52 protein-coding genes, 1 tRNA gene and 1 pseudogene (2 of these 54 only partly in view) are annotated in these 55,619 nt (G+C 62.8%); 25 read left to right on the top strand and 29 right to left on the bottom strand.

Annotated features, from left to right (window positions below; all coding sequences use genetic code 11):
• The 4 genes from ACWPW0_RS01000 to aguA all read left to right on the top strand — a co-directional run.
• Window positions 1–875, top strand: the 3' portion of a protein-coding gene (locus ACWPW0_RS01000; RefSeq protein WP_447588152.1) for an extracellular solute-binding protein. It extends 193 nt beyond the left edge of the window; only the last 875 of its 1,068 coding nucleotides appear in the window; its start codon lies off the left edge, out of view; its stop codon occupies window positions 873–875.
• Between the two features lie 269 nt (window positions 876–1,144).
• Window positions 1,145–1,786 carry a TetR/AcrR family transcriptional regulator gene (locus tag ACWPW0_RS00995; RefSeq protein ID WP_447588151.1) on the top strand — a complete coding sequence of 214 codons (642 nt, stop codon included), beginning with the start codon at window positions 1,145–1,147 and terminating at the stop codon, window positions 1,784–1,786.
• Between the two features lie 215 nt (window positions 1,787–2,001).
• On the top strand, window positions 2,002–2,880 hold the full coding sequence (gene aguB, locus ACWPW0_RS00990) for an N-carbamoylputrescine amidase (RefSeq protein WP_454254152.1): 879 nt from the start codon (window positions 2,002–2,004) through the stop codon (window positions 2,878–2,880).
• Window positions 2,881–2,941: 61 nt separating this feature from the next.
• Window positions 2,942–4,045, top strand: a complete 1,104-nt coding sequence (gene aguA / locus ACWPW0_RS00985) for an agmatine deiminase (RefSeq protein WP_447588147.1) — start codon at window positions 2,942–2,944, stop codon at window positions 4,043–4,045.
• 57 nt (window positions 4,046–4,102) lie between these two features.
• Here aguA and ACWPW0_RS00980 read toward each other — a convergent pair whose 3' ends face one another.
• The 3 genes from ACWPW0_RS00980 to desA all read right to left on the bottom strand — a co-directional run bounded on the left by ACWPW0_RS00980 (window position 4,103) and on the right by desA (window position 7,898).
• A complete protein-coding gene (locus ACWPW0_RS00980) occupies window positions 4,103–5,419 on the bottom strand; it encodes a methyl-accepting chemotaxis protein (protein ID WP_447588146.1) in 1,317 nt (438 codons plus the stop codon).
• Between the two features lie 137 nt (window positions 5,420–5,556).
• Window positions 5,557–6,546 carry a cytochrome-c peroxidase gene (locus tag ACWPW0_RS00975; RefSeq protein WP_454254151.1) on the bottom strand — a complete coding sequence of 330 codons (990 nt, stop codon included), beginning with the start codon at window positions 6,544–6,546 and terminating at the stop codon, window positions 5,557–5,559.
• Between the two features lie 161 nt (window positions 6,547–6,707).
• Window positions 6,708–7,898, bottom strand: coding sequence for a delta-9 fatty acid desaturase DesA (gene desA, locus ACWPW0_RS00970; protein ID WP_454254150.1), 1,191 nt, complete (start codon window positions 7,896–7,898; stop codon window positions 6,708–6,710).
• Window positions 7,899–8,253: 355 nt separating this feature from the next.
• On the opposite strand from desA, the pseudogene dibA reads away from it, so the two are divergent.
• Window positions 8,254–10,357 (top strand): annotated as a pseudogene (gene dibA / locus ACWPW0_RS00965) (phosphodiesterase DibA).
• Window positions 10,358–10,411: 54 nt separating this feature from the next.
• Here the strand turns inward: dibA and ACWPW0_RS00960 are convergent.
• From ACWPW0_RS00960 to ACWPW0_RS00930, 7 genes are all read right to left on the bottom strand, one after another.
• Window positions 10,412–10,627 (bottom strand): TOBE domain-containing protein, encoded by a 216-nt coding sequence (locus tag ACWPW0_RS00960; protein WP_013793202.1) that lies wholly within the window; start codon window positions 10,625–10,627, stop codon window positions 10,412–10,414.
• A 113-nt stretch (window positions 10,628–10,740) separates the two neighbouring features.
• On the bottom strand, window positions 10,741–11,541 hold the full coding sequence (gene ssuB, locus ACWPW0_RS00955; RefSeq protein WP_454254149.1) for an aliphatic sulfonates ABC transporter ATP-binding protein: 801 nt from the start codon (window positions 11,539–11,541) through the stop codon (window positions 10,741–10,743).
• Window positions 11,538–12,332 (bottom strand): aliphatic sulfonate ABC transporter permease SsuC, encoded by a 795-nt coding sequence (gene ssuC / locus ACWPW0_RS00950; RefSeq protein ID WP_447588136.1) that lies wholly within the window; start codon window positions 12,330–12,332, stop codon window positions 11,538–11,540. Before ssuC ends, ssuB begins: the two co-directional genes overlap by 4 nt.
• A 71-nt stretch (window positions 12,333–12,403) precedes the next feature.
• A complete protein-coding gene (ssuD, locus tag ACWPW0_RS00945) occupies window positions 12,404–13,552 on the bottom strand; it encodes an FMNH2-dependent alkanesulfonate monooxygenase (protein ID WP_447588134.1) in 1,149 nt (382 codons plus the stop codon).
• A gap of 120 nt (window positions 13,553–13,672) precedes the next feature.
• Window positions 13,673–14,638: a sulfonate ABC transporter substrate-binding protein gene (locus ACWPW0_RS00940; protein WP_454254148.1), complete on the bottom strand. Its 966-nt coding sequence runs from the start codon at window positions 14,636–14,638 to the stop codon at window positions 13,673–13,675.
• 119 nt (window positions 14,639–14,757) lie between these two features.
• On the bottom strand, window positions 14,758–15,351 hold the full coding sequence (ssuE, locus tag ACWPW0_RS00935; protein ID WP_447588130.1) for an NADPH-dependent FMN reductase: 594 nt from the start codon (window positions 15,349–15,351) through the stop codon (window positions 14,758–14,760).
• Between the two features lie 9 nt (window positions 15,352–15,360).
• On the bottom strand, window positions 15,361–15,999 hold the full coding sequence (locus ACWPW0_RS00930; protein ID WP_447588129.1) for a peroxiredoxin: 639 nt from the start codon (window positions 15,997–15,999) through the stop codon (window positions 15,361–15,363).
• Window positions 16,000–16,253: 254 nt separating this feature from the next.
• Here ACWPW0_RS00930 and ACWPW0_RS00925 point away from each other — a divergent pair, with 254 nt between their 5' ends.
• Together ACWPW0_RS00925 and ACWPW0_RS00920 are read left to right on the top strand one after the other, a co-directional pair.
• Window positions 16,254–17,249 (top strand): sulfate ABC transporter substrate-binding protein, encoded by a 996-nt coding sequence (locus ACWPW0_RS00925; protein WP_447588127.1) that lies wholly within the window; start codon window positions 16,254–16,256, stop codon window positions 17,247–17,249.
• Between the two features lie 227 nt (window positions 17,250–17,476).
• Window positions 17,477–17,827: a hypothetical protein gene (locus ACWPW0_RS00920; protein WP_447588126.1), complete on the top strand. Its 351-nt coding sequence runs from the start codon at window positions 17,477–17,479 to the stop codon at window positions 17,825–17,827.
• A 190-nt stretch (window positions 17,828–18,017) separates the two neighbouring features.
• Here ACWPW0_RS00920 and ACWPW0_RS00915 read toward each other — a convergent pair whose 3' ends face one another.
• On the bottom strand, window positions 18,018–19,355 hold the full coding sequence (locus ACWPW0_RS00915; RefSeq protein WP_454254147.1) for an OprD family porin: 1,338 nt from the start codon (window positions 19,353–19,355) through the stop codon (window positions 18,018–18,020).
• Window positions 19,356–19,723: 368 nt separating this feature from the next.
• Here ACWPW0_RS00915 and ACWPW0_RS00910 point away from each other — a divergent pair, with 368 nt between their 5' ends.
• The 3 genes from ACWPW0_RS00910 (at window position 19,724) to ACWPW0_RS00900 (ending at window position 22,654) form a co-directional block, all read left to right on the top strand.
• Window positions 19,724–20,701: an aliphatic sulfonate ABC transporter substrate-binding protein gene (locus tag ACWPW0_RS00910; RefSeq protein WP_454254146.1), complete on the top strand. Its 978-nt coding sequence runs from the start codon at window positions 19,724–19,726 to the stop codon at window positions 20,699–20,701.
• Window positions 20,691–21,920: an acyl-CoA dehydrogenase family protein gene (locus ACWPW0_RS00905; RefSeq protein WP_454254145.1), complete on the top strand. Its 1,230-nt coding sequence runs from the start codon at window positions 20,691–20,693 to the stop codon at window positions 21,918–21,920. Before ACWPW0_RS00910 ends, ACWPW0_RS00905 begins: the two co-directional genes overlap by 11 nt.
• Window positions 21,921–22,027: 107 nt before the next feature.
• A complete protein-coding gene (locus tag ACWPW0_RS00900; protein WP_447588119.1) occupies window positions 22,028–22,654 on the top strand; it encodes a DUF4166 domain-containing protein in 627 nt (208 codons plus the stop codon).
• A 27-nt stretch (window positions 22,655–22,681) separates the two neighbouring features.
• On the opposite strand, the gene ACWPW0_RS00895 is transcribed toward ACWPW0_RS00900, so the two are convergent.
• From ACWPW0_RS00895 to ACWPW0_RS00885, 3 genes are all read right to left on the bottom strand, one after another.
• Complete coding sequence (locus tag ACWPW0_RS00895) at window positions 22,682–23,599, bottom strand: sigma 54-interacting transcriptional regulator (protein WP_447588117.1); 918 nt, start codon at window positions 23,597–23,599, stop codon at window positions 22,682–22,684.
• A 128-nt stretch (window positions 23,600–23,727) separates the two neighbouring features.
• Window positions 23,728–24,309, bottom strand: a complete 582-nt coding sequence (locus tag ACWPW0_RS00890; protein ID WP_454254144.1) for an RBBP9/YdeN family alpha/beta hydrolase — start codon at window positions 24,307–24,309, stop codon at window positions 23,728–23,730.
• A gap of 131 nt (window positions 24,310–24,440) precedes the next feature.
• Complete coding sequence (locus ACWPW0_RS00885) at window positions 24,441–25,409, bottom strand: GGDEF domain-containing protein (protein WP_447588114.1); 969 nt, start codon at window positions 25,407–25,409, stop codon at window positions 24,441–24,443.
• Between the two features lie 343 nt (window positions 25,410–25,752).
• On the opposite strand from ACWPW0_RS00885, the gene oscA reads away from it, so the two are divergent.
• The 6 genes from oscA to ACWPW0_RS00855 all read left to right on the top strand — a co-directional run bounded on the left by oscA (window position 25,753) and on the right by ACWPW0_RS00855 (window position 30,950).
• A complete protein-coding gene (gene oscA, locus ACWPW0_RS00880; RefSeq protein ID WP_447588113.1) occupies window positions 25,753–25,935 on the top strand; it encodes a sulfur starvation response protein OscA in 183 nt (60 codons plus the stop codon).
• Between the two features lie 147 nt (window positions 25,936–26,082).
• On the top strand, window positions 26,083–27,081 hold the full coding sequence (locus ACWPW0_RS00875) for a sulfate ABC transporter substrate-binding protein (RefSeq protein WP_447588111.1): 999 nt from the start codon (window positions 26,083–26,085) through the stop codon (window positions 27,079–27,081).
• Between the two features lie 197 nt (window positions 27,082–27,278).
• Window positions 27,279–28,097 (top strand): sulfate ABC transporter permease subunit CysT, encoded by an 819-nt coding sequence (gene cysT, locus ACWPW0_RS00870; protein WP_447588109.1) that lies wholly within the window; start codon window positions 27,279–27,281, stop codon window positions 28,095–28,097.
• 10 nt (window positions 28,098–28,107) lie between these two features.
• Complete coding sequence (gene cysW, locus ACWPW0_RS00865; protein WP_447588108.1) at window positions 28,108–28,980, top strand: sulfate ABC transporter permease subunit CysW; 873 nt, start codon at window positions 28,108–28,110, stop codon at window positions 28,978–28,980.
• Complete coding sequence (locus ACWPW0_RS00860; RefSeq protein WP_447588107.1) at window positions 28,981–29,970, top strand: sulfate/molybdate ABC transporter ATP-binding protein; 990 nt, start codon at window positions 28,981–28,983, stop codon at window positions 29,968–29,970.
• A 218-nt stretch (window positions 29,971–30,188) separates the two neighbouring features.
• Entirely contained in the window at window positions 30,189–30,950 is a 762-nt protein-coding gene (locus ACWPW0_RS00855) for a hypothetical protein (protein WP_447588105.1), read from the top strand.
• A 226-nt stretch (window positions 30,951–31,176) separates the two neighbouring features.
• On the opposite strand, the gene ACWPW0_RS00850 is transcribed toward ACWPW0_RS00855, so the two are convergent.
• Window positions 31,177–31,701, bottom strand: coding sequence for an Mpo1 family 2-hydroxy fatty acid dioxygenase (locus ACWPW0_RS00850; RefSeq protein WP_454254143.1), 525 nt, complete (start codon window positions 31,699–31,701; stop codon window positions 31,177–31,179).
• A gap of 97 nt (window positions 31,702–31,798) precedes the next feature.
• Between ACWPW0_RS00850 and ACWPW0_RS00845 the strand changes: the two genes are divergently transcribed.
• Window positions 31,799–32,491 carry a Crp/Fnr family transcriptional regulator gene (locus ACWPW0_RS00845; RefSeq protein ID WP_454254142.1) on the top strand — a complete coding sequence of 231 codons (693 nt, stop codon included), beginning with the start codon at window positions 31,799–31,801 and terminating at the stop codon, window positions 32,489–32,491.
• A gap of 221 nt (window positions 32,492–32,712) precedes the next feature.
• Here ACWPW0_RS00845 and ACWPW0_RS00840 read toward each other — a convergent pair whose 3' ends face one another.
• Together ACWPW0_RS00840 and ACWPW0_RS00835 are read right to left on the bottom strand one after the other, a co-directional pair.
• Window positions 32,713–33,948, bottom strand: coding sequence for an HDOD domain-containing protein (locus tag ACWPW0_RS00840; RefSeq protein ID WP_447588101.1), 1,236 nt, complete (start codon window positions 33,946–33,948; stop codon window positions 32,713–32,715).
• 273 nt (window positions 33,949–34,221) lie between these two features.
• Window positions 34,222–34,776 (bottom strand): TetR/AcrR family transcriptional regulator, encoded by a 555-nt coding sequence (locus ACWPW0_RS00835; RefSeq protein WP_454254141.1) that lies wholly within the window; start codon window positions 34,774–34,776, stop codon window positions 34,222–34,224.
• A 91-nt stretch (window positions 34,777–34,867) separates the two neighbouring features.
• Here ACWPW0_RS00835 and ACWPW0_RS00830 point away from each other — a divergent pair, with 91 nt between their 5' ends.
• Entirely contained in the window at window positions 34,868–35,608 is a 741-nt protein-coding gene (locus ACWPW0_RS00830; protein WP_454254140.1) for an SDR family oxidoreductase, read from the top strand.
• Window positions 35,609–35,708: 100 nt separating this feature from the next.
• Window positions 35,709–36,302 carry a 2-hydroxychromene-2-carboxylate isomerase gene (locus ACWPW0_RS00825; protein ID WP_454254139.1) on the top strand — a complete coding sequence of 198 codons (594 nt, stop codon included), beginning with the start codon at window positions 35,709–35,711 and terminating at the stop codon, window positions 36,300–36,302.
• Window positions 36,303–36,309: 7 nt separating this feature from the next.
• On the opposite strand, the gene ACWPW0_RS00820 is transcribed toward ACWPW0_RS00825, so the two are convergent.
• The 4 genes from ACWPW0_RS00820 to ACWPW0_RS00805 form a co-directional block, all read right to left on the bottom strand.
• A complete protein-coding gene (locus ACWPW0_RS00820) occupies window positions 36,310–37,488 on the bottom strand; it encodes an HDOD domain-containing protein (RefSeq protein WP_454254138.1) in 1,179 nt (392 codons plus the stop codon).
• Between the two features lie 164 nt (window positions 37,489–37,652).
• Entirely contained in the window at window positions 37,653–38,933 is a 1,281-nt protein-coding gene (gene gabT, locus ACWPW0_RS00815) for a 4-aminobutyrate--2-oxoglutarate transaminase (RefSeq protein WP_447588093.1), read from the bottom strand.
• A gap of 511 nt (window positions 38,934–39,444) precedes the next feature.
• On the bottom strand, window positions 39,445–40,893 hold the full coding sequence (gene gabD, locus ACWPW0_RS00810; RefSeq protein ID WP_454254137.1) for an NADP-dependent succinate-semialdehyde dehydrogenase: 1,449 nt from the start codon (window positions 40,891–40,893) through the stop codon (window positions 39,445–39,447).
• Between the two features lie 312 nt (window positions 40,894–41,205).
• Entirely contained in the window at window positions 41,206–42,213 is a 1,008-nt protein-coding gene (locus tag ACWPW0_RS00805) for an AraC family transcriptional regulator (protein ID WP_454254136.1), read from the bottom strand.
• Between the two features lie 155 nt (window positions 42,214–42,368).
• Here ACWPW0_RS00805 and ACWPW0_RS00800 point away from each other — a divergent pair, with 155 nt between their 5' ends.
• The 6 genes from ACWPW0_RS00800 to ACWPW0_RS00775 all read left to right on the top strand — a co-directional run bounded on the left by ACWPW0_RS00800 (window position 42,369) and on the right by ACWPW0_RS00775 (window position 46,174).
• Window positions 42,369–43,436 carry a fatty acid desaturase gene (locus ACWPW0_RS00800; RefSeq protein ID WP_454254135.1) on the top strand — a complete coding sequence of 356 codons (1,068 nt, stop codon included), beginning with the start codon at window positions 42,369–42,371 and terminating at the stop codon, window positions 43,434–43,436.
• Between the two features lie 51 nt (window positions 43,437–43,487).
• Complete coding sequence (locus tag ACWPW0_RS00795; RefSeq protein ID WP_447588086.1) at window positions 43,488–44,210, top strand: NAD(P)H-dependent oxidoreductase; 723 nt, start codon at window positions 43,488–43,490, stop codon at window positions 44,208–44,210.
• Entirely contained in the window at window positions 44,207–44,371 is a 165-nt protein-coding gene (locus ACWPW0_RS00790) for a rubredoxin (RefSeq protein ID WP_454254134.1), read from the top strand. The genes ACWPW0_RS00795 and ACWPW0_RS00790 overlap by 4 nt, the downstream gene beginning before the upstream one ends.
• 73 nt (window positions 44,372–44,444) lie before the next feature.
• Window positions 44,445–44,521: transfer RNA gene (locus ACWPW0_RS00785), tRNA-Arg, on the top strand.
• 334 nt (window positions 44,522–44,855) lie between these two features.
• Entirely contained in the window at window positions 44,856–45,560 is a 705-nt protein-coding gene (locus ACWPW0_RS00780; RefSeq protein WP_447588083.1) for an F-box domain-containing protein, read from the top strand.
• Window positions 45,557–46,174 carry a hypothetical protein gene (locus ACWPW0_RS00775; protein WP_454254133.1) on the top strand — a complete coding sequence of 206 codons (618 nt, stop codon included), beginning with the start codon at window positions 45,557–45,559 and terminating at the stop codon, window positions 46,172–46,174. The genes ACWPW0_RS00780 and ACWPW0_RS00775 overlap by 4 nt, the downstream gene beginning before the upstream one ends.
• Window positions 46,175–46,265: 91 nt before the next feature.
• Here the strand turns inward: ACWPW0_RS00775 and ACWPW0_RS00770 are convergent, their stop codons facing one another.
• The 8 genes from ACWPW0_RS00770 to ACWPW0_RS00735 form a co-directional block, all read right to left on the bottom strand.
• A complete protein-coding gene (locus ACWPW0_RS00770) occupies window positions 46,266–47,180 on the bottom strand; it encodes a LysR family transcriptional regulator (RefSeq protein ID WP_454254132.1) in 915 nt (304 codons plus the stop codon).
• Window positions 47,181–47,241: 61 nt separating this feature from the next.
• The gene (locus tag ACWPW0_RS00765) at window positions 47,242–47,967 is read right to left on the bottom strand and encodes an SDR family NAD(P)-dependent oxidoreductase (RefSeq protein ID WP_454254131.1); all 726 of its coding nucleotides are present in this window, start codon (window positions 47,965–47,967) and stop codon (window positions 47,242–47,244) included.
• Between the two features lie 14 nt (window positions 47,968–47,981).
• Window positions 47,982–48,902 carry an NAD-dependent epimerase/dehydratase family protein gene (locus tag ACWPW0_RS00760; RefSeq protein WP_454254130.1) on the bottom strand — a complete coding sequence of 307 codons (921 nt, stop codon included), beginning with the start codon at window positions 48,900–48,902 and terminating at the stop codon, window positions 47,982–47,984.
• A gap of 26 nt (window positions 48,903–48,928) precedes the next feature.
• Window positions 48,929–49,759, bottom strand: a complete 831-nt coding sequence (locus ACWPW0_RS00755; RefSeq protein WP_454254129.1) for a polysaccharide deacetylase family protein — start codon at window positions 49,757–49,759, stop codon at window positions 48,929–48,931.
• On the bottom strand, window positions 49,756–51,180 hold the full coding sequence (locus ACWPW0_RS00750) for an APC family permease (RefSeq protein ID WP_447588072.1): 1,425 nt from the start codon (window positions 51,178–51,180) through the stop codon (window positions 49,756–49,758). The genes ACWPW0_RS00755 and ACWPW0_RS00750 overlap by 4 nt, the downstream gene beginning before the upstream one ends.
• Window positions 51,181–51,197: 17 nt before the next feature.
• Window positions 51,198–52,154, bottom strand: a complete 957-nt coding sequence (gene speB, locus ACWPW0_RS00745) for an agmatinase (RefSeq protein ID WP_447588070.1) — start codon at window positions 52,152–52,154, stop codon at window positions 51,198–51,200.
• 511 nt (window positions 52,155–52,665) lie between these two features.
• The gene (locus tag ACWPW0_RS00740) at window positions 52,666–54,060 is read right to left on the bottom strand and encodes an efflux transporter outer membrane subunit (RefSeq protein ID WP_454254128.1); all 1,395 of its coding nucleotides are present in this window, start codon (window positions 54,058–54,060) and stop codon (window positions 52,666–52,668) included.
• A 5-nt stretch (window positions 54,061–54,065) separates the two neighbouring features.
• Window positions 54,066–55,619, bottom strand: partial view of a multidrug efflux RND transporter permease subunit gene (locus tag ACWPW0_RS00735; RefSeq protein WP_454254127.1) — the 3' end only. Its footprint extends 1,584 nt past the window's final position; 1,554 of the gene's 3,138 nt are visible here — the last part of the coding sequence; the start codon falls outside the window, past its right edge; the stop codon is at window positions 54,066–54,068.

Below are 55,619 nucleotides of genomic sequence, written 5' to 3'. Positions count from 1 at the left end.
GCGGTGAAAAGATCGATATCGCCGTCCCCTCGCACGACACCCTGCCGCGCCTGATCAAGGACGGCCGCCTGCAACCCCTGGACTTCGCCCGCCTGCCCAATCGCAGTCACCTGGACAAGCAACTGCTGAGCAAGCTCGCCGCAGTCGACCCCAGTAACCGGCATGCCGTGCCTTACCTGTGGGGCGCTGTGGGTCTGGCCATCAACACACCCAAGGCCGAGGCCGCCTACGGTGGGCCGCTACCGGACAGCTGGAGCGTGCTGTTCAATCCCGCACAGAGCGCCAAGCTCGCCAGTTGCGGCATCAGCGTGCTGGATGCGCCGGATGAGGTGCTGTCGACCCTGATGAACTATCAGGGCAACAACTTCGCACGCAGCTCGGCAGGGCGCATGCGCCGCGCCGGTAAGGTGCTCGAGACCCTGCGTCCACACCTCGCCTACGTCGACAGCGAGCGTTACATCGAAGACCTCAACACCGGCAAACTGTGCCTGGCACTGGCCTGGGCCGGTGATGCACTGGCCGCCGCGCAAGCAGGGCAGCCGGTGAAATTCATCGTGCCGCGCGAAGGCTCCGTGCTGTTCATCGACAACCTGGTCATCCCCAGCAGCGCCAGCCGGGCCGACCTGGCGCATACCTTCATCAACTTCATGTTGCAGCCTCAGGTGGCGGCGCTGATCACCAGCGAGACCCTCTACCCCAATGGCAACGCAGACGCCACGCAGTACCTCGACGCAGCCCTGCGTGAAGACAAGGGCCTTTACCCGGACCGCGACACCAAGCGCCGCCTGTTCGCCCTCGACAGCCTGCCGGAACAACTGATTGGCACCCGCAACGCGGTGTGGGAGGCCTTCCGCGACGGCAAGCAGGCCCCATAGGGCAGTAATGCCGTTCGCATCGATCAAGGGGCTGGTTCCAACGCTCCAGCGTGGGAACCTGATCCGGGGACGACGTCTGTAACAGCGTTTCCACGCAGAACACGAGCGGGCCTCGACAGCTGTTGCAACGTGCTCGGCACCGTCCAGAACTTCGCACGCCACAACAGGTGCGCACGGCGCACCTGTTGTGGACCGAGTTGACCCACACACGCCTTGCCTCACCCGCCTGTCTCGCGTCCAATAGCGCCAGCCACGGACAGGAGATCGGCATGACCCGCCCCGCCACACCTCGCAAACCCCGCGCCAGCAGTCAGGCACGCATCGCCCAGATTCTCGATGCCGCCCGCACGCTGTTGCGCGAACAGGGCTTTGCCGGGCTGTCGATCTACAGTGTTGCCGAGCGTGCCGGCATTCCACCGTCCTCGGTGTACCACTTCTTCGCCAGCGTGCCAGCCGTGCTCGAAGCCCTGACCGCCGACATTCACGCGACCTTTCGCGCCTGCCTGCAGGTGCCCGTGGAACACGCCGAGCTGCACGACTGGCGCGACCTCTCACGCCTGGTCGAGCAGCGCATGCTGGCGATCTATGCGCAGGACAGCGCCGCGCGCCAACTGATCCTCGCGCAACACGGCCTGAGCGAAGTGACCCAGGCCGACCGCCAGCATGACCTGGAACTCGGGCGCCTGATGCAGGACCTGTTCGAGCGCCACTTCCCCTTGCCGCAACTGCCCGAGGATGTCGATGTATTCGCCCTGGCCATGGAGCTGGGTGATCGGGTCTATGCACGCTCGGTGCAACTGCACGGCGAAATCACCCCGCGCCTAGCCGCTGAAGGCATGCGTGTCTTCGACGCCTACCTGGGCCTGTACCTGCCCATTGGCCTGCCAAAGCGCGCGCAACCGCTGTCCTGACGGTTCGCCTCCAACCCCCGCTCTCCTCTGGCATCGAATTAATTGGATTTTTATTCGATAAAAATCCAATTAATTCGCTAAGACCACGTTAAACTCGCTTCAAATATCGATTTTTATCGGATATAAATCTTTCCAGCGTCGTGCAGGCCACCCGCCAAGGGGTCATCGGCCTCTGCCACGATCCGATAACGTCACTCCTGCTGCGAGGTGTTCCCGTGTCGCGTTTCGTTACCGTCGCCGCCACCCAGATGGCCTGCTCCTGGGATAGCGCCGCGAATATCGCCAAGGCTGAAAAACTGGTGCGTGAAGCTGCCGCCAAAGGCGCGCAGATCATCCTGATCCAGGAATTGTTCGAAACACCGTACTTCTGCCAGAAACCCAATCCGGACTACCTGCAACTGGCTACGCCGGTCGAGCGCAATCCGGCGATCCGGCACTTCCAGAATGTGGCCAGGGAACTGCAGGTGGTGCTGCCGATCAGCTTCTTCGAGCTGGCCGGGCGGGCGCGTTTCAACAGCATCGCCATCATCGATGCCGACGGCCAGAACCTCGGCATTTATCGGAAAAGTCATATCCCGGATGGCCCCGGCTACCACGAGAAGTACTACTTCAACCCGGGCGATACCGGCTTCAAGGTCTGGAACACCCGCTACGCCAGGATCGGCGTCGGTATCTGCTGGGACCAGTGGTTCCCCGAGTGCGCGCGCAGCATGGCGCTGCTTGGCGCCGAAATTCTGTTCTACCCGACCGCCATCGGCAGCGAACCGCACGACCCGACCATCAGCTCGCGCGAGCACTGGCAGCGGGTGCAGCAGGGGCATGCCGGTGCTAACCTGATGCCGCTGGTCGCCAGCAACCGCATCGGCCGGGAAGAGCAGGACGGTTACACCATCACCTTCTATGGCTCCTCGTTCATCGCCAACCAGTTCGGTGAGAAAGTCGAAGAACTCGACCAGAGCGAAGAAGGCGTGCGGGTGCATCGCTTCGATCTCGACCAGCTCGAACATATCCGCAGCGCCTGGGGCAGCTTCCGCGATCGTCGCCCGAACCTGTACGGGCCGCTCAAGACCCTCGACGGCGCTCTCGAATCCTGACGCCCTTGTAGCAGCCACCGTGCTGACACCTGCGCAAGCAGCACACAGATAGGTAGATCCGATGACCACACTTACCCGTACTCCCCGCGCCGACGGCTTTCACATGCCTGCCGAATGGGCAACTCACCAGCAGACCTGGATGGTGTGGCCCGAACGCCCGGACAACTGGCGCCTCGGTGGCAAACCGGCGCAGGCGGCTTTCAGCGCCGTGGCCACGGCCATCGCCCGCTTCGAGCCGGTGACCGTGTGCGTCTCCGCCAGCCAGTACGAGAACGCCCGCGCGCGCCTCGACCAGGCCAACATCCGCCTGGTGGAAATCAGCACCGACGACGCCTGGGTGCGCGACACCGGCCCGACCTTCGTCACCAACGCCAGCGGCGAGGTGCGTGGGGTGGACTGGGGTTTCAATGCCTGGGGTGGCTTCGATGGCGGCCTGTATGCGCCCTGGAATCGCGATGACCAGGTGGCCAGCAAGATCCTCGAGATCGAGCGCTGCGACCGTTACCGCACCGAAGGTTTCGTGCTCGAAGGCGGCTCGATCCATGTCGATGGCGAAGGCACCCTGATCACCACCGAGGAATGCCTGCTCAACCGCAATCGCAATCCACACCTGACCCGTGAGCAGATCGAAACGGTGCTGCACGACCACCTGGCCGTCGATACCGTGATCTGGCTGCCGGATGGCCTGTTCAACGATGAGACTGACGGCCACGTCGACAACTTCTGCTGCTACGTGCGTCCCGGAGAAGTGCTGCTGGCCTGGACCGACGATGCCAACGACCCCAACTACCCACGCTGCCAGGCAGCCATGCGCGTGCTGGAAAACGCCCGTGACGCCAAGGGTCGCCAATTGATCGTGCACAAGATGCCGATTCCCGGCCCGCTGCATGCCACGGAGGAAGAGTGCGCCGGGGTCGATCTGGTTGCCGGCAGCCAGGAGCGCAGCCCGGCTGTGCGCCTGGCCGGCTCCTACGTCAACTTCCTGATCGTCAACGGCGGGATCATCGCACCGAGCTTCGACGATCCCAAGGACGAAGAAGCCCGGGCCATTCTCGCCCGTGTGTTCCCTGAGCATGAGGTGGTGATGGTGCCAGGCCGTGAAATCCTGCTCGGTGGCGGCAACATCCATTGCATCACCCAGCAGCAACCGGCACCCCAGCGCTGAGGGCTTCGACCGAAAGGTGCGCACGACCTGCGCACCTACGGTCGCGCGCGGCTGAACTCAGTCCTGCATTGCCTCGGTGAACTGGCTGATGGCATCGACCACCCGCTGCGCTTCATCGCGGATATCCAGCATCACCTCACCGGCACGGTTGACCAGTTGCACCCCGTGCTCGGCCTTGATCTTGCTGCCGTCCATGCCACCGACCGCCTGCTGCGCCAGGTCATGGTTCAGCCGTACCACCTCGTTGATCTCTACCGTGGCCTGGCTGGTGCGTGCCGCCAGGTTGCGCACCTCATCCGCCACCACGGCAAACCCACGGCCCTGCTCACCCGCCCGTGCCGCCTCGATGGCCGCGTTGAGCGCCAGCAGGTTGGTCTGTTCGGCAATGCCACGAATGACCTGAACGATGCTGCTGATGCGCTCGGATTGCTCGTTGAGCGCACCAATATTGCCCGCGACCTGCTCCAGCTCGGCGGCGATGCCCCGCACCACCTGCACCGCCTCTTCCACCGTGGCAGCACCCTTGACGGCGCTGTCATCGGTTTCGCGAGCGATATCGAATGCCAGCTGAGCAGCGGCCGCCTCCGCCTCGCGGTGCTCGACCTGGGCGGTGATGTCACTGGCGAACTTGACCACGCCATAGAGCCGGCCCGCTGCGTCGTACAGCGGGTTGTAGGTGGCACGTAACCAGACCACCTGTCCGGACTTGGCGATGCGCTTGAAGCGGTCCGAAATGAACTCGCCGTTATTCAGCCGTCGCCAGAACTGCCGGTAGGCTTCCGTGTCGGCCTCCTGCCGGTCGCAGAACAGGCTGTGGTGCTTGCCACGGATTTCTTCCAGGCGATAACCCATGGTGTGCGAAAAGTTATCGTTGGCCTGGACCACCTCGCCCTTGAGGTTGAACTCGATCACCGCCATGGAACGGTTGATCGCATTCAGCAGGCTCTGGTGCTGCTGCTCGGCCTGCACCTGCCCGGAAATATCGGTGGCCACCTTGATGACCTTGCAGACATTGCCCGTGGCGTCGCGCACAGGCAGGTAGCTGGCCTCCAGCCAGACTTCCCGGCCACCCTTGGCCAGGCGCATGAAGCGGTCACTGAAGCTTTCGCCCTTGGCCAGGCGCTGCCAGAACTGGGTGTAGGCTGCGCTGGCGACCAGCTCGCGGGTGCAGAACAGCCGATGATGTTGGTCCTTGAGTTCACTCAACCCGTAACCCATGGTTTCCAGAAAAGGTCCGTTGGCATCAATGATCTCGCCTTGAGGGGTGAATTCGATCATCGCCATGGATTTCTTGATTGCGCCCAATGTCTGCTGGCTGATAGCCAGTTCGCATTGGCTGCGCTGCAATTCAGTACGAGTACTGGAGCCAAACATGAACCACCTCCACTCCTTAGAGAGCAATACGGGCATGGCTAAATGACATACGCGTGATGCGCGTCTCAAAAGACTAGACGAGGTTTCTACAATCACCTGCACACCATGAAAAAACCCGCCTAACGGCGGGTTTCGGGTTACTCGAAAGGCACAGGTCGAGGGGTGTTGTTGGTCGAGGGCGGCAGTATCGGGATCTGGAAGTTGGGCTGCTCGCCGGTCAGGGTCTTGAGGAAGGCCGTGATCTTGCCGATATCGTCATCGCTGAGCTTGCGTCCCAGTTGCAGGCGCGCCATCACATCGACCGACTCTTCAAGCGTCCAGTAGGCGCCATCGTGGAAGTAGGGGTAAGTCAGTTCGACGTTACGCAGGGTCGGCACCTTGAAGCGGAAGCGGTCGACGTCCTTGCCGGTCAGCCCCGCCACACCCTCGGCCGGGTTCTTCGTCTGGTAGGGCTCGACCAGGCCCATCTTCTGGAACGAGTTGCCGCCTACTGCCGGGCCGTTATGACAGGCCACGCAACCGATCGACTTGAACAGCTGATAGCCCTCCAGTTCAACGGCGCTGATGGCCTTGGCATCGCCCTTGAGCCAGAGGTCGAAGCGCGAATTCGGCGTGACCAGGGTCTTCTCGAATTCGGCGATGGCGTCGGTCACCGCATCCAGGGTGATCTCATCGGTCTTGTACACCGCCTTGAACGACTCACGGTACTGCGGAATGGAACGCAGCACGTCGGTGGCCAGGATGTGGGTGAAGGCCATTTCCTTCGGGTTGGCGATCGGCCCGGCAGCCTGCTCCTTCAGGTCGGCCGCGCGGCCATCCCAGAACTGCGCCAGGTTCAGGCTGGAGTTGAGCACGGTGGGCGAGTTGATCGGCCCTTCCTGCCAGCGGTCACCGATGGACGTGGGCAGGTTGTCGCTGCCGCCCATGCTCAGGTTGTGGCAGGAGTTGCAGGAAATGAAGCCGGAGCGCGACAGGCGCGGATCGAAGAACAGCTGCTTCCCCAGTTCGACCTTGGCCGGATCGCTGACCTCAGCGGGAGCGATGGGCTGGATGGGTTCTTTCACGGTGCTGGCCCAGGCAGTGGAACTCAGACAGAGTCCGACAGCCAGCAGGACGGTAGTGCGCATGGGAGTATCTCCTCGTTATGCAGGCAGGTTTTTCTTGACCATGCCCGAGCCAACGAGGGCTCCACTTGATGCATATCAACGGCAGCGCGCCGAGATAGCCAATTGCAATCATCGGAAACAAAAAGCCCGCCAATGGCGGGCTTTTCTGTCACGGTATCGACTCAAGCCGTGGCTTGGGCGGGACGCAACGAGTAGGTCTTGAGCTGCTCGGCGAAATCACGCAGCGACTGGATACCACTGGCCTCGGCTTCGTGCACCCATTGCTTGATCGCCTCGAGCATATCGTGGCCATTGCTGCTGGTCTTGACCCAGATCTGCTGCAGGGCGATGCGCTTCTCGTAGATCACCTTCAGCGCCTGGCTCTGTTCGAGCATGGCGGCAATACGCAGTTGGTGGTGTTCCTCGAGCAGGCTGGTCTCGCGGGACAGCAGGCGCTTGGCGCGGCGGAACAGGTGACGCACGGACTCGTCGGCCTTGGCCAGTTCCTGTTTCACCAGCGGCTTGATCACCAGCTTGCGGTACTGCGCCATGATCTGGAAACGGTTGTTGAGGATGGCCATGGCGGTGTCCATGTCCATGTGCCGCTTGCCTTCGACGCGATGGGCGATGGGTGCCACGCGCTGCACCTTGGCCAGGCGCAGGAAGCTGAACAGTTGAATCCAGGCCCAACCCAGGTCGAACTCCCACTTCTTCACCGACAGCTTGGCGCTGTTCGGGTAGGTGTGGTGGTTGTTGTGCAGCTCCTCGCCGCCAATCAGGATGCCCCACGGCACCAGGTTGGTCGCCGCGTCGCGGCATTCGAAGTTGCGGTAACCAACGGCATGGCCGAGGCCATTGATGACGCCGGCCGCCCACACGGGAATCCACATCATCTGGATGGCCCAGACGGTCATGCCGAGCACGCCGAACAGCGCCAGGTCGATGATCGCCATGATGATGATGCCGCCCATGGGGAAGCGCGAGTATAGGTTGCGTTCGACCCAGTCTTCCGGGCAGTTCTTGCCGTAGATACGCAGGGTTTCCGGATTCTTCGCCTCTTCCTGATACAGCTCGGCACCGGTCCGCAGCACGGTACCCAGGCCCTTGATCACCGGGCTGTGCGGGTCATCGACGGTTTCGCATTTGGCGTGGTGCTTGCGGTGGATGGCCGTCCACTCGCGGGTGTTCTGGCCGGTGGTCATCCACAGCCAGAAACGGAAGAAATGCTTGAGTGCAGGATGCAGCTCCAGCGCACGGTGCGCCGAGTAACGATGAAGATAAACAGTGACGCTGACGATGGTGATGTGCGTCATCACAAGAGTCACGGCGATGAGTTGCCAGACCGACAGGTCGAGTAAACCGTTGTACCACATGGATGGTAGTGCCTCGCGGGGAAGGAGAACCGGCCCGAACAGCGAGCCTTCCCGCATTATCTACGACACCCGAGATAAAACCAGTACGGCTTTAGAATCGAATGCACTGGATTGTTACTTCTCTATAATGCCTACCCCTTCACATTTCACCGCAGCCAGGCTCCGTCTACTCTCCATGAATTTTCCCCATAGCCCGCTGCGGCTCACCCTGCTCTATCTGTGCATTGCCTTGGCGTGGGTCATTGGTGGTGACCATCTGCTGGTCGCGATGGGTGTCGAAGACGACCTGCTGGATCGCTACGAACAGCTCAAGGACCTGGCTTTCGTGCTGTTGACCGGCAGCCTGTTGTTCCTCGTGCTGTCCCGGCACGCTGGCGAACAGGGGCTGATACGCGAAGCGATGAAAGGCAGCGAGGAACGTCTGGCCCTCGCGCTGGACTCGGCTCAGGAAGGCTTGTGGGACTGGCAGGCCACACACGCCAACAGTGTTTTATTCGCAGCGTTATTGCGAAATTCTTGGTTACAACCGCAGCGACTTTGGCGACACACGCAATGCCTGGGCCGAGCGTTTGCACCCCGAAGACCGCCAACTTACCGAGCAACGCCTGCGTAGCCTGATAGACGAGCGCTGCCAGCACTACATCGGCGTATTCCGCATGCGCCACCAGGATGACAGCTACCGCTGGATCCAGGCCCGAGGCCAGTTCCTGTTCGATACGCGCGGCAAGCTGACCCGCTTCATCGGCACCATCATCGACATCACCCAGCGCCGCGCCGACGAAGAAAGCCTGCGCCAAGCCGCCGCCGTGTTCGAGAGTACCCAGGAAGGTGTGCTGGTCACCGATACGCGCCAGCGCATCGTTCACGTCAACCCGGCCTTCAGCCGTATCACCGGCTTCGCACTGGACGAAGTGCTGGGGCAGAATCCGTCGCGCTTCAAGTCGGGCCGCCACGACAAGGTCTTCTATCAGACCTTATGGAAAGCCCTCGCCCAACACGGTTCCTGGAGTGGGGAAATCTGGAATCGCCGTAAGAACGGCGAAGTGTTCCCGATGTGGCAGTGCATCCGGGTCATCCACGATGAAAGCGGTACGCCCAGTCATTACGTCGCGGTGTTCTCCGACATCAGTGCGATCAAGGAGTCACAGCACGAACTGGACTACCTGGCCCACCATGACGCCCTGACCACCCTGCCCAACCGCCTGCTGTTCAGCGAGCGGATCGAGCAGGCGATCCAGCGCGCCGGGCGCGAGCGCACCGGGGGTGGAGCCTTACTGCTGATCGACCTCGACCACTTCCAGATCATCAACGAAAGCCTCGGCCACAACATCGGCGACCAGTTGCTCAAGCTGATCGGCGAGCGCCTGAGCAGCAACCTCGACGAAAGCATGACGCTCGCCCGCCTGGGCGGCGACGAATTCGGTCTGCTCAGTGAAGACTGCGTGCAGTCCGACCAGGCCTCGAACCTGGCACAGAAGCTCCTCGATAGCCTGTCCGAGGCCTTCGTCATCGGCAGTGAAACCCTGTTCATCAGCGCCAGCATCGGCATCAGCCTGTTCCCGGAAGATGGCAACACGGTGGAGAAACTGCTGCGCAATGCCGACTCCGCGCTGTTCCGCGCCAAGAGCAGCGGGCGCCAGACATTCAGCTTCTATAGCCAGGAGATGACCGCCCAGGCGCGCCAGCGGGTCAAGGTCGAGGTCGAACTGCGCCAGGCGCTGGAGCAGGGACAGCTGCGGGTCTACTACCAGCCGATCCACCACCTGGACGACAAGCGCATGCTCGGCGTCGAAGCCCTGGTGCGCTGGCAACATCCGCAACGCGGCCTGGTGCCGCCGGGCGAGTTCATTCCGGTGGCCGAAGACAGCGGCCTGATCGGCGCCATCGATGCCTGGGTGTTGCGCCAGGCCTGCCAGCAGCTGTGCAAGTGGCAGGCCGACGGCATTGCCCTGCAGTTCGTGGCGGTCAACGTTTCCAGTCGCCTGTTCAGCCGCGGCGAACTGGAGCTTCAAGTCGCCCAGGTCCTGGGCGAGACAGGGCTCGACCCGGCCTGCCTGGAGCTGGAGGTCACGGAAAGTGCCGTCATGGATGATCCCGATCACGCACTCGAACGCCTGCACAAGCTGCGCGCCCTCGGCGTGCGCCTGGCAATCGACGATTTCGGTACCGGCTACTCCTCGCTTGCCCGGCTCAAGCGCCTACCGGTGGACAAGCTGAAACTGGATCAGAGCTTCGTTCGGGGGCTGCCGGGTGACAGTGACGATGCCGCCATCGCCCGCGCGGTCATCACCCTCGGTCATAGCCTGGGCTTGCGGGTACTTGCCGAAGGCATCGAGCAGGAAGCGCAGGCGAATTTCCTCCGTGAACTCGGCTGTAGCCTCGGCCAGGGTTACTGGTTCGGCCGCCCACAACCGGCCGACGCACTGATGCCGAGTCTGCCTACGCACGTACCGCTGTGACGCACCACCGAGCAGGGATGCGCAACGCGCACCCTACCTCGGTCGCTCATGCGCTTAGAGCTTGGCGATCGACACCTCAGTCGACTTGACGAAGGCAATCACTTCGCTGCCCACGCCCAGCTCCAGCTCGCGCACGGAACGGGTGGTGATGACCGACGTGACGATGCCGGCAGCGGTCTGCACGTCGATTTCCGACAGCACGTCGCCTTCGACGATTTCCTTGATGGTGCCTTTGAACTGATTGCGTACGTTGATGGCCTTGATGGTCATGGTCTTTCTCCTAACGGTTGATGGATGCGAGCAGCGGGTATCGCCGCCCGGTAGGGTGGAAAAGCCCAAGGCGTTTCCCACCGGAACACTGATGGATGCGCATGGCATCCGCCCTAGAGCGCCCAACGCAGTTGCGTGGGCAGCGGTGAAACAGGATCGGGTTGTGGCGGCAGCTCCGGCAGTGCCAACACCCGGTTGAGTACTTCGGCCTCCAGCGTCGCCAGGCGCGCCGAACCCCGTTGCCGGGGACGCAGCAGGTCGACCGGCAGATCGAGACCGATCTCGCCGTCCTCGATCAGGATCACCCGGTCGGCGATGGCCACGGCTTCGCTGACGTCATGGGTGACCAACAGCACGGTGAAGCCATGTTGCTGCCACAGGCGTTCGATCAGTTGCTGCATCTCGATGCGCGTCAACGCATCCAGCGCGCCCAGTGGTTCGTCGAGCAGCAGCAGGCGCGGCTGGTGAATCAGGGCGCGGGCCAGGGCCACGCGCTGTTTCTGCCCACCGGACAAGGCTGCCGGCCACTCGTTGGCACGGTCGGCCAGGCCGACGGCTTCCAGCGCTTCACGGGCCTTGGCCTTCCAGTCCCCGGACAGGCCGAGACCGACGTTGTCGATCACCCGTTTCCAGGGCAGCAGGCGCGAGTCCTGAAACATCAGGCGAATGTCTTCGCGCGCGGCACTGAGCGGGCCATTGCCGGCCTGCAGGTCGCCACTGGTGGGCAAATCCAGCCCCGCCAGCAGGCGCAGCAAGGTGCTTTTGCCGCAGCCACTGCGGCCGACCACCGCAACGAACTGTCCGGCCGGGATACGCAACTCGATGTCCTTGAGCACTTCACGCTCGCCGAAGGACTTGTGGATATGCTTGATCGCCAGCGGAATACCGCGCTTGAGGCTATGCAGGGCCGTCATGCGTCACCTGCCTTGACCTGATAGGCCGGGTGCCAGCGCAGCCAGATACGCTCCAGCGCACGGGCAGCCACGTCGGCCAATTTGCCGAGTACGGCATAAAGCAGGATCGCCAGCACGACCACGTCGGTCTGCAGGAATTCGCGGGCGTTCATCGCCAGGTAGCCGATACCGGAACTGGCAGAAATGGTTTCGGCGACGATCAGCGTCAGCCACATGAAACCGAGGGCGAAACGCACCCCGACCAGGATCGATGGCAGGGCACCCGGCAGGATCACCTGACGGAACAGGGAGAAACCGGACAAGCCATAGCTGCGCGCCATTTCCACCAGCGCCGGGTCGACATTGCGGATGCCGTGGTAGGTGTTGAGGTAGATCGGGAACAGCGTACCGAGGGCGACCAGGAAGATCTTCGCGCTCTCGTCGATACCGAACCACAGGATCACCAGCGGAATCAGCGCCAGGTGCGGCACGTTACGAATCATCTGCACCGAACTGTCGAGCAGGCGCTCGCCCCACTTCGACAGGCCGGTGATAAAACCCAGTGCCAGGCCGATGCCGCCACCGATGGCAAAGCCGATACCCGCCCGCCAGCCGCTGATGGCCAGGTGCGTCCAGATCTCGCCACTGCGCAGCAACTCCCAGCCCGCCGCCAGTACGGCACTCGGGGCCGGCAGGATGCGCGTGGACAACAGCCCGGCCACCACGGCCAACTGCCAGACCGCCAGCAGCGCCACGGGCAATGCCCAGGGTGCGAGGCGGTGAACTACCTTGTTTAGCGTTTGCGTCGACATGCTCAACGCTCCTTTTGAAATTCGTTGCGATCACCGGATGGGGACGGTCAGTCCATCCCCTCTCCCTCACATCAGCTTGCCGACGCCGCCTTGGGCAGAATGTCGTTGGCCACCATCTCGCCGAACGGGCTGACATAACCACGCCCTTCGGCCACCTGCGGACGGTTCACGTCCAGGTGCGGGAACAGCAGCTCGGCGACCCGGTACGACTCCTCCAGGTGCGGATAACCGGAGAAGATGAAGGTGTCGATGCCCAGGTCTGCGTATTCCTTGACCCGTGCCGCCACGGTCGGGCCATCGCCAACCAATGCCGTGCCCGCACCGCCACGCACCAGACCGACCCCGGCCCAGAGGTTCGGCGACACTTCCAGGTTGTCCTTGCTGCCGCCATGTAGGGCGGCCATGCGTTGCTGACCGACCGAGTCGAAGCGCGCCAGGGAAGCCTGGGCGCGGGCGATGGTCTCGTCGTCGACATGGGCGATCAGTTTGTCCGCGGCCTGCCAGGCTTCTTCGTTGGTCTCACGCACGATCACGTGCAGACGGATGCCGAAGCGCACTTCCCGGCCCTGGGCCGCAGCTTTCTCGCGCACCTGAGCGATCTTCTCGGCCACAGCGGCCGGCGGCTCGCCCCAGGTCAGGTACAGCTCGACCTGCTCGGCGGCGAGGTCTTGGGCGGCGTCGGAGGAACCACCGAAATACAGCGGCGGACGCGGCTGCTGGATCGGCGGGTAGAGTAATTTGGCGCCCTTGACCTGAATGTGCTTACCGTCGTAGTCGACGGTCTCGCCTTCGAGCACACGACGCCAGATGCGGGTGAATTCCACCGAGGCTTCATAGCGTTCGGCGTGGGACAGGTTGAGGCCGTCGCCGGCCAGCTCGTCCGGATCACCCCCGGTCACCAGGTTGAACAGCGCGCGGCCGTTGGACAGTCGGTCCAGAGTCGCAGCCTGCCGCGCGGCAACCGTCGGGGAAATGATCCCGGGGCGCAGGGCAACGAGGAATTTCAGGCGTTGCGTCACCGGAATCAGCGAAGCGGCCACCAGCCAGGAGTCCTCGCAGGAACGCCCGGTAGGGATCAGTACACCGCCAAAACCGAGGCGGTCGGCTGCCTGGGCGATCTGCTGCAGGTAACCGTGATCGACGGCGCGCGCGCCCTCGGCGGTCCCCAGGTAATGGCCGTCGCCGTGGGTCGGCAGGAACCAGAAAATGTTCAGACTCATGGAGTGGTCTCCTTCGGTGCTCGGTGACGGCGCCGCAACCTCACTCAGGGCCGCGGCGCCTCTGCGAGCGCTGGCACCTGCCAGCGTCCGCCGTTCGTTCCCGTGGTCGGGGTGGCGTTGTTACGGTTGCTTGGCCAGCTTGGCCGGGGGAGTCCAGATCACGTCCTTGATGCTGAGCTTCTTCGGAATCAGCTTGAGCTCGGTAAAGGTGTCGGCGATCTTCTGCTGCGCGGTTACCACTTCAGGGGTGAGGAACTGCGCGCCATAACCCTGGCGCTTCACCGCAATCGAAGTGATGTCCTTGGGCAGGCCCAGCAGCGGCGCGACCTGCTCGGTCACCTTGTCCGGGTCGGCCTTGGAATCTTCACCCACGGCGCGGACTTCCTCGATCAGCGCACTGATCACCTGCGGGTGCTTCTCGGCGTAGGTCTTGGTTGCCAGGTAGAACTGGTGGTTGTCGACCAGGCCGGTGCCGTCACGCAGAGTACGTGCCTGCAGCTGCTGTTCGGCAGCAGCCTGGAAGGGGTCCCAGATGACCCAGGCGTCGACGCTGCCACGCTCGAACGCGGCGCGGGCATCGGCTGGCGGCAGGTAAACGGGCTGGATGTCGCTGTACTTCAGGCCGGCATCTTCCAGTGCACGCACCAGCAGGTAGTGCACGTTGGAGCCTTTGTTCAGGGCGACCTTCTTGCCCTTGAGTTCGGCCACGGACTTGAGCGGTGAATCCTTCGGTACCAGGATCGCCTCGCTGGTCGGTGCTGGCGGCTCATAGGCCACGTACAGCAGATCGGCACCTGCAGCTTGGGCGAATACGGGCGGTGTTTCACCGGTCACGCCGAAGTCTACCGAGCCGACGTTCAACCCTTCGAGCAGCTGCGGGCCACCCGGGAACTCGGTCCATTTCACCTCGACGCCCTGCTCGGCCAGGCGCTTCTCCAGCGAGCCCTTGGCCTTGAGCAGCACCAACGTGCCGTATTTCTGATAGCCGATACGCAACGTATCGGCCTGAGCCTGAGTAATGGCGCCGAACGAGATAGCCGCTGCAAACAGGGCAACCAGGCTCCGACGTAAAGTGATAGTGCGCATGGCGCTCTCCTTGCAAATGAATATCAGGGTTGACTGCCAACAGGCCCGTTGTCGGGCGCGTAGGGCGATTCGTTCATACGTACTTCTGCAACACCCTCCGGACTCCTTCCGGTTGGGCTTCAAATACTCCAGCGGGCATTCACCAAGCGGTCATTCAGAATGCTCGGGTCCAGCGGTTGCGGACGACGGGCCAGGGCACTGAGGAACTGCTCCAGCGCATCGACCAGTCGCTGCTCCAGCACCGGCACCAGATGCCCTGGCCCGCTGCCTTCGCCATAGGCGATCTGGCTGTCGTCGGCGAACACGCCCTGGAGCATGTCCTGTGCCTTCAACGCGGCCAGCACCGGCTTGAGTGCATAGTCCACGGCCAGCATGTGCGCCGCACTGCCACCGGTGGCCATGGGCAGTACCACCTTGTGCTGCAAGGCACGCTCGGGGAGCAGATCGAGCAGGGTCTTCAGCGCCCCGGAAAACGACGCCTTGTACACGGGGGTCGCAACCAGCAGGCCGTCGGCATTGGCGATCTGCTGGGTCAGCAACTGGATCTGCGGACTGTCGAAACGAGCGTGCAACAAATCTTCTGCCTGGAAATCACGGATCTGGTAGCTGACTACCTCGACCCCATGGCGCTCCAGCCAGCGACGCGCATGGTCCAGCAATACGGCCGAACGCGAACGCTGACTCGGGCTACCGCCCAGGGATACCACCAGCATGCTTGCTCCTTATTTATTCGGTTGCGGTGTCAGGCGCAGGTAGGGTTTGACCGCGCGATAGCCTTTGGGGAAACGTTGCTTGATCTCGTCCTCGTCCTTCAGCGACGGCACGATCACCACCTCGTCACCGTCCTGCCAGTTGGCGGGTGTGGCGACCTTGTGGTTGTCGGTCAGTTGCAGCGAGTCGATCACCCGCAGGATTTCGTTGAAGTTGCGCCCCGTGCTGGCCGGGTAGGTGATGATCAGGCGTACCTTCTTGTTCGGGTCGATGATGTACAGCGCCCGTACGGTCAGCGTGTCGTTGGCATTCGGGTGGATCAGGTCGTACAGAGCGGAAACCTTGCGCTCGGAGTCGGCGATGATCGGGAAGTTGACCAGGGTGTTCTGGGTCTCATTGATGTCCTCGATCCACTTCAGGTGCGAGTCGACCGGGTCCACCGAGAGGGCGATGGCCTTGACACCACGCTTGGCGAAGTCATCCTTGAGCTTGGCGGTAAAACCCAACTCGGTGGTGCACACCGGTGTAAAATCGGCCGGATGCGAGAACAGGACGCCCCAGCTGTTGCCCAGCCATTCGTGAAAGCGGATGCGGCCTTCGCTGGAGTCTTCTTCGAAGTCGGGGGCGATATCGCCTAGGCGAATGCTCATGTTGCTGCTCCTTCTTTAGGGTTCGTTACGTGGCGCTCACTATGCTCAGTAACGAACAAGAACAAAAAGAATAAATAACAATTTATTTATTACTTTTTCTTCTATAAAGAAGGTGCAGATTTGAAAAGCCCCTACCTCAAGGCTTCTTCAATGATCGAATAAGCAAGAAACTAATTATTCTTTCAAAGAATAAGGCGGGCCTCCTATAGTCGCCCGACTTCTGCCATTACCCCATGCCACTACAAGGACGCGCGATGAAACGATTTCTCCCCGCCACTCTCCTGGCCGCCGGCCTGGCGCTGACCTCCGCCGTACAGGCAGCACCGTTGCTCAACGTCTCCTATGACGTCATGCGCGACTTCTACAAGGACTACAACGCCGCGTTCCAGAAACACTGGCAGGCGGAAGGCAACAAGCCGCTAGTGATCCAGATGTCCCACGGCGGCTCAAGCAAACAGGCCCGCGCCGTGATCGACGGCCTGGCTGCCGACGTGATCACCATGAACATGGCCACCGACATCAATGCCCTGGCCGATAACGGCGGCCTGGTACCCAAGGACTGGGCAACCCGTCTGCCGAACAACAGTGCGCCATTCACCTCCGCCACCGTGTTCATCGTGCGCAAGGGCAACCCCAAGGGCCTGAACGATTGGCCGGACCTGCTCAAGGACGGTGTCCAGGTGGTCGTGCCCAACCCGAAAACCTCGGGCAATGGCCGCTACACCTACCTGTCCGCCTGGGGCTATGTGCTGGAGAAAGGCGGTGACGCCAAGGCTGCCGAGGAATTCGTCGGCAAGTTGTTCCAGCACGCTCCCGTGCTCGACACCGGCGGCCGTGCCGCCACCACCACCTTCATCCAGAACCAGATCGGCGACGTGCTGGTGACCTTCGAGAACGAAGCGGAGATGATTGCCCGCGAGTTCGGTCGTGGCAGCTTCGAAGTGGTCTACCCGAGCGTCTCCGCCGAGGCTGAGCCGCCTGTGACCGTGGTCGACAAAGTGGTCGATCGCAAAGGCACCCGCAAGGAGGCCGAGGCCTACCTGAAGTACCTGTGGTCCGATGAAGGCCAGCGTATTGCGGCCGAGAACTACCTGCGCCCACGCAACCCGACAATTCTCGCCGAGTTCGCAGACCGCTTCCCGAAAGTCACCTTCCTTAACGTGGTGAAGACCTTCGGCGACTGGCCGGAAATCCAGAAAACCCACTTCCAGGACGGCGGCATCTTCGACAAGATCTACACCGTGCAGTAAGCGCTATACCGAGAACAGAAGCCCGGCCATGTGCCGGGCTTTTTTGTGGCTGGCTGGGTACCGCCCTGAGCTGATGATCACCGCGCTCCAGCATGGTAAACAATGCCCACGAGGTCCCCTGCAGGACCACTCACCCATCCACTGTTGCTATCGCATGACTATGGCCCTGCGCCATCATCCATGGCTATCATCGGCACTCCCAGCAAACCCGCACAATAGAGGGCCCAATGCACCCAGCCATCATCAAGGCATTCGGTGGCGTATCCACCGAGTACTACATCAAACACCTTCTGATTGGCGCGATCCTGCCGCTCATTGGTTTTCTCTCTCCCAAGCCCTGGGCGTTCTGGGTCTATCCGTACGTGCTCGTGAGCTGCCTGCTCTACCCCTATGCGCGGTTCACCTATGAGGGGTTGTTCGGCAAGCTCGAGCAGTTTCTTGCCAGCTTCCTGAACGGTAATCTGGAATTCCTGTTGAAGCTCTGGGTACTGCTGTTCTGCTGGGTCTTCGCCATCGTCATCGCGCCTATCGGGCTCGCCTATCTCTACCTGCGCGAAGAAGAGCCGATCAACGAGTAATTCGATACCTCGGGCCGGAGCAGCTCTCCGCCTCTATAAAGGCGTTGAGATGCAATCGTAGGCATGCACATTGCGCCCCCCTGCGCGTGATGTCTTCCCCGGTGGGCGATAGTGAAAAAAGAGCAAAACCGGGCCCAAACTCCGGACATGAAAAAGGGCGCATTAGCGCCCTTTTCCTTGTTGCGACCGCTTACAGCAGCGGCACGGTGTAGCTGACGATCAGACGGTTCTCATCCGAGTCAGTAGTGACATTGCCGCGCTGGGTAGCGTTACGCCAGGAGAAGCCCAAGCCTTTGAGTGCGCCATCCTGCAAGGTGTAGTCGAGGCGGAAGTCACGCTCCCATTCCCGTAAATCACCACCTGCGGACTTGACGTTGTCACCCTTCAGGTAGGTGACGATGGCCTTCAGGCCTGGCACACCAACAGTAGCGAAGTCATAGCCGTACTCGGCCAGCCAGGTACGCTCTCCGGCACTGAGGAACTTGCCGATCTGACGATCAGTGATCAGGTAAGCAGTGGAGCCATCACCCTGGTTCAGGAAGGGGAAGGCGCTGTCGCCAGATACCTGCTGATAACCGGCGCTCAACGCATGGCCACCGAGGGTGTAGGTGAACAGGCCGCTCCAGGTTTGGTTGTCGACCTCACCATTGTTCGGATTGGCATTGCCACCCGACCAGTAGCCACCACTCTTGTAACCTTCGGCTCGGCCTGTAACGCTGCCGTTCTTGCCATCCGAGTCGCTATAGAAATAGCGCAGATCGGACTTCAACACGCCTGGACCAATCGCCCAGTTGTGGGTCAGCCCCAGGAAGTGTTGCTTGTAGAAATCCTCCAGGTTGCCGTAGTAGTACTGCGCTACCAGATCCTTGGTGATCTTGTAGTCGGCACCCGCAAAGTAGAACTTGTTGCTATCAGCCTGACGACCACCGACGACACCAGCTCCAGCAATGCGCAAGCTGATTGCATCAGAGGATGCACGCGTCGTGGTGTGCTCCAACTGCCCCGCTGTCAGGGTCAGATTATCGATCTCGTTGGAAGTGATCTGACCACCATCGAACAGCTGTGGCAGCAGTCGGCCGTCGTTGAAGGTCACCACCGGCAGCTTCGGCTGCAGAGTACCTAGACGCGCCTCGGTCTTGGAGAAACGCAGTTTGGCAGTTGCCCCCGCCTTGCTGAACTCGTCTGTAGCGCTGCCATCGCTTTCGCGTGGGAACAGCTGCCCTGGAGTACGAGAAACATTAGCCTTGCCCTGACGGCCACCCGAGTCCAGCTTCACACCCAGCAAGCCAACCACATCAACACCCACGCCCACAGTGCCCTCGGTGTAACCCGAGGTGTAGTTGAACAGGAAGCCTTGGCCCCACTCGCTGGCTTCGCCAGTGCTGTCCGCTGTGTTCTTGGTATTCAGGTCATAGTAGAAATTGCGCAGGCCGAGGGTGGCCTTGCTGTCTTCGATAAAGCCGGCTGCGCCTGCTTGCTGGGCGATGACGCCGAAAGCAATGGCCAGCGCCAGGGATGACTTGTTCATGCTCGATGCTCCAGATGCGTTCTTGATTTTTGACTACGCGATGAGGGCTCGAACCAGCGTCTATGCGCCTTGGCTGAACTACATGCCCCACAGTGTTGCCCGGTGTGTCTTGCGCTACCGGTGTGGAGCGCAATCTATGTGATTTTTTTAATCCCTAAAAAGAATTATTTATCACTTTATTGAAACAAAAAAGAATAAGAAACGTCACAAAGCGCGGCAAACTCCATAAGCTAATTCTCTTAAATTATTTGTAGAAGGTTTTTTATATCGCTTAGCTTCTGTTCTACCGGACCACCGGACGCGCTATTAACCAATTAACGTCCATGCGCCCGGCATACGGGTAGCTCCGTCCTAGACGAGGTCCGCCCATGTCCCACCTCTATTCGTTCAAACGCCATGCCCTGATCGGCCTGGGTCTGATTCTCAGCCTGGTGCTCAGCTTGCCGGTGCACGCGCAGACTCAATTGCGCATCGGCTACCAGAAATCCTCCACCCTGATCAGCCTGCTCAAGAATCAGGGCACCCTGGAAAAAGCGCTTGCCGCGCAGGATATCCGGGTCAGCTGGCATGAGTTCGCCAGTGGCCAGCCGCTGCTCGAAGCGCTGAACGTCGGCAATGTCGACCTGTCCGCCGATGTGGCCGACACCGTGCCGGTATTTGCCCAGGCCGCTGGGGCACAACTCACCTATTTCGCTCAGGAAGCAGCCTCGCCCGAGGCCCAGGCCGTGATCGTGCGCGACGACTCACCGCTGCACAGCCTCGCTGACCTCAAGGGCAAGAAGATCGCCGTGACCAAGGCCGCCGGCAGCCATTACCTGCTGATCGCTGCCCTGGCCAAGGCCGGGCTGAAATTTTCCGACATCCAGCCGGCCTACCTGACTCCAGCCGATGGCCGCGCCGCCTTCGAGAACCGCAAGGTAGATGCCTGGGTCACCTGGGAGCCCTTCCTTAGTGGCGCCCAGCGCCAGTTGCCAACCCGCACCCTGGCCGATGGTGAAGGGCTGGCCAGCTATCAACGCTACTACCTGACCAGCACCGCATACGCCAAGGCCAACCCGCAGGTGTTGAGCGTGGTGTTCGCCGAACTGGTCAAGGCCGGCAACTGGTTGCGCGCCAATCCGAGCGAAGCCGCGCAGATACTTGGCCCGCTGTGGGGCAACCTCGATCCGGCCATCGTCGAACAAGCCAACGCCCGTCGCAGCTATCAAGTCCAAGCGGTTGAACCCGGCAACCTGGCCGAACAACAGAAGATCGCCGATGCCTTCTTCGCCGAAGGCCTGCTGCCCAAGGCCGTGGACGCCAGTGCCGTCTCCCTCTGGCAGCCGGAGATTGCCAATGCCCGCTGAAGCCCGTTGGCGCGCCGAAGCCACTCAACAACCCTTGCTTGACCCGCGTCTGTTTCCTTATGAATTTGGCCAACACACCCCACGGGTCGAGCAACTGGCCCGAGAACTGGCGGCCACGGTGGTCGAACGTGAGAAACAAGGCGGCTCTGCACGCGCCGAGCGCCAGTTGATTCGTGATAGCGGGCTGCTCAACGTGGCAATCCCGCAACGCTACGATGGTGCCGAGCTGGCCTGGCCGGAGATCTACCGTATCGTCCGTTACCTCGCCGCGGCAGACAGCTCCCTCGCCCACCTGTTCGCCTTCCAGCACCTGCAAGTGGCGACCATCCTGCTGTTCGGCAGTGTCGAGCAGCAGCGCCACTGGCTGACGCGCACGGTGCAGGAGCGCTGGTTCTGGGGCAACGCCACCAATGGCCGTGACACAGGGCTCAAATTGCGTCCGCACGAGGAGCACTATGAGCTGAACGGCAGCAAGTCGTTCTGCTCCGGTGCACTAGGCGCAGACGCCCTGGTAGTCAGCGCCCCGCGCGGCAACAACGCCGTTGACCGGGTGTTCATGCTGTTACCGGCGCAACGCGAAGGGCTGGCCATCAACGATGACTGGGATGCCTTCGGCCAGCGCCAGACCGACAGCGGTACGGTGCAATTCGAGGGCGTGTTCGTTGACAGTGACGAGCTGCTCGTCTCCGGCGGCCAAAGCCCGCGCAGCAGCCTGCGGGTGTGCATTTCGCAACTGATCCTGACCCAGCTCTACCTCGGCAATGCCCAGGCTGCCCTGGACGGCGCCCTGCGCTACACGCGCGAACAGGCACGGCCGTGGATCGGCGCAGGCGTCACTTCGGCAGAAGAGGATCCGTTCATTCAGAAACGCTATGGCGAACTCTGGCTCGCCTACCGCAGTGCTCTGCTGCTGGCCGAGAATGCCGCGCAACACCTGCAACTGGCCTGGGAAAAACCGGCGCTGGGCGCAGCCGAGCGCGGCGACGTCGCCCTGCTGATTGCTGAGGCACGGGTGACGGCAGCACGGGCCGCGCTGGATATCACTGCGCAGATTTTCGACGCCATGGGCGCGCGTGCCACGGCCTCGCGTTTCGGCTTCGATCGTTTCTGGCGCAACGTCAGGGTGCACACGCTGCATGACCCGCTCGATTACAAGGTGCGCGATATCGGCAACTGGGTAGTCAGTGGCGTACCGCCAACGCCTTCGCTGTACTCCTGAACCACACTGTTGAACGAATGATTTTCCGCATTGCTGAACGGTCATCACGACGAAACAGGCGCCAGCAGGTAGGCTGATGCCTCTTTCATGGCCAGCGGCAGGATGCGATGCACGACCCGATCTTTCAGCAGGTACTCGGCGCCGAGTGGCAACGACTCGGCCCCATCATCCGCCGCCATTATTTTCTGCGCAGTTACAGCGACGACTACATCTGCGTCAGCGGCCAGATGGACGATATTCATCACTCAACGATCGCCAAGCTGCTGATTCCGTTCGGCCGCTTGTTCGGCGCCATCGTCCCGTACCGGGGCCGTGACATTCCCATCGACGTGCACTACAGCTGCCGCCCCGACAACGCCGCGCTGTACTGGGACCGTGCGTTCAAATTTCCCCGGGGCGACTTTCACTTTCGCTCACACATGCTGCCGTTCGGCGAAGCCGAGGTGGTCGAGTACGTGCGCTTTGGCGTTGGTCTGCGGCTGGCCGTCAGTGCCGAGGAAGGGGCGTTGGTGTTCCGCTCGAAAGGCTTTATCTGGCGGCTGGGCCGCTGGCATATTCCGGTGCCCATCGGTCTGCTGTTCGGCAAGGCGTATATCGAAGAGCGCCCCGTGGACGAAGAAACCTTCAGCATGCGCCTGCTGATCGAACACCCCCTGTTTGGCCTGCTGTTCCGCTACAGCGGACGCTTCACCCTGGGTGAGCGCCGCAGCAGCACCCCTGTGGCTGCCGACTGATCAGGCAACCAGGACTTATCGCAACGGCTAGAGAGCAAGCTGCCCCAGTAAGGCATGCAGGCGCGCCAGATCCTGTGCGTCGAGCAGGCCCAGTTGCTGCTCGATGACCGTAAGTGGAGCGGCGGGAACGGGCAGATTCAGGTGTTCCGGCAGAATGCGTTCGCCGCTGCACACCAACAGAGCGAAATGAATGACGTTCTCCAGCTCTCGGGTGTTGCCCGGCCATAAATGACGCTCCAGGGCCAGCTGAGCCGTGCTGTCGATCTGTGGCACCGCCAGGGACAGGCGCTGGCTGTAAACTCCGAGGAAGTACTCCGCCAGCGGCAGGATATCGCCCGGCCGGTCGCGCAAGGAGGGCAGCACCAGGCGCCCTTCATCGAGATAGCGGTACAGGCGCTCGATGAACTTGCCGGCCGCAACGGCCTGGCCAAGATCAATGCTGCTGGCCGCGACCAGGCGCACCTCGACCGGGCTCGGCTGCGATGCGCCAACCCGCAACACCTCGCGATTTTCCAGGGCCGACAGCAGCTTTTCCTGCAAGCTCAGCGGCAGGTCGCCGATCTCATCGAGGTACAAGGTGCCGCCATTGGCCGAACCGAACCAGCCCGCACGGCTACTGGCTGTGCCGCTATGGCTGCCGGCGGCATAGCCAAACAGTTCAGCCTCGCCCCACTTGGGGCTCAAGGCGCCGCAATTGACGGCGACGAACAACCCGACGCGCTCACTTTCACGGTGAATATGCCGGGCCAGCAACTCCTTGCCGGTCCCGCTTTCACCATGAATCAACACCGGCAGACTGGCTGATGCCAGTTGCTCCACTTCCTCGCGCAACTGGCGTGAACGTGGATCGACGAACACCAGCGCCTTGGCGCGGATGCTCAGTGGGCTTTTATCGGCGTCGGGAAAGGTCAGCAAAGGCTGGCCGGGGATGGGTATGCGACTCATGGTGCTCTCCTGGCCGAGTCGTCAGGTGCGTCAACGGCTGTATACGATCTAATGTTCCGGTCCTTCGAAACCTTGCCGAAGACCGATGAGCCCGCAGCAAGAACGGGCCTCATGCTGCGGAGTTCGGTTCATGCGCTGCGCCGCGCCTGCTGTTCGATCTGGCTTTGCAGCCGGTAGAGATAGCCGAAGCCCTGCTCCCAGCGCTGATGCCCGGACTTGACGTTGATATGCCCAGCGCCAGCCAGAATCGCCGCCTGCGAGCCCCAGCTGCGGGCCAGTTCCATGGCGCGCGCGGCACTGGCAGCGGGGTCGTTATCGGAGCCCACCAGTTGGCTGGGAAACGGCAACAGTTCTCGGGCTATGGGGGCGAAACCTCGCAGCGCTTCCGGGCAACCCGGACGTTCGACATCCGCCGGGGCCACCAGCAATGCGCCGCGCACCTTGCGCAACGAGGCCAACGGCGCCTGTGCTGCCCAACGAGCGACGGTGATGCAACCCAGGCTGTGGGCAATCAGGATCACCGGCGTACTGTCGGCGCTGACAGCACGCTCCAGCTCGGCCACCCACTGGTGCGGGTCGGGATTGAACCAGTCCACCTGTTCCACCCGCCTGGCGTTCGGCAGGTTCTGCTGCCAATGGCTCTGCCAGTGGTTGTCGGGGGATCCCTGCCAGCCTGGCAGGATCAGGTAACGGATGGTCTGGCTGCTCATGACGGGCCTCCTCGAACGAATATGCAGGCAAGTCTAGAGGCAGTATTTATACCTGTTAAGGAATAAGAAATTATTTATTTATTCCAAAAAAGATTATCTATGTCGCTGAATCTATGCCGAAAAGCACGGTCTCAGCCGACCACAATGCAATTCTTGCCGCCGCGCTTGGCCTGATACATGGCCTCATCAGCCCGTGCATAGAGGTCCTCCAGGTCTTCGTTCGGCCCCAGGCTGGCCAGGCCCTGACTGATAGTGACACCGAACGGTTCGGGGTCACCCGGGAAGCTCAGCCGCTGCACTTCACGCTGTAATCGCTCAGCCACCAGACGCGCCTGCGGGATGTCACAGCCGGGGAAAATGGCAGCGAATTCCTCACCACCGATTCGCCCGAACAGGTCATCACGGCGCATGACATAGGTCCCGCAATGGGCGAGGCGCTGCAGCACGCGGTCGCCGATCTGATGCCCGTGACGGTCGTTGATCTTCTTGAAGTCGTCGACATCCAGCAGCAGGAAAGTCAGGGGCAGATCCTCACGGCGCGCTTGTTCGAAGTCGAGCTGGGCGATCTCGAAGAAGTGCCGGCGGTTGCTCACGCCGGTCAGTACGTCGGTTGTCGCCAACCGATGCAATTCACCCTGCAGCGTCTTCTTCTCGGTGATGTCCTCGGCAATGCCCACCACCAGCGGTTGGCCGCCTGGCGTGTTGCGCGGGCTGACGAAGCATTTGTCGCTCAGCCAGCGCAATTGGCCATCCCCGCGAATGATGCGGTACTCACGCTGCTCCACCGAACCGGTCACCAGCACCTGCGCCATGCTCTGCGCGGCAAACTCCATGTCATCCGGATAGATGCTGTTGAGCCACTCGTTATAGTCCCCCATCAACAGTGCGGCAGAACGCCCGAAGATGCTTTCGTAAGCAGGGCTGACATAGACGATCTTGCGCTGCTGCCAATCGAACGCCCAGAGCACCGCATTGACGCTGCCCAGCAGGCTGCTGACCAGTTGCTCGCGTTCATGCAGCCGCTCGACCTCACCACGACAGTGCAGCAACTCCAGGGTCAGGGTTTCCAGTTCGCTGGGCGCTAGATCGTGTTCTTCCATGGCGATACCTCGACGCTCTCAAGCCACAGACTATGCCCCCCGCAGGCAGACGGCGATGACCTTGAGAACTGACGTGACGAGTGGTTTGAGGCGGGGCGGGGACACGCCACCGGGAGGCGCGCGTGGCCCGACTACAGCTATGACTCGCAAGCCCCGGCGCAAGTTGCATTGCGCCCTATACCAGGCAATTGGCCAGCCAGGAGCGGCTTCACCAACACTTAAGCCAAAAAAGAATATGAAAATGAATAAATATTCTTTTTAAGAATAATATTCCTCCCCCTACTATCCGCTCCACGCCCAAGGCCCCTGACCGGCAAGGGCAACTTTCCATAGGAGCAGAGTCATGAGTGCCACCCTCAGAAGCGTCGAAGGCCAGGACGAAGCCAGCATCCTGCGCGAAATCCAGTCCGCCCTGCAGAACCTGCGATTCGGTTCGGTCGAGATCACCGTGCACAACGCTCAGGTTGTACAGATCGAACGCAAGGAAAAATTCCGCCTGCAAGCGTCGAACCCGAAACAGGGCTGAAGCAGCCGTCACCGGAGCGCCAGTCATGAATGCACGCGTTACAGCGAACACGATGTCCCGCGGTTGTCGCCGTCGAATGCGCAGCTGATCGAAAAAATCCGCCCCCTGCACACACTGAACAAGACCGACATTTCAAGGAGCCACACCATGTCCATTCGCCGTTTTGCCCTGGCCGCACTGGCCAGCGCCCTGATCGCCGGCCCAGCCGCCGCCGCGACCCAACTGCTCAACGTGTCATACGACCCGACGCGTGAGCTGTACCAGGAATTCAACGCTGCATTCAACAAGCACTGGCAGGCCGAAGGCCACGAAGCCATCACCATTCAGCAGTCCCACGGTGGTTCGGGCAAACAGGCCCGTGCCGTGATCGATGGCCTGCGCGCCGACGTGGTCACCCTGGCCCTGGCCGGTGATATCGACGAGCTGTACAACCTCGGCAAACTGCTGCCCGAGGACTGGCAGACCCGCTTGCCGGAATCCAGCACACCGTACACCTCGACCATCGTGTTCCTGGTGCGCAAGGGCAACCCCAAGGGCATCAAGGATTGGGATGACCTGATCAAGCCGGGCGTCGAAGTGATCACGCCGAACCCGAAAACCTCCGGCGGCGCACGCTGGAACTTCCTCGCCGCCTGGGCCTATGGCGAGCAGAAGTACGGCAGCGAAGAGAAAGCTCAGGAATACGTACAGAAGCTGTTCAAGCAGGTTCCTGTGCTCGACACCGGCGCCCGTGGCTCGACCATCACTTTCGTCAACAACAACATTGGCGACGTGCTGCTGGCCTGGGAAAACGAAGCCTTCCTGGCGCTGAAGGAACAAGGTGGCGACCAGTTCGAAATCGTCGCACCGTCGCTGTCCATCCTCGCCGAGCCGCCGGTAGCCGTGGTCGACAAGAACGTTGATCGCAAAGGGACTCGTGAAGTCGCCACCGCCTACCTCAACTACCTGTACAGCGACGAAGGCCAGCGCATCGCCGCGAAGAACTTCTACCGCCCGCGCAACGAGAAGATCGCTGCCGAGTTCGCCAAGCAGTTCCCTTCGCTCAAGCTGGTCACCATCGACAAGGACTTCGGTGGCTGGAAATCCGCCCAGCCGAAGTTCTTCAATGACGGCGGCGTATTCGACAAAATCTACCAAGCACAGTAAAACGCTCCACCTCTTTCCCGATGGGAAAGAATCCGGGGTGAACGGCATACCCACCGCCACCCCACATCCGGCCCTGCCCGGCAATCGATTCACGCTTACCACACGGAGTGTCGGATAATCGCGAATCGGTTCGGGGCAAGGGCTCCGGTCCGTACACCCCCGGCATGGAGCCGGGTCGAGAATTCTGCGAGGACCTTATGTCACGCCGCATTTCCCCCGTCATACCCGGCTTCGGGCTGACGCTGGGTTACACCCTGGTGTACCTCAGCCTGCTGGTGCTGATTCCCCTGGGTGCCATGTTCGTGCATGCCGCCCAGCTCACCTGGGATCAGTTCTGGACCATCATTTCGGCACCGCGTGTGCTGGCCGCCCTGAAACTCAGCTTCTCCACCGCCCTGGCAGCTGCAGTGGTCAACGGCCTTATCGGTACCCTGCTGGCCTGGGTGCTGGTGCGTTATACCTTCCCCGGGCGCAAGATCATCGACGCGATGATCGACCTGCCGTTCGCCCTGCCTACCGCCGTTGCCGGTATTGCCCTGACCGCGCTCTATGCACCATCCGGCATGGTCGGTCAGTTCGCCACCTGGCTCGGTTTCAAGATCGCCTACACACCACTGGGTATCACCCTGGCGCTGACTTTCGTCACCCTGCCCTTCGTCGTGCGCACCGTGCAGCCGGTCCTGGCTGACATCCCGCGTGAAGTCGAAGAGGCCGCCGCCTGCCTTGGTGCCAAGCCCTTCCAGGTATTCCGTCACATCCTCGTGCCAGCCCTGCTGCCCGCCTGGCTGACCGGTTTCGCCCTGGCCTTCGCCCGCGGTGTTGGCGAGTACGGTTCGGTGATCTTCATCGCCGGCAACATGCCGATGAAGACCGAGATCCTGCCGTTGTTGATCATGGTCAAACTCGACCAATACGACTACCACGGCGCCACCGCCATCGGCGTGCTGATGCTGGTGGTCTCCTTTGTCCTGCTGCTGCTGATCAACTTGTTGCAGCGCCGCATCGAAAAACCATAAGGAGGCTGCCATGTCATCTTCAACCATCAGCGCAGCCTCCGCTGCCAATGCTGCCCGTCGCGGCAATGCCGGGGGCCGTATCGCCCTGATCATCGGCGGCTGGCTGGCCTTCATCCTGTTCCTGCTGCTGCCACTGGTGGTGGTACTGAGCCAGGCCCTGAAGCTCGGTCTCGGCACGTTCTTCGCCGCCCTGATCGAACCGGACGCCATCTCGGCGCTCAAGCTGACCCTGCTCGCAGTGGGCATCTCGGTACCGCTCAACCTGCTGTTCGGCGTCGCCGCAGCCTGGTGCGTGAGCAAGTACGAGTTCCGTGGCAAGAGCATCCTGGTGACCCTGATCGACCTGCCGTTCTCGGTCTCGCCAGTCATCGCCGGTCTGATCTACGTGCTGCTGTTCGGTGCCCAGGGCTTCTTCGGCACCTGGCTGCAGGACCATGACATCCAGATCATCTTCGCCCTGCCGGGTATCGTGCTGGCGACCATCTTCGTCACCGTGCCCTTCGTCGCCCGTGAGCTGATCCCGCTGATGCAGGAACAGGGCACCCAGGAAGAAGAAGCCGCGCGCCTGCTCGGTGCCAATGGCTGGCAGATGTTCTGGTACATCACCCTGCCGAACATCAAATGGGGCCTGATCTATGGCGTGGTGCTGTGTACCGCACGGGCCATGGGCGAGTTCGGCGCCGTGTCGGTGGTCTCCGGGCATATCCGCGGATTCACCAATACCCTGCCGCTGCACGTCGAGATCCTCTACAACGAATACAACCACGTCGCCGCGTTCAGCGTCGCCAGCCTGTTGCTGGCCCTGGCCCTGATCATTCTGCTGCTCAAGCAGTGGAGCGAGTCCCGTATCAACCGCCTACGCCACCAGGCTGAGGACGAGTAAATGAGCATCGAAATCCGCAACGTCACCAAGAACTTCGGCGCCTTCCGTGCCCTGAACGACATCAACCTGGATATCCAGAGCGGTGAGCTGGTTGCCCTACTCGGCCCGTCCGGCTGCGGCAAGACCAGCCTGCTGCGCATCATCGCCGGCCTGGAAACCCCGGATAACGGCAGCATCGTGTTCCACGGTGAAGACGTGTCGCAGCACGATGTGCGTGATCGCAACGTCGGCTTCGTGTTCCAGCACTACGCCCTGTTCCGTCACATGACCGTGTTCGACAACGTCGCCTTCGGCCTGCGCATGAAGCCGAAGAACGAGCGGCCGAGCGAGGCGGAAGTCGCCAAGCAGGTGCATGAGCTGCTCGGCATGGTCCAGCTCGACTGGCTGTCCGATCGCTACCCGGAGCAGCTCTCCGGTGGTCAGCGCCAGCGTATCGCCCTGGCCCGCGCCCTGGCGGTGAAACCCAAGGTGCTGCTGCTCGACGAACCCTTCGGCGCCCTCGACGCCAAGGTGCGCAAGGAGCTGCGCCGCTGGCTGGCCCGTCTGCACGAAGAAGTGCATCTGACCAGCGTATTCGTTACCCACGACCAGGAAGAAGCCATGGAAGTGGCCGACCGCATCGTGGTGATGAACAAGGGCGTGATCGAGCAGATCGGCGCACCGGGCGAGGTCTACGAGAACCCGGCCAGCGACTTCGTCTACCACTTCCTCGGCGACTCCAACCGCCTGCACATCGGTGAAGACCAACACCTGCTGTTCCGTCCGCACGAAGTCTCGCTGTCGCGCCAGGCCGTGGACGAGCATCGCGCAGCGGAAGTCCGCGACATCCGCCCGCTGGGTGCGATCACCCGGGTCACGCTCAAGGTCGACGGCCAGGACGAGCTGATCGAAGCCGAAGTGGTCAAGGATCACGACAGCCTCACCGGTTTGGCTCGCGGTGAAGTGCTCTACTTCAAGCCCAAGGTCTGGCAAGCGCACAGCCCCGCCTGATCCTTTCCAAGCCCGGTGTTCACGCCCACCGCGAACACCGTCAGGGCACGTAGCACATGCAGAGCCGCAAGGGCTCTGCAGTTACGCATTTGCGATGCAAATCACTCTTTTGGCTCATCCTTTGCTACTCCAGCCGCAGTAGGCTGTTGACACTGCGCGGCAGCTGCTCTTCTGCCGAAGATTCCGCGGTTCACAAGAATAATAAGGAGTACCACGGCATGAACCGTAACCCTTTGATTAGTAAATTATTAATTGTTTTTATGGGGCTGGTCGCAAGCTTCTCGCAACTGGTCATGGCTGCACCCATGACAGCCGCTGAACAAGTCCAGGTCTACGCCAGCCGCGCCACGGGCAGCCTGCTGTTGCTGCGTGGTGAGGGCTTCCAGGAAGCCCATCTCAAGCGCCTGGATAAAGATATCGCCGATCTGGAAGGCGCTGCTCAAAACGCCATCAGCAGTAGCTCGGAAATCCCCGGCCTGACCACGAAACTTGTTACCCAGTTACGCCTGGGTGTTTCCTTTGGCCCCAAAGAAGACGCCGTGCCATGGCGCTACCCGGAAGAATTGGCCCATGCCCTGCGCGCCCTGCTGACCGTGGCCCGGGCCGTACCCGATGCCAAACCGGAAGGCGAGCTGCCCGCCAAGGTCGAATACCTGGCCGTGCAATACCTCAGCCGCTCCTATATCGGCACGTTCGAAATTGCCCGCGAGCAGCCGGACAACTATGTCGGCCAGGATGAGCGCCGCCTGGTGCCGTCCATCGACGAGGAAATGAAGAACCTCAACGACAAGGACAACGCCGGCATCGCCAAGCTGAAGACGCGCTGGAATTTCCTGCGCGCAGCGCTGCTCGACATGAACAGCCAGAGCAACAACCTGGCCAGCGCCTCCGGCCGGGCCTTCGCCCCGACCACGGTCGACCGTCACGCCCGCTCGCTGAGCGACCAGTGGATCAGCCTGAGCTCGGTAGCGAAGAAGTAAGCCTGAAGTGAACAGCCGGGCCTGGCCCGGCTGACGGCCCAAACTTCGTCGCGTCTGGATATGTGCCGGCCTCCTGCCAAATCCCCATCGTTCTATTCAACACGGCAAGCGGCGTGGCGATGTCTACGACAGAGCCAGCACTGACCGTCATCCCGCTCGACAGCCGGGCATGAAAAAGCCCGCCAGGTTTGCACCTGGCGGGCGTCGGGAAACGGGCTACGCAGCGTCAGGCCAGGGCTTTCGGCTGGCGGATACAGGTGGGGCCGGCGCGCTCTTCCACCGCATGCCGGACTTCATCGCGCAGGCCACAGAGAAAGGCCAGCTCCGCGACCACGAACAGCGGACCGACCACCAGGCCCATCACGTCGTCGACAAACGCCGGCTTGCGCCCTTCGTAGAAATGCCCGATGAACTGAATGATCCAGCCCACCACGAACAAGCCGAGTCCGCCCGCCAACCACACCAGCGTGCTCTGCTGCGCCAGACTGGCACCGGCCCACAGGCTCAACGCCAGCAACACGGCCATCAGCACACCGAAGCGCAGGTCCAGGCGCAGGTAGAAGATACCCGCGGCCAGCGCGACCAGCAGGGCCGGCGACGCATGCACACCCACCACCTCGAACCCCGGGCGCGACAACAGCACAGCCACCGCCACGACGATCATCGGGATGCCAATGAAGTGACTGAAAATATTGCGCCGGTCGCGGTGGTATTCCGCATATTGACCGAGGTGATCGACAAGGGACTTCATCGGACTACTCCTTATTGGATGCACACAGGCAGGTTGGCAGATAATGACTCCGCACGGCCCGCCACCTCTGTCAGCTAGCCGACAAACCGGAGACGCGATGCCCGATCATCATGCCTGGCGCCAGCACCTGCTGCAGGGACACTGGTTCAGCCACCTTCCTACTGCCTTGCAGGATAGCCTGCTGCACAGCGCCAGCCTGCGCAACCTGAGCGCAGGCCAATGCCTGTTCAGCCGCGGCTCACCGCCGTGTGGTCTGTATGCCGTGTTGCACGGCGCCATTCGTATCGGCGCAGTGGACCGTGACGGCAAGGAGGCCTTGCTGACGCTGGTCGAGCCACCCTATTGGTTCGGCGAGATCTCCCTGTTCGACGGCCAGCCCCGTACCCACGACGCCTTCGCCGAAGGCGCGACCCAACTGCTCCATGTGCCGCAAGCCGGCCTGAACACCCTGCTGGAACACGAGCCGACCTACTGGCGCGATTTCGCCCTGCTGATGAGCCAGAAGCTGCGCCTGGCGTTCATCGCCCTCGAAGACATGAGCCTGTTGCCCGCTGCCCCCCGCCTGGCCCGCCGCCTGCTGCTGATCGCCGAGGGCTATGGCGAAACCCATCCGCGCCAGGTGATCCACCTCGCCCAGGAACAGTTGGCGCTGATGCTGGCCCTATCCCGCCAGACCACCAACCAGATTCTCAAGGAACTCGAAGCCCGCGGCGTGCTGAGCCTGACCTATGGCGAGATCGAGATCCTCGATCTGGCGCGCCTGCGCGAAATGGCCCGAGTCGATGCCTAGGAGTGGTGTGAATCTCGCTTTAACTCATCGAGTCATATGGAAATCTATTTCCAGTCCTGCCCTCGAACGGGCCACATTGAGGCAGTTGTGGACATTCGACCTTTGCGTTTCATGACGCGCCGATTGGTGGGCTGAAGCCCACCCTACGCAGGGTGCAGAATTTGTAGGGTGGGCTTTAGCCCACCAGTTGCAGCGTCCACAACTGCCTCGAACCAGCCGTGCTACGGCGAAGCGTCAGCCCGAACCGGGCTGAGCAGATTGCTCGGTATCTGCTCAAGGATATCCGGTGGTAGCCGCAACATGCGGGCCGCGCGACACTCACTGATTCGCGAGACCGCCTCATTGGCCGGCAGGCGCAACACTTCGGCAGCCAGGTTGAGTACCAGCGCCTCGCGCGAGAACACGCCACTGCCCAGGGCATAGAACGCCGCAATCACTGAGCGCAGCTCAAAAGGCAGACGCCAGCGAATGCGTAGCGCCGAGCCGAAGTTGGCCGCGCGTTGGCGCAAGGCGGTATCGATCTGCTCGTCGCTTAGCGCGCCACCGGCATCCTGCCAATCCTGCAAGCTGCGCAGCACGGCTAGGTCACCGATGTTGTGCAGCAGGCCAGCGGTGAAGCACAGCTCGGCATCCACTCCCAGTCGCCGCCCCAGCCAGCCGGCCAGTGAACCTGTGCGCATGGCCCTGTTGCCAACCTCGATGGCGAGGTCCGCCAGGCGCTTGTCCTGCAGGCGCGCATTACGCTGCACTGCCATGCCCAGCACCAGATTCAGGCAGCGCCCCACACCGAGACGCTGCAACGCCTGGGCCACCGTGAGGCAGGGCTGCCCCACATGCTCGGCAGCGCTGTTGGCCGCTGCGATCAGGCGCGCGGTGATCTGTGGGTCTCTGATGAACTGTTTTTCGAGCAGGCCCAGGTCCTGCTCGTTGGCCTGCAGCCGGCTCGCAACGGCGGCACGCACATCACCCAGCAAGGGCGCACCCTGGCCGGCCTCACGCACACTGTCGAGGTACTGATCCAGGCTCTTGGTCGGCAGGCTGGGCTCAGGTGCTGGCGGGCTTTGCCCCTCGCCTTGCAGCAGCCCCTGCAAACGCTGGCGAAGGATTTCCGCGTTGAACGGTTTGACCAGGTACGCCGTCGGTGCCAGCGGCATGGCCGCGCGCACACTGCGGGTATCAGTGCGGCGGCTGATCAGGATGAACGGCAGCGCCGGCGTGCGGGGCTGACGGCGAATATGGCGCAGCAACTCGACGCCATCGAGCCCCTCCAGCTCGCCATCGGCAATCACCAGGTCCGGGAGTTTCTTGCGGCAACGCGCCAGCGCAGCGTGACCATCGGCGACCTTGATCACCACGGCATCACGTCGAACGTCGAGCACCAGTTGCGCAAGCAGATCAGCTGTCCAGGGATTGGCTTCAGCAATCAGAACTTCCGGGGCGGCTGCCGGAGCAGTCATGCAAACCTCAGGGACACAAGCGAGAACACAGCCGGGCCACGAACTGGCCTACGGCGGTTTACCCGTCAGGGGATGTTGAACGATCTGTCAGATTACCCCTGCCGACGGTCGTTAGGCGAGTGGCAAAACGGCCAGTAGCGCCCTGGCATCGGGCTTACTGAGGCGGTTACCGGCACGCAAGCGCAGGCTTTGCCTGACTTCGCCGACGATAGCGACAACTCTAGTGCTTTAGTCGCAACGGCCGATTTTTACCGGTGATGGGTCACAAGGCATTTACGGTACGACGGTCGCCAACAGCGCACGGCTGGAGCCCAGCACCTCCTGCTGGCGCTCGGGGCTGGCCAGCATGCGCGCCACCAGCAAGGCGCCGACGCACTGGCTGATGATCGCCCAGGCCAGTGTCGGGCTTTCCAGCACCTCGGCCCAGGCCTGCTGCAGTTGTACGAGCCAGTGTTCGGCCTGCTCGCGCACGGACAGATCGGCGCGGGCGATTTCCGCACCCAGTGTCGGCAGCGCGCATCCGCTTCCCGGTTGCTGCACATGGGCCATGTCCAGATACAGGTCCAGGCACCGTTGCAACTTGTCGCGGCTGCCGCCATCGGCATCGCTGAGCAGGCGCAGGCTGTGGCTCAACTCCCGCTCGACGATGGCGCTGAACAGATCGTTCTTCGAGGGGAAATGGCTGTAGAACGCGCCGCCGGTCAGGCCGATGGCTTTCATCAGACCATCCACACCCGTCACGGCAAAACCACCCTGCTTGGCGATGGCACCGCTGCTCTTCAGCAGATTTTCCCGGGTCTGTGCCTTGTGACTGGTCGAATAGCGCATGCTGCCCTCCGCTGCTACACCTGCTTGACGTACGGCCGCATCGTAGCATAACGTCCGCTTAGTTAACGACCGTTAAGTAAAGGATCACAGCATGAGCACGCAGAGTAACGACAAGAAGGTAGTGCTGGTCATCGGCGCCGGCGACGCCACCGGTGGTGCCATTGCCAAACGCTTCGCCCGCGAAGGCTATATCGCCTGCGTCACCCGACGCAGCGCCGACAAACTGCAACCGCTGGTGGATGCGATTCGCGCCGAAGGCGGCGAGGCTCATGGCTTCGCCTCCGATGCGCGCAAGGAGGAGGATGTCGCCGCGCTGGTCGAGCAGATCGAAACCGAGATCGGCCCCATCGAGGCGTTCGTCTTCAACATCGGCGCCAACGTACCGTGCAGCATCCTCGAAGAAACCGCACGCAAATACTTCAAGATCTGGGAAATGGCCTGTTTCTCCGGTTTCCTTACTGGCCAGGCCGTGGCGCGGCGCATGGTCACCCGCAAGCGCGGCACCATCCTGTTCACCGGCGCCACCGCCGGCCTGCGCGGGGCAGCCAACTTCGCCGCATTCGCCGGGGCCAAACATGGCATTCGGGCGCTGGCGCAAAGCATGGCGCGCGAGCTGGGACCGTTGAATATCCACGTTGCCCACGTAGTGGTGGACGGCGCCATCGACACCGATTTCATCAGGGAGAACTTCCCCGAACGCTATGCCTTGAAAGACCAGGACGGCATTCTCAACCCCGACCATATCGCCGACAGCTACTGGTACCTGCACAGCCAGCCTCGGGATGCGTGGACCTTTGAACTGGATCTGCGTCCCTGGATCGAACGCTGGTAAGCCATACCGCCCGGTTGCACCACGCCCGTGCAGCGCTGGCGGGCGACGCGCGCTCAGCCGTGACGTCGCCTCTCTCTACTAAAATAAAAGCGAGATTCCCATGAGCAAATCCGTCGAATTCTTCTTCGACTTTGGCAGCCCCACCACCTACCTGGCCTGGACCCAGCTGCCGCGTATCTGCGCCGAAGCAGGTGCGGAACTGATCTACCGGCCCATGTTGCTGGGCGGCGTGTTCCAGGCCACCGGCAATGCCTCGCCGATTGAGGTTCCAGCCAAGGGCAAGCATGTGATGCTCGACCTGCAGCGTTTTGCCAAACGCTATGGCGTGCCCATGGCGTTCAACCCGCATTTCCCGATCAACACCCTCGGGCTGATGCGCGGTGCCGTAGCCGTGCAACTGCGCCAGCCGGAACGCTTTGACAACTATGTGAAGACGATCTTCCAGGCCATGTGGGTCGATGCACAGAACCTCGGCGACCTGGCTGTACTGGGCAAGGTCCTGGCCGCAGGTGGTTTCGACCCGCAAGCCCTGCTGGCATTGACCGGTGAACAGGAAATCAAGGACGCACTCAAGGCCACCACCGAGGAAGCCATCAAACGCGGCGCCTTCGGTGCGCCGATCATGTTCGTGGGTGACCAGATGTTCTTCGGCCAGGACCGCCTGGACTTCGTTCGCGAAGCCTTGAACGCCTGACGATCAGCTACAGCAACAGGGCCGCATCCAGCCGCAGCATGCGTGCGGCCTTGTGCTCCAGCAGGCCGGCAAAAGGCTGTTCATCACTCGATCGGGCAGCCTCGGCCGCCAGGTTGACCACCAGCGCCTCACGGGAGAACACCCCGCTGCCGAGCTGGTAGGCGGCGGCAATCAGTTCTCGCAGCTCCAGCGGCAATCGCCAACGCGTACGCAGCGCCGAACCATAGGGCGCGGCGTATTGCGCCAGGCTTCGCGCGACCGTTTCTTCCTCCAGCACACCACCACCGTCACACCAGTCTTGCAGGGTGCGCAACAACGCCAGGTCACCCAGGCGATGCAGCAGGCCGGCGGTGAAACAGCGCTCGGCATCCACGTCGATACGCACCGCCAGCCAGCGCGCCAACTCGGCGAGGCGCTGTGAGGTTTGCCACAGCGCCTGCGCCTGCTCGACCAGCAACTCATCCTGCAGGCTCACACCGCGCTGCAAGGTCACCCCGAGTGCAAGGTTGAGGCTGTGCTTGGTGCCCAGCCGCTGTAACGCTTGAGGCAATGTCTGACAGGGGCTGCCCACGTGCAGCGCCGCGCTGTTGGCAGCGGCAATCAGTTGCGCAGTGAGCTGCGGGTCTGGGCGAAACTGCGCCGCCAGCACCTCGATGTCCAATGTCTGCGTGTCGTGCAACTGGCTCAGCGTGGATTGCACGGTGGCCAATACCGGCGCGCCCGCGGCTGACTCTCGGCGCCCCTGCAAAAACTCATCGAGACTTTGGTGTAGCTCTGCCTCGGGCAGCGGCGAAACCGGGTCATCGCCTGGCTTGAGCAGCACCGCACGCAAACGGCGCAGCATGTCTTCAGCATCGAAAGGCTTGGCCAGATAGGCGGTGGGAGTCAGTGCCACGGCCGCCTTGACGCTGGCAGCATCGACCTTTTCCGTGATGAGGAAGAAGGGCAGCGGCGGCTGCTCACGCTGGCGGCGTACCTCGCGCAACACGTCCAGACCACCCACGCCCGGCAGGCCAAAATCGGCGATCAGCAACTGTGCCGGTTGGCGACGCCATTGTTCGAGCACGGCATGGCCGTCATGCACGGTCACGATTTCGGCATCACCACGCACACTGCGAACCAGTTGGCCGAGCAGCTCGGCCGTCCAACGATCTGCCTCCCCGATGATTACCCGAGGGACTGCCATACACACCTCACCATCACCCAGTGGAGCCCTGTCCAGGCCGGGCGATTCCGTCGCCCATCTGCAGCCTAGTCAAGAATCGGCCACCGCACTCACCTGACATTTCTCCGCCTATAAAAAGACCCGCCGAAGCGGGTCCTTTTCACAGCGAGCGAATGGCGCCGATATCAGGCCAGTTCGTCAAAGCACTCGGCGACAATGGCCAGGCCCTTGTCGAGTTGCGCATCGGGAATGGTCACCGGCATCAGGAAGCGGATGACGTTGTAGTAGGTGCCGCACGACAGCAGGATCAGGCCCTTCTCACGGGCGCGCGCGACGATCTTGCCGACCAGCTCGGCCGCCGGCTTGTGCACGTCGCCGCCCTCGAACAGCTCGATGGCGATCATCGAACCCAGGCCACGCACATCGCCGATCACCTTGTGCTTGGCAGCGATGTCACGCAGGCCAGCCTTGAGCTTCTCGCCCAACGCTTGCGAACGCTGCAGCAGGTTCTCTTCGTCGAACACCTTGAGCACGGCCAGGGCCGCGGCACAGGCAATCGGGCTACCGGCATAGGTGCCGCCCAGGCCGCCGGGAGCGATGGCGTCCATGATTTCCGCCTTGCCGCTGACGCCGGAGATCGGGAAGCCACCGCCGACCGATTTGGCGAAGGTGGTCAGGTCCGGGACGATGCCCAACTGCTCGGTGGCGAAGAAGGTACCGGTACGACCGGCACCGGTCTGCACTTCATCGGCGATCAGCAGGATGCCGTGCTCGTCGCACAGGGCGCGCAGACGCTTCATGAAGGCTGGGGAGTTGGTGTAGAAGCCACCCTCACCCTGTACCGGCTCGATGATGATCGCGGCGATATCGCGCGGCTGGGCGTCGTTCTTGAAGATGCGCTCGATGCTGGCGATGGACTCGTCTTCGCTCACCCCATGCAACTCGCACGGCGACTGCGCACGGTACACACCGGCAGGCATCAGGCCCATGCCGGCGGAGTACGGCACGACCTTGCCGGTCAGGCTCAGGGTCATCATGGTACGGCCGTGGTAGGCACCGGTGAAGGCGATCACACCGGCGCGGCCAGTGGCGGCGCGGGCGATCTTCACGGCGTTCTCGACCGCTTCGGAGCCGGAGGTGACCAGCAGGGTTTTCTTGGCGAAATCGCCCGGTACGCGCTTGGCGATTTCTTCGCACAGTTCAACGTACGGCTCGTAAGCCAGCACCTGGAAGCAGGTATGCGACAGCTTGGTCAACTGCTCCTGCACGGCGGCTACCACTTTCGGATGCAGGTGGCCGGTATTGAGTACGGCGATGCCGCCAGCGAAGTCGATGAACTCACGGCCTTCGACGTCCCACACGGTGGCGTTCTCGGCGCGCTCGGCGAAGATCGGGTGGATCTGGCCAACGCCGCGCGGCACGGCAGCGGTACGGCGTTGCATCAGGGATTCGTTGGTCTTGCTCATGGTGCAGGTCCTCATTCACCGCTCATCGGGCGGCGCAGCTCAAGGATGAACGCAACCGGGGAAAGGCGCGCGCAGCATACGATGATCGACTGCCACGCCCTGCCGGTTGCTCAGGTTCTTTACTACGGTGCTACAGGCCCGGGTGGACCGGCTCGTTGGTTTTCACCCGGGATACTTCAATCACTTCTTAGAGCCAGCCAAAGCACCTGGGGCGCTGTTGACGTCTCGCCTTAACGCATTGGGTCGGATGGAAATACATGTTCAATCCAACCCTTCAAACAGGAATCTTTGAGGCAATTACGGACGTTCAGCCTTTGCGTTTTATGACGCACTGAGTGGTGGGCTGAAGCCCACCCTACGCCGGATGCGGATTTGTAGGGTGGGCTTCAGCCCACCAACTGCAGTCTCCGCAACCGCCTCAACCCAGCCATACATATCGAAGCGTCAACAATCCCTACTCAAGAGCCTCGGAGCCAACACCGTATGGCCGACGCCCCGGAGGTCGAAACCCTTATACCCCAAGGCAGAGGTATTTGATTTCGAGGTAATCCTCGATGCCGTACTTGGAGCCTTCGCGGCCCAGGCCGGAGGCCTTGATGCCGCCGAACGGCGCCACTTCGTTGGAGATCAGCCCGGTGTTCACCCCGACCATGCCGTACTCCAGGGCTTCCGCCACGCGGAACACACGACCCAGGTCACGGGCATAGAAGTACGAGGCCAGGCCGAATTCGGTGTCGTTGGACAGGGCGATGACTTCGGCCTCGTCCTTGAAGCGGAACAGCGGCGCCAGCGGGCCGAAGGTTTCTTCCTTGGCCACGGCGGCATTCTTCGGTACATCGACCAGAATGGTCGGCTCGAAGAAGCTGCCACCCAGGCTGTGCGGCTTGCCGCCGAATACCACCTTGGCGCCTTTGCTCACTGCGTCGGCGATGTGCTCCTGCACCTTGGCCACGGCCTTTTCATCGATCAGCGGCCCGGTGGTGGTGCCGTCTTCCAGACCATTGCCGATCTTCAGCTTGGCCACGGCCACTTTCAGTTTCTCGACGAAAGCGTCGTACACGCCGTCCTGTACATACAGGCGGTTGGCGCAGACGCAGGTCTGGCCGTTGTTGCGGTACTTGGAGATCAGCGCGCCTTCGACGGCGGCATCCAGGTCGGCATCATCGAACACGATGAACGGCGCGTTGCCACCCAGCTCCAGGGAGACCTTCTTGATGTCTTTGGCGCACTCGGCCATCAGCTGGCGGCCGATTTCGGTCGAGCCAGTGAAGCTCAGCTTGCGCACGATGGGGTTGCTGGTCAGCTCGCCACCGACGTCGCCGGCGCTACCGGTGACCACGCTGAACACGCCTTTCGGGATGCCGGCACGCTCGGCCAGCTCGGCCAGTGCCAGGGCGGAATACGGCGTCTGCGAGGCGGGCTTGAGCACCATGGTGCAGCCTGCGGCCAGTGCCGGGCCGGCTTTGCGGGTGATCATCGCCGCCGGAAAGTTCCACGGGGTGATGGCCGCGGTCACGCCGATCGGCTGCTTGATCACGATCAGGCGCTTGTCCGGCTGGTGGCCCGGAATCACGTCGCCGTAAATACGCTTGGCTTCTTCGGCGAACCATTCGATGAAGGACGCGGCATAGGCGATTTCGCCCTTGGCTTCGGCCAGCGGCTTGCCTTGCTCGAGGGTCATCAGGCGACCGAGGTCATCCTGGTTCTCGATCATCAGTTCGTACCAGCGGCGCAGCTTGTTGGCGCGCTCCTTGGCGGTCAGTGCACGCCAGGCCGGCAGCGCCTTGTCGGCGGCCTCGATGGCACGACGGGTTTCCGCTGCGCCCATCTTCGGCACGCTGCCGAGGATCTCGCCAGTGGCCGGGTTGTTGACCTTGATGGTCTGGCCGCTATCGGCATCCAGCCAGGCGCCATCGATATAGGCTTTCTGGCGGAACAATTGGGCGTCTTTCAATTGCATGGCAGTCTCCGGTGCGTTCCACAAAGGGTGGCAGGCAGTGGGGAAAAACAGTCAGCCAGAACAGGCTGAGCGGGTGTGTGAAATCTCAAACGAATCCTAGAGCCCGCCTGCATAAAGGGCAATAGCTTGTTCGATAAAACCAACAAAAATCCCTAAAAAGAGGGACACGTGCGTCGCCCGGTCGATTTTCCGTAAACCCGAGCGGCACCCTGGCGGGCTTGGTGCCGAGCGGGTAAAGCGGTAGAGGGCACATACGCCCATGCGTTCAAGATCACGAACGCTTATCTGCCGAATGGCATCGGTGCGCGATGTTCAGTCCGCCAGGCTGTCCCGGTACTGGCTGGGACTCTGCCCACTCCAGCGTTTGAACGCCCGGCTGAAGCTGCTGCTGTCGGCAAAACCGAGCAGGTAGGCAATCTCGCTGATCGAACAGGCGGCATCGCGCAAGTATTGCACCGCCAACCCATGACGGGTCTCGGCCAGCACCTGTTCGTAGCTACAGCCTTCATCGCTGAGGTGGCGTTGCAGGCTGCGCAGGCTCAGGTGCAGACCGTGAGCCAGTACCTCGGCGGAAGGCTCGCCGTTGGGCAGACACTGCTCCAGCGCACGGCGCAGGCGACGGCTGACGGTATCCGGCTGCAGCGCGTCGAGGCGCTTCTGCAGAACGGCCTCGTTGTGCGCGGCCAGCTCCGGGTTGGCATCGTCCAGCGGCTGGTCCAGGTCGGCACTGGCGAACGCCAGCACATCCTCGGCCGCGCCAAACTGCACCGGTGCGCGGAACACATCGAACCAGGGTTGCGGATCGGCCGGCGCAGGGCGGCGCAATTGCACGGACAACGGCGCGTACTCGCGGCCCAGGCGATTGCGGCAGGTGCGCACATAGATGGCGGCGAATGCGTCGATGGCCTCCGCTGCCGGGGCGTGGCCGTCCGGCAGCAGGCGCAGGTGAAACTGGCAGACATCACCGACGTCGCGCAGCTCCAGCTCCAGCGCATCGCTGACCACCTGGTGATAACGCACGATGCGCTCGAACACTTCGCGCAGGCTGCTGCTGGCGACGATGGCCATGCCCAGCGCGTGAAAGGTGGTCGGGCTGACGTGGCGCGAGGTGTTCAGACCCAGCGCCGGATCGCCGCTGGCCGCCACGGCCAGTTGCCACAGGCGGGTGGTGGCCGACAGCGGGTAACGCGCGTTGGGGTCGTCGAGCAGGCTCGGGTCGAGGCCCGCCTCGCGGCACAGCGCGGCGCTGTCCAGGCCGAGGGCATCAAGCTGGCGGCGCAGGGCGCGGGTCCAGCTGGCCAGGGTAGTCGGTTCACTCATGCAGGTTGGCATTCTCGGTCAACAGGTTGGCGTAGTCGGTCGGGCGGCTGGCGGCGCAGGCGCGCACAGTAGCCTCGTCGAATCACAACAACAGTCTTGCCGTTCCTCGCGCCCCGCATGGCGCAGATCAGGCGGTGGGACAAGAGGATGCGTGTATGACCCCGACTCCTGCAACCCATGCCCTGCACAATCACCAGCAGCGTTCCGCCCACATTCGCAGCGTGGTGATGGCCCGCGGCGACGAACTGCGCCAGCGCTACCCGATCCTCAAGCACCAGGATGCCATCGGCGCCGGCATCCTCACCTTCGCCCTGGCCGGCATGCTCGGCTCGGCCTGGCTCTACCTGGACGGCGTCATCGCCTGGTGGGCGTGCCTGCTGGCCAACGCCTTCTTCGCCTCGCTGACCCACGAGCTGGAGCACGACCTGATCCACTCGATGTACTTCCGCAAGCAGCGCGTGCCGCACAACCTGATGATGGCGCTGGTGTGGATGGCGCGGCCGAGCACGATCAACCCGTGGATCCGCCGCCACCTGCACCTCAACCATCACAAGGTGTCCGGCACCGAGACCGACATCGAGGAGCGCGCCATCACCAACGGCGAGCCGTGGGGCTTCGCGCGCCTGCTGATGGTCGGCGACAACATGATGTCCTCGTTCATCCGCCTGCTGCGCGCCAAGACCTGGGCGCACAGGAAGATGATCGTCAGCCGCACCCTCAAGGGCTACGCACCGCTGGGCCTGCTCAACTGGAGTACCTGGTACGTGTTCCTCGGCTTCCACCTGGTCGACTTCATCGCCACGGCCAGCGGCGCGCCAATCGCTTGGTCCGCAACCACCCTGAGCGTGATGAACATCGTCAACTTCGCCGTGGTCGTGCTGGTGGGGCCGAACGTGCTCCGCACCTTCTGCCTGCACTTCATCAGCTCCAACATGCACTACTACGGCGACATCGAGAACGGCAACGTGGTGCAGCAGACCCAGGTGCTCAACCCCTGGTGGCTGCTGCCGCTGCAGGCGTTCTGCTTCAACTTCGGCAGCACCCACGGCATCCACCATTTCGTGGTCAAAGAGCCCTTCTACATCCGCCAGATGACCGCCCCGGTGGCGCACACCGTGATGCGCGAGATGGGCGTGCGCTTCAACGACTTCGGCACCTTCGCCCGCGCCAACCGCTGGCAGCCGGTGGCCAAGCCCGCTGGCGAAGCCGCCCAGACCGCCTGATCCAGATCCATCCGGGGCCCGTCCAGGCCCCGGCCTTTCCCGGAAACCTCGATGAACATCCTGATCGTCCATGCCCACCCCGAGGCGCAGTCCTTCTGCACCGCGATGAAAGACCTCGCCATCGCCACCCTGCAACAGAGCGGGCACCACGTGCAGGTCTCCGACCTCTATGCGATGAACTGGAACCCGGTGGCCTCGGCCGCCGACTTCCAGCAACGCAGCAACCCCGACTACCTGGTCTACGCCCTCGAACAACGCCATGCCCACGGCCAGCAAGCGCTGGCCACGGACATCGCCGGCGAGTTGGACAAGCTGCTGCGGGCCGACCTTGTGATCTTCAACTTCCCGCTGTTCTGGTGCTCGGTGCCGGCCATCCTCAAGGGCTGGATCGACCGCGTACTGGTTTCCGGCGTGTGCTACGGCGGCGTGCGCTTCTATGACCGTGGCGGCCTGGCCGGCAAGCGCGCACTGCTCAGCTTCACCCTCGGCGGCCAGGCGCACATGTTCGCCGATGAAGCCGCCGTGCATGGCGACTGGGAACCGATGCTGCGCCCCCTGCAGCGCGGCACCCTGGCCTACGCCGGGTTCAGCGTGCTGCCGCCCTTCCCCGCCTATCACGTGCCCTACATCAGCCAGCAGGCGCGCGAGGACATCCTCGAACAATACCGCGACTACCTGCTCAACCTGGATGAACAGCAACCCCTGCCCGCACCGTCGCTGGCCGACTTCGACCGCCACCTGCACCCGCTGCGCGCAAGTGAGGTGCCGGCATGAAGACCTGGATCTGCGTGATCTGCGGGCTGATCTACGACGAAGCCCAGGGCTGGCCCGACGACGGCATCGCCGCCGGCACACCTTGGAACGAGGTCCCAGACGACTGGCTCTGCCCGGATTGCGGCGTCAGCAAAGCCGATTTCGACATGCAGGAAATCTGATCACCAGCGATCATTGCCTGCGTGCAGCGCATGGACGCCCGCGCGGCGGATGCGTATGATTGCGCCCCGCAACGCACCAGTAGCTCAGCTGGATAGAGTACTGCCCTCCGAAGGCAGGGGTCGTGGGTTCGAATCCCGCCTGGTGCGCCATCTTCTCTCCCTTTGGTTCCAAAGGGCTGGCGCCTCCGCCAACATCTATTCAAATCCTGAAAGTCCTTTCGCTTGCCTCGTAGCGCATAGCGTTGCATGCCAACAACCCGGCATCGTGACGCGCTCAGTAGCCGGCGGAAACTTGCCGCCAGGGCTAGCCAACCCAGCAGCAAAACCTCCGAAAGCAGAATGGCCAGACGCCAGCACTCTTGGTTAAGCTGCGGCAGATTTCGCCTATCCGCTCGTGCCTCCGATCTAATCTGCTGTGCAGGTACTGAGCCCCCTTTCAAACCAAGCGTGAGCGCATGGCGTTTACCTGAGCGAAGGAGTCGCCATGCTCAATGCCGTATTAGCCGGGAAGAAACGCGGCACTGGTTTGCAGAATCAGCAAAGCACGCTGGAACTGGCGGAGGGCGCCGAGGATGTGCTGACTGCCAGTATTTTTGAGCGCCTGGCCTATTTGCCTGATGAGCTGCTGACTGCGGTGCTATCAGCCCTGCTCGGCCAGCCGTTCGGGCCGCTGCAGGAAATCGAGTATTGGCCATCGTGGCATCTGCCCAACGGCACCCGCGTCGAACCTGACCTGCTACTGCAGGATGTACAGTGCCAAGTGCTGGTAGAGGCCAAACGCCACGATCACATACGCCAGCAGAGTGCCGGGCAACTGGCCAACGAACTGCTCGCAGGCTGGAACGCAAACGCCTTAGGCGAGCACTGCATCCTGCTGACACTCGGCGGTCTGGATGACATGAGCCAAACCAGTCAGCAGCGCCTGCTCGATGAGCTGCTGGCGCTTTTACCTGCCGACGGTGCAAGGCGCTTCACCCTGGTATGCAGAAGCTGGCAACAGCTCTATCAAGTGCTGGAAGCACACATCACTGTGGACAGCCCACAGGGCTGCCAGCGTCTGCTTGACGATATCGCCAAGTGCTACGCCTGGCATGGTCTACGCACTCACCCAATGCGCTGGCTGACAGAGCTGCGACCATCAAATATCAACGCCCATCCCAACGCCTTCTGCGCCTGGAGCATGAGATGACCACGCCCTTGCAAGACGCACTGCTGGATGTACGCAAAGCCTATCGCCTGCTCGCCGATTACCAGCAGCGCATGTTCGAATTGCTGGGTTTCATTCGCGATCGTCTGGGCGCCAGGGATTATTACCAGCAGTACGCCCATCCTTATTCACAAGGCCTGCGCGGGCTGGAAAAGTACGACAACAGCGGCATGCGCTACCTGCCGTTCTACGACCTATCCGCCATCTGGTTGAAAACCGGAGAACAGGAAGCTCCCTGGAACAACCAGATAGCTGGCGATCTGATGTTTGGTGCCTGGGTGCGCAGCGATACCGGTTTCGATAAGCACTTGGGCACATTCAACAAGTCACCCGAGGACGCCCAAAGCAGCCTACTGCTTTCAGTGGTGATCTGTGACACGCCACTACCGGCCCCCTGCAACTGGTACGACAGAATCTGGTGTGGCATTGGTTATCCAGAAGACGGCGAAGTGAATGACACCGACCTGCCCGGCTACCGCTGCTACGCCAAGGCGATAGTCCTCGATCAGTTATCCGATCGAACCGCAATTGAAACAGCCATCGACAATTGGCGGGCAGGTGCCAGCCATAAGCTGGGCACACCCATCGCTCTCTGACAGTCATTCCTAATCTGAAACGCTTCGAAATCCCGCGCCCAAGGCCAGACACGTCGCATCTCACCGCTGATCGGCACCACCAACCAGTCGCCTACTGCGAAGCTCTGACCAGTTGCGTATTCAGCAACGCATCGAGAAACCCGGCCAGGCCGGGCTGGATGTCCTGGCCTTGGCGGGTGATGCAGTGGAAGGCGGAGCGGTAGGACAGGCGCTCGGGCATGATCGCGCGCAGGCGGCCACGCTCGACCCAGCCGGTCGCGTAGTGGGTCGGCAGGTAGCCGATGTAGGTGCCGGAGAACACCAGGGTGGCGATGGCTTCCATGGAGAAGGCGCTGAAGACATTGCTGAAGCGCAGTTCGTAGGGCCGCCGGTTCTCCGCCACGTAGCCACGGTCGACATAGTCCGCCGCGCCGATTTCCTCGATCGTCAGGCTGTCCTGTGCGCGGCTGAAGAACGGGTGCTCAGCGCTGCAGTAGAGGTTCTGCTCTTCTTCGAACAGGGGCCGGTAATGCAGCCCGGACAGGCGATGGTGAAAGGCGCCGATGGCCAGGTGCAGGCGCTCTTCGAGCACGGCTTGTTCCAGTTCGTCCGGGCGCATGACATGCAGCTGAATGCCGGTGGCCGCCGAGCTTTTGCGGAAGCTGGCGATGGCCTCTGGCAATGGAGCATTGGGTAGCGTCGCCAGGCTGTCGACGGTGCCGATCTGGATCTGCTCGCGCAGGCTGCCGTTGAGCGACACGGTGCGTTGCCGGAAGCGTTCGATATCGGCGAACAGCTCCTGCGCCGCGGCATAGGTGGCCAGGCCTTCGTCGGTAAGCTGGAAGCCGGCCTTGCCGCGTTTGCACAACGAATAGCCGACGCGGATTTCCAGGTCCCGCACCGCCACGCTCAGGCGCGGCAGGCTGGTGTTCAGGCGGACCTGGGCGGCGGTGAAACCGCCGGCGTCGACGATGCTGCAGAAGATGCGCAACAGGCGCAGGTCTACGTCATTCAGATTACCCAGCATGACCGCCCCTCATCGAGAACCGCGTGGATATACAGGCAGCGTCGGTGCGGGGCGAGTGGCATCAGCCGTTCATCACGCCACCGCCATTGACCCCGAGGATCTGCCCCGTGGTGAAGCTGGCCTTGTCGGACGCCAGGAAGGCCACAGTATGGGCGATCTCCTCGGCAGTACCCAAACGTTGCAGCGGGTAGCGCGCCGCTTCCTCGCGAATGTAGTCAGGGCCCAGGCGTTCGACCATCGGCGTCAGCGTGCCACCGGGCGCCACGGCGTTGACCCGCACGCCATGTGGCGCCAGCTCCCGCGCCAGTGCCTTGGTGAAGGCGATGACGCCACCCTTGGCCGCCGAATAGTGGCAGAGGTTGGCACAGCCGAGCTGGCCGAGGTCGGAGGCGATGTTGACGATGGCGCCGCGGCCCTGATCGCGCATCAACCGGGCTGCCGAGCGGCTGAACAGGAAGGCGCCGTAGAGGTGTACGCGCAGCATTCTGTCCCACTGTTCGAAGCTCATCTCGGTGAGCGGTGACTCGTCGAGCACGCCGGCATTGTTGACCAGGATGTCCAGCGAGGCGAGGTCGGCAAAAGCGCTCTCAGCGGTCTGCGGGTCCGAGACATCGCCCAGCGCCAGGCGCACGTGAACGCCACGCGCATCGAGTTGCGCCGTCAGTTCGCTCAACGCGGCACTCTCGCCGATGTCATTGAGGATCGCCGTGTCGCCCGCCTCGGCCAGGGCCAAGGCAATGGCCCGACCGATGCCATGGGCGGCACCGGTTACCAGAAAGGTTTTCATGAGTGTTCTCCTGCTCAGTAGGGGTGGTTTTCCAGCCAACGGGCGTAGCTGACGAGGCCTTCGCCAAGCGTATAGCGAGGCCAGTAGCCAAGCTGGTCACAGGCGGCACCAATGTCGAAACGGGCGTTCTCGTCGAGGACATCCAGCGTGCCGGGTGCGATCTCGATGCTCGCCGACGGGTAGAGCTGGCGCACGCGCTCGGCTACATCGGCATAGGCTTCCTGTTCGCTGGCGGTGACGTTGAACACCCGTTGGCGCAGTTGCGCGTCGTCGACGCTGGCGGCCAGCAGGCAGGCGGCCGCAACGTCGCTGACGTGCACGTATTGCAAGCGGTAATCGCCGCCATCATCGCGCAACGCGTCGCCGTCGATGGCGGCGCGCAGCAGGCTCTTCAGGTAGCACTGCATGAACTGGCCGGGGCCGTAGATCCAGCCCGGGCGCAGGGAAACGACGCTGACGCCATAGAGGTCGCTGTAGACCTGCCCGAGCTTTTCGGTGAACACCTTGGTGCAGCCGTAGGGCGTGGTCGGGTTCAGCGGCGCGGACTCGTCGATCACGCCCAGGTGCTGGTTGTGCCCGTAGGCGCATTCCGAGCTCAGGTTGACCACCCGTGGAATGGCGCACAGGCGCGCGCTTTCCAGCACATGGGTGGTGCCCAGCGCATTGGTCAGCACGGTCTGCAGGGGAATGCGCCGCGAATCCACCGGATGGGAAATCGCCGCCGTGTGAATGATCGCGTCGAAGCCATGGGACTGGCAGCAGCCGATCAGGCTGGCCAGGTCGATCAGATCGCCCTGGTGGTATTGGTAGCCGGGGGCCTGGATGGCGCAGGTCAGGCTGCGGTCATAACCGACCACGGTGTGTTTGGCCGCGAGCAGTTGGTGGACGACTTCCTGGCCTAAAAAGCCATTGGCGCCGGTCACGAGTACGTTCATTGAAAGCACCTCTCAATACGGATGCATCAATACGGATGCAGGGGAAGTTCAAGGGCGCCCGCGCGCCACTGCGCGTGGACATCGTCAGGGGTGCACCACCAGGCATCGCCCAGTTCGCGGATGCGTTCGATCAGGCGCTCCAGCATCAGCAGGCGCGACGGCCGACCGATCAGCTGCGGATGCATGGTCAGGATGAAATGCCCGCCATAGGCACGCATGCCTTCCAGCTCGGCATTCCAGAGCGAGAAGGCCTTGTCCGGGGTTTCGATCACGCCGCCCATTGCCGGCTCGGCGCTGTAGGCGAACTGCTCCCAGTCATCCAGAACCCAGCTCACCGGCAGCTCGAGCAATTCGCCGGGCGCGCCACCCACCAGATAGGGACGGTCGTCGCCCATCAGGCTGCTGTCGGTCTTGAAGCCCAGGTCGATCAGGGCGCTCAGCACGTCCGGGGTGATTTCCCAGAGTGGCGCGCGGTAATGCACCACCTCCTGGCCAATGGTGCGCTCTAGCAGCGCCTTGCTGTCGCGCAGGATCTGCCAGTTCTGCTCGGCACTCTGCTCATCCACGCGCTCATGGAAATAGCCATGACAACCAATGCCATGGCCGGCGTCGGCGATGCTGCGCACCACCTCGGGGTCGATCTCGGCAATGCGCGCCGGGATATAGAACTGCGCCCGCACCTCATGACGCGCCAGCAATTCCAGCAGCCGTGGCACGCCGACCCGGCGGCCATAGGCGCCCATGGACAGCAGGCTCAACCGACGGCCACCGAGGCTAGATGACTCCCAGGCGGTTTCCCCATCGAGGTCGAAGCTCAGGGTGACGGCAAAGCGTTTGCGCTCGGGCCACATGATCATGAAAGGGCACTCCGTGACAGGCTGGCGCGCTGGCGCAGGCGGTTGTAGACCAGCAGTACAACACCGCTGGCCAGGATGACCGCGCCGCAGTACCAGACGTGATAGAGATAAGCCGGATCGGCAGGCTGGGTGCCGGCCGTGTAGGCGATATAGACGATGGTCGCCAGGGCCAGGGTCGGCAGCACCGACAGGAGCAGCGCCTTGGGCAATGCATGTTCACGCAGCACGGCGCGGATGAACGACAGCAGCATGGCGACGTAGGACAGCATCATGGTGATCGACACCACGTCGTAGTACCACTGCAGCTCGGTGACCGGTTTGGCCCAGATCATCGCCAGGCCGCACAGCGTCCCGATCACCGTCAGCCAGGCCGGAACCTGTCGACGATTGAGTCGTTCCAGGCCCGACGGCAGGTCGCCTTCACGGCTCATCCGGTAGGCCGCCCGCACGCCGGCATTCAGCGAAATGTTCAGGCAGTTGCACGCCGAGGTCACGATCACCAACGTCGGCAACCACAACAGCCAGGACGGCAGGTAAACGCTGGCGATGCTGCCCAACGCCTGAGCGCTGTCGGCGAACAGACCGGCGAGGGTTTCCGCCGGCACCGCCATCTTCCAGCCGATGGCGGCGATCGAGTAGATCACCAGCATGGCCGTCAGCGTCAGCAGGAACGAACGCTGGATGGTACGCACCGGCGTGCGCGCCTCCTCGATGAAATTGATCGAGGAATCGAACTGCGCCAGCATCCACATGCCGAACAGCATGCCGGGGCCGATGGCGGTCCAGAAACTGTCCATCGACTCCGGCAGGTACGAGCCGAGCACGCCGACGTTCTCCACCTGCGGATCGATGATGCCGGCCATGCCCAGCCCGAGCAGCACGGCCAACTCCAGCGCCAGCAGACACAGGGCAACCTTGGCCGTGGCCTCGACCCCACGCAGGTTGAGCACCATGAACACCAGCATGAAGCCGCTGGCGATCAGTTGCCCGGTCAGCGCGCTCTCACCCAGGCCGAACAGGCTTTGCAGGTACAGCGCACCGACCAGGGCGCACATGGGTGTCACGCTGAAACACATGATCACGTAGGCCCAGCCGAGGATGGTCGCCGCCCGTGGGTGCAGGTAACGCTTGCTGAACACGAACACGCCGCCAGCCGCCGGGGCGCGGCGCACCAGGTAGATCAGGCTGAAGGCGATGACCATCATCGGAAAGAAGTAGGCGACCAGAATCGACAGCGGCGCCAGCTCTCCCGAGAGCGTGTACAGCAGCGGCATGGACGACACGCCAACCCAGGCCGGGCCGTTGAAGGCCAGGGTGTTGGCGCAGACATTGAGGGTGCCGAGGCGCCCTTTGCGCAGGGTGGTGTCGATTTCCTGGATCGTGCCGCGGCGGTCGTAACCGATGAAATCACTGAAGCTCATGGCAATCCCTCCCGGGTTCAGTCACGCGTGGCCAGCGCATCGGCGAGGATGCACAGCAGCTCGAACATCATGGTCGCGCCCACCAGCGACGTGGCGCCGCCGAAGTCGAATGGCGGCGAGACTTCCACCACGTCCGCACCAACCAGGTTCAGACCGCGCAGGCCGCGAATCATCTGCTGCGCTTCCAGGGTGGTCATGCCACCGATCTCCGGCGTGCCGGTGCCGGGGGCGAAGGCCGGGTCCAGCACGTCGACGTCGAAGCTCACATAGGTCGGTTCGTTGCCAACCACGCGGCGCACTTCGGCGAGCGTGGCCTCGACGCCGATGTCGGCGAACTCCTCCATGTGGATCACGCGGATGCCGCTTTCCACGGCGAAGGCTTCATCGTCCGCCGAGTAGATCGAGCCGCGAATACCGATCTGCACGGTGCGCTTCGGGTCGAGCAGGCCCTCTTCCACCGCGCGGCGAAACGGCGTGCCATGGGTGTAGGGGTTGTTGCCGAAGTAGCGGTCGTTGGTGTCGGAGTGGGCATCGAAATGCACCATGCCGATGGGGCGATGCCTGGCCAGCGCACGGAAGATCGGCAGCGTGACCAGGTGATCACCGCCGACGGACAGCGGGATGACGTGCGCCTCGTGGAGGGTACGGAAGAAGCCTTCGATCAGTGCCAGCGAGTCCATCAGGTCGATCGGGTTGACGGGGGCATCGCCCAGGTCGCCGACCCGCACCAGGTCATACGGCGCGATGCGGCTGACGTGGTGCACCTTGCGCATCAGGCTGGACATGTTGCGCACCTCGCGCGGGCCGTGACGGGCGCCGGCTCGGTTGGTGGTGCCGCCGTCCCACGGCACGCCCACCAGGCCGATGCGCACCTGCGCCGGGTCCTCGAAATAGGGCAGGCGCATGAAGGTGGGGATACCGGCGAAACGCGGCACCACGGCGGCGTCGATGGGCTGTGGGTTCTTCTCAGGCATGACGATTCTCCACGCCAGACCGAACAGGCAGGCGCTGTAATGGGATGGGGGATGAAACGGCAGGAATAAATGCAGTGCTGGGTCGAACGGCGCAAGGCACGGTTCGAATGCGGCGGCACGGGGAGGCCCCGCTGCTTGGGCGGTTATCACGCATGGCTAGGACTCTATTTGTTGTTGTTTTGCTATTGCCTGCGGCCAGCTTAGGAGCCATCGCCGCCAGAGATAAATCGCCAGTGGTAAAAGCTGACTTTCGCTAAATCGCAAGCGAGGGCCCAGAGCGAAATCGATGGCACGCCAATGAGCCTGGAAAAGACCATGACCTCATGACGTGGGATACGCAGCCTCTGGTGGGCGATGACGCCAGGGACTGCGTACCAGCTGAAGATCGCGACCGGCGTCTAACCCACCCTACGGCTGGCCCTGCACCGGGCGCGCGCAACAGGAGATGGAAACATCAGGCATGAAAAAGGCGCCTCGCGGGCGCCTTGTTCATGACACGTGAAGCAGTGACTCAGGGCGCCCAGCCGCCGCCCAGGGTGCGGAACAGGTCGACCAGGGCGAGCTGACGCTGGGTGCTGACGGCGATGTAGCCGGCTTCGTCGGTGAAGTTGCTGCGCTGCGCGTCGAGGTAGCGCAGATGGCTGTCCACGCCGCCTTCGTAGCGGGCGCGCGCCAGCTTCAGTGCTTCCTGGCTGCTGTCGGCCAGAGCACGCCGGGCCCGCTCCTCGCGGCGCAGGGTATCGCTGGCGGCCAGGGCATCGGCAACTTCGCGGAAGGCGGTCTGGATGGTGCCTTCGTACTCGGCCACCGCCGACTCCTTGCGCACTTCGGCCAGGTCCAGCCCGGCACGGTTGCGGCCACCGGCGAAGATCGGCAGCGACAGCGACGGCATGAACGACCACGAGCGCGAGCCGCCATCGAACAGGCCGGACATCTCCGCGCTGGAGCTGCCGTAGGCGCCGGTCAGCGAGATGCGCGGGAAGAATGCTGCACGCGCCGCACCGATATCGGCGTGACGTGCCTTCAGCCGGTGCTCGCTGGCGAGGATATCCGGGCGTCGCTCAAGCAGTTGCGACGGCGTGCCCGGTGCGATGTCCTGCACCAGCAACAGCTGCTCGCGCGGTTTCTCCGGCAGCAGTGTGCCGGCGTCCGGCGTGCCGACCAGCAGGGTCAGGGCGTTGCGCGCCTGGGCCTTCTGCCGCAGGTCGCTCTCCAGCTCGGCCCGTGCCTGTTCGACCAGGCCCAGCGCTTCCTGGTAATCCAGGGCGCTGGCGGTGCCCGCCGTACGTTGCTGCGCCAGCAGGTCCAGCGACGACTCGCGGCTGTCCAGGGTCTGCCGGGTCAGCGCCAGGCGGCGCTGGGCACTGTCGTAGCTGATGTAGGCCTGGGTCACCTCGGCGATCAACGCCAGGCGTGCACCCCGGCCCGCCTCTTCGCTGGCCAGGTACTGCTCCAGCGCCGCGTCGGACAGGTTACGCACACGGCCGAACAGGTCCAGCTCGTACTCCGGCAGGCTCAGGCCTACCTGGTAGCTGGACGACACACCGCCAAGGCCATCGGGCGACAGGTCGGCCGGCAGGCGCTGGCGATTGCCGTTGGCCGAGGCGTTCAGCCCCGGCACCCGGTCGGCGCGCTGGATGCGGTATTGCGCGCGGGCCTGCTCGATATCCAGCAGGGCCTGGCGCAGCGAGCGGTTGTTGCCCAGCGCGGCATTCACCAGCTCGCGCAGATCGGCATCGACGATAAAGCCCTGCCAGTCGAGTGCAGCCGCCTCGCTCGCGGTGGTGTCCTGCCAGGCATCGGCCACGGGCGCCAACGGGCGCTCGTAGGTCGGTGCCAGGGAACAGCCGGCCAGCAATGCGGTCAGGCCCAGGGCAGCGGGCAGGCTCAGGTAATTACGTGGCATGAGCATCACTCCTCGGCAGCGCGGTTCGGGGCCGCTTCGGTGGTGGCCTGGCGACGACGCAGCAGCGACAGCACCCAGACAAAGCAGATCGGCACGAAGATCACCCCGAGCAGGGTCGCGCTGAACATGCCACCGATTACCCCGGTACCGATGGCACGCTGGCTGGCCGCACCGGCGCCGGTGGCCAGGGTCAGCGGCACCACGCCGAGGATGAACGCCATGGAGGTCATGATGATCGGGCGGAAGCGCAGGCGCGCCGCTTCGATCGCCGCATCGCGCAGCGTGTAGCCCTGGGCCCAGAGGTCCTTGGCGAACTCGACGATGAGGATGGCGTTCTTCGCCGCCAGGCCGATGATGGTGATCAGGCCGACCTTGAAGTACACGTCGTTAGGCATGCCCACGGCGGTTACCGCCAGCACCGCACCAAGCGCACCGATGGGCACGATCAGCATCACCGACAGCGGAATCGCCCAGCTCTCGTAGAGCGCCACCAGCAGCAGGAACACCACCACGATGGCCAAGGCGAACAGCGCCGTCGCCTGGCCGCTGGCGACCCGTTCCTGATAGGACAGGCCGGTCCACTCGTAACCGATGCCCACCGGCAGTTCAGCGGCAATGCGTTCCAGCTCGGCCATCGCCTCACCGGTACTGACACCCGGCACCGAGTCACCGGAGATCTTGATCGCCGGGTAACCGTTGTAGCGGGCAACCTGTACCGGACCGTCCTCCCAGTGGGTGGTGACGAAGGCGCTCAGCGGCACCAGCTCGCCGCTGGTGTTGGGCACGTACAGACGCAGCACGCTTTCCGGGGTCATCCGGTCCGCCTGCTCGGCCTGCACCACCACGCGTTGCTGGCGGCCGGCGTTGGTGAAGTCGTTGATCACCGTGGAGCCGAAGGCCGCCGACAGCGCATTGCTGATCGACTCGAAGTTCACCCCCAGGGTGCGCGCCTTCTCGCGGTCGATGTCCAGGCGCAACTGCGGCGCCTCGGCCAGGCCTTCCATCATCGCGTAGAGGATTTTCGGGTTGCCGTTGGCTTCGCCCAGCACCTTGTCGCGCGCCGCCAGCAAGGCCTCGCGGCCGAGACCGGCACGGTCCTGCAGGCGCAGCGAGAAGCCGCCGGAGTTGCCCAGGCCCTCGATCGGTGGCGGTGTCACCGCCATGATGGTGCCGTCGTCCGGGTTGGCGAAATGCGTGTTGACCGCCGCCGCCTCGGCATCGGCGCCCTGGTCCTTGCCGCGCACGGACCAGTCCTTGAGCAGCGGGAAGGAGATCGCCGCGTTCTCGCCCATACCGGAGAAGCTGAAGCCCAGCACCAGGAACGACGACTCGATCGCGTCGCGCGACATCATGTACGCCTCCAGCTCGCGGCCGGTGGTGTCGGTACGCATGCGCGTGGCACCTGGCGGTAGCTGCACGTCGACGATCAGGTAACCCTGGTCCTCGACCGGCACAAAGGATTCCGGCAGGCGCAGGTAGAAGAAACCAAGCAGCACCACCAGCGCGACATAGATCAGCATGAAGCGCCCGGAGCGTTTCACCAGGCTCGAGTTGAGCGC

The organism is Pseudomonas sp. Marseille-Q8238 (assembly GCF_965111915.1).
This window is presented reverse-complemented; position numbering and strand designations above follow the sequence as displayed.

What these genes read in the sequence shown, in the direction of transcription:
- ssuB (WP_454254149.1), bottom strand. Translation starts at nt 11,541, where the DNA reads ATGACGGCCCTGCATAGCCTCAAGCGCGGTATTCCGCTGGCGATCAAG.
- ACWPW0_RS00960 (WP_013793202.1), bottom strand. Translation starts at nt 10,627, where the DNA reads ATGACCATCAAGGCCATCAACGTACGCAATCAGTTCAAAGGCACCATC.
- ACWPW0_RS00820 (WP_454254138.1), bottom strand. Translation starts at nt 37,488, where the DNA reads ATGGCAGTCCCTCGGGTAATCATCGGGGAGGCAGATCGTTGGACGGCC.
- ACWPW0_RS00845 (WP_454254142.1), top strand. Translation starts at nt 31,799, where the DNA reads ATGCCCGATCATCATGCCTGGCGCCAGCACCTGCTGCAGGGACACTGG.
- aguA (WP_447588147.1), top strand. Translation starts at nt 2,942, where the DNA reads ATGACCACACTTACCCGTACTCCCCGCGCCGACGGCTTTCACATGCCT.
- ACWPW0_RS00850 (WP_454254143.1), bottom strand. Translation starts at nt 31,701, where the DNA reads ATGAAGTCCCTTGTCGATCACCTCGGTCAATATGCGGAATACCACCGC.
- gabD (WP_454254137.1), bottom strand. Translation starts at nt 40,893, where the DNA reads ATGCAATTGAAAGACGCCCAATTGTTCCGCCAGAAAGCCTATATCGAT.
- ACWPW0_RS00780 (WP_447588083.1), top strand. Translation starts at nt 44,856, where the DNA reads ATGCTCAATGCCGTATTAGCCGGGAAGAAACGCGGCACTGGTTTGCAG.
- ACWPW0_RS00885 (WP_447588114.1), bottom strand. Translation starts at nt 25,409, where the DNA reads ATGGAAGAACACGATCTAGCGCCCAGCGAACTGGAAACCCTGACCCTG.
- ACWPW0_RS00995 (WP_447588151.1), top strand. Translation starts at nt 1,145, where the DNA reads ATGACCCGCCCCGCCACACCTCGCAAACCCCGCGCCAGCAGTCAGGCA.
- gabT (WP_447588093.1), bottom strand. Translation starts at nt 38,933, where the DNA reads ATGAGCAAGACCAACGAATCCCTGATGCAACGCCGTACCGCTGCCGTG.
- ACWPW0_RS00795 (WP_447588086.1), top strand. Translation starts at nt 43,488, where the DNA reads ATGAACATCCTGATCGTCCATGCCCACCCCGAGGCGCAGTCCTTCTGC.
- cysT (WP_447588109.1), top strand. Translation starts at nt 27,279, where the DNA reads ATGTCACGCCGCATTTCCCCCGTCATACCCGGCTTCGGGCTGACGCTG.
- ACWPW0_RS00825 (WP_454254139.1), top strand. Translation starts at nt 35,709, where the DNA reads ATGAGCAAATCCGTCGAATTCTTCTTCGACTTTGGCAGCCCCACCACC.
- ACWPW0_RS00855 (WP_447588105.1), top strand. Translation starts at nt 30,189, where the DNA reads ATGAACCGTAACCCTTTGATTAGTAAATTATTAATTGTTTTTATGGGG.
- ACWPW0_RS00830 (WP_454254140.1), top strand. Translation starts at nt 34,868, where the DNA reads ATGAGCACGCAGAGTAACGACAAGAAGGTAGTGCTGGTCATCGGCGCC.
- ssuD (WP_447588134.1), bottom strand. Translation starts at nt 13,552, where the DNA reads ATGAGTCTGAACATTTTCTGGTTCCTGCCGACCCACGGCGACGGCCAT.
- cysW (WP_447588108.1), top strand. Translation starts at nt 28,108, where the DNA reads ATGTCATCTTCAACCATCAGCGCAGCCTCCGCTGCCAATGCTGCCCGT.
- ssuC (WP_447588136.1), bottom strand. Translation starts at nt 12,332, where the DNA reads ATGTCGACGCAAACGCTAAACAAGGTAGTTCACCGCCTCGCACCCTGG.
- ACWPW0_RS00755 (WP_454254129.1), bottom strand. Translation starts at nt 49,759, where the DNA reads ATGATCATGTGGCCCGAGCGCAAACGCTTTGCCGTCACCCTGAGCTTC.
- ACWPW0_RS00775 (WP_454254133.1), top strand. Translation starts at nt 45,557, where the DNA reads ATGACCACGCCCTTGCAAGACGCACTGCTGGATGTACGCAAAGCCTAT.
- ACWPW0_RS00740 (WP_454254128.1), bottom strand. Translation starts at nt 54,060, where the DNA reads ATGCCACGTAATTACCTGAGCCTGCCCGCTGCCCTGGGCCTGACCGCA.
- ACWPW0_RS00940 (WP_454254148.1), bottom strand. Translation starts at nt 14,638, where the DNA reads ATGCGCACTATCACTTTACGTCGGAGCCTGGTTGCCCTGTTTGCAGCG.
- ACWPW0_RS00770 (WP_454254132.1), bottom strand. Translation starts at nt 47,180, where the DNA reads ATGCTGGGTAATCTGAATGACGTAGACCTGCGCCTGTTGCGCATCTTC.
- ACWPW0_RS00750 (WP_447588072.1), bottom strand. Translation starts at nt 51,180, where the DNA reads ATGAGCTTCAGTGATTTCATCGGTTACGACCGCCGCGGCACGATCCAG.
- ACWPW0_RS00920 (WP_447588126.1), top strand. Translation starts at nt 17,477, where the DNA reads ATGCACCCAGCCATCATCAAGGCATTCGGTGGCGTATCCACCGAGTAC.
- ACWPW0_RS00875 (WP_447588111.1), top strand. Translation starts at nt 26,083, where the DNA reads ATGTCCATTCGCCGTTTTGCCCTGGCCGCACTGGCCAGCGCCCTGATC.
- ACWPW0_RS00805 (WP_454254136.1), bottom strand. Translation starts at nt 42,213, where the DNA reads ATGAGTGAACCGACTACCCTGGCCAGCTGGACCCGCGCCCTGCGCCGC.
- ACWPW0_RS00840 (WP_447588101.1), bottom strand. Translation starts at nt 33,948, where the DNA reads ATGACTGCTCCGGCAGCCGCCCCGGAAGTTCTGATTGCTGAAGCCAAT.
- ACWPW0_RS00915 (WP_454254147.1), bottom strand. Translation starts at nt 19,355, where the DNA reads ATGAACAAGTCATCCCTGGCGCTGGCCATTGCTTTCGGCGTCATCGCC.
- ACWPW0_RS00760 (WP_454254130.1), bottom strand. Translation starts at nt 48,902, where the DNA reads ATGAACGTACTCGTGACCGGCGCCAATGGCTTTTTAGGCCAGGAAGTC.
- ACWPW0_RS00905 (WP_454254145.1), top strand. Translation starts at nt 20,691, where the DNA reads ATGCCCGCTGAAGCCCGTTGGCGCGCCGAAGCCACTCAACAACCCTTG.
- ACWPW0_RS00925 (WP_447588127.1), top strand. Translation starts at nt 16,254, where the DNA reads ATGAAACGATTTCTCCCCGCCACTCTCCTGGCCGCCGGCCTGGCGCTG.
- oscA (WP_447588113.1), top strand. Translation starts at nt 25,753, where the DNA reads ATGAGTGCCACCCTCAGAAGCGTCGAAGGCCAGGACGAAGCCAGCATC.
- ACWPW0_RS00910 (WP_454254146.1), top strand. Translation starts at nt 19,724, where the DNA reads ATGTCCCACCTCTATTCGTTCAAACGCCATGCCCTGATCGGCCTGGGT.
- ssuE (WP_447588130.1), bottom strand. Translation starts at nt 15,351, where the DNA reads ATGCTGGTGGTATCCCTGGGCGGTAGCCCGAGTCAGCGTTCGCGTTCG.
- ACWPW0_RS00860 (WP_447588107.1), top strand. Translation starts at nt 28,981, where the DNA reads ATGAGCATCGAAATCCGCAACGTCACCAAGAACTTCGGCGCCTTCCGT.
- ACWPW0_RS00765 (WP_454254131.1), bottom strand. Translation starts at nt 47,967, where the DNA reads ATGAAAACCTTTCTGGTAACCGGTGCCGCCCATGGCATCGGTCGGGCC.
- ACWPW0_RS00800 (WP_454254135.1), top strand. Translation starts at nt 42,369, where the DNA reads ATGACCCCGACTCCTGCAACCCATGCCCTGCACAATCACCAGCAGCGT.
- ACWPW0_RS00900 (WP_447588119.1), top strand. Translation starts at nt 22,028, where the DNA reads ATGCACGACCCGATCTTTCAGCAGGTACTCGGCGCCGAGTGGCAACGA.
- ACWPW0_RS00980 (WP_447588146.1), bottom strand. Translation starts at nt 5,419, where the DNA reads ATGTTTGGCTCCAGTACTCGTACTGAATTGCAGCGCAGCCAATGCGAA.
- desA (WP_454254150.1), bottom strand. Translation starts at nt 7,898, where the DNA reads ATGTGGTACAACGGTTTACTCGACCTGTCGGTCTGGCAACTCATCGCC.
- ACWPW0_RS00975 (WP_454254151.1), bottom strand. Translation starts at nt 6,546, where the DNA reads ATGCGCACTACCGTCCTGCTGGCTGTCGGACTCTGTCTGAGTTCCACT.
- ACWPW0_RS00895 (WP_447588117.1), bottom strand. Translation starts at nt 23,599, where the DNA reads ATGAGTCGCATACCCATCCCCGGCCAGCCTTTGCTGACCTTTCCCGAC.
- ACWPW0_RS00930 (WP_447588129.1), bottom strand. Translation starts at nt 15,999, where the DNA reads ATGAGCATTCGCCTAGGCGATATCGCCCCCGACTTCGAAGAAGACTCC.
- ACWPW0_RS00890 (WP_454254144.1), bottom strand. Translation starts at nt 24,309, where the DNA reads ATGAGCAGCCAGACCATCCGTTACCTGATCCTGCCAGGCTGGCAGGGA.
- ACWPW0_RS00835 (WP_454254141.1), bottom strand. Translation starts at nt 34,776, where the DNA reads ATGCGCTATTCGACCAGTCACAAGGCACAGACCCGGGAAAATCTGCTG.
- speB (WP_447588070.1), bottom strand. Translation starts at nt 52,154, where the DNA reads ATGCCTGAGAAGAACCCACAGCCCATCGACGCCGCCGTGGTGCCGCGT.
- ACWPW0_RS00790 (WP_454254134.1), top strand. Translation starts at nt 44,207, where the DNA reads ATGAAGACCTGGATCTGCGTGATCTGCGGGCTGATCTACGACGAAGCC.